This is a genomic window from Serratia sp. X3, from assembly GCF_014982455.1.
Lineage (GTDB): Bacteria > Pseudomonadota > Gammaproteobacteria > Enterobacterales > Enterobacteriaceae > Serratia > Serratia ureilytica.
Genome location: NZ_JADCNB010000003.1, coordinates 1 through 57,671 on the forward strand (window position 1 = coordinate 1; position 57,671 = coordinate 57,671).

At 61.2% G+C, this 57,671-nt stretch carries 46 protein-coding genes, 1 tRNA gene and 1 rRNA gene (1 of these 48 running past the window's edge); 29 read left to right on the forward strand and 19 right to left on the reverse strand.

All coding sequences use genetic code 11. The features are described 5' to 3' along the window. Nucleotide 1 precedes the first annotated feature (1 nt). Nucleotides 2–117: ribosomal RNA gene (rrf, locus tag IMX17_RS14245) — 5S ribosomal RNA — on the forward strand. Nucleotides 118–484: 367 nt separating this feature from the next. Here rrf and actP read toward each other — a convergent pair. The 3 genes from actP to acs form a co-directional block, all read right to left on the reverse strand. Then, on the reverse strand, nt 485–2,137 hold the full coding sequence (gene actP, locus IMX17_RS14250; protein ID WP_046897879.1) for a cation/acetate symporter ActP: 1,653 nt from the start codon (nt 2,135–2,137) through the stop codon (nt 485–487). After that, complete coding sequence (locus IMX17_RS14255; protein WP_004930047.1) at nt 2,134–2,445, reverse strand: DUF485 domain-containing protein; 312 nt, start codon at nt 2,443–2,445, stop codon at nt 2,134–2,136. Before IMX17_RS14255 ends, actP begins: the two co-directional genes overlap by 4 nt. A gap of 91 nt (nt 2,446–2,536) precedes the next feature. Beyond that, on the reverse strand, nt 2,537–4,495 hold the full coding sequence (gene acs / locus IMX17_RS14260; RefSeq protein ID WP_033652607.1) for an acetate--CoA ligase: 1,959 nt from the start codon (nt 4,493–4,495) through the stop codon (nt 2,537–2,539). Between the two features lie 901 nt (nt 4,496–5,396). Here acs and gltP point away from each other — a divergent pair. Both gltP and IMX17_RS14270 read left to right on the forward strand, forming a co-directional pair. Then, the gene (gltP, locus tag IMX17_RS14265) at nt 5,397–6,713 is read left to right on the forward strand and encodes a glutamate/aspartate:proton symporter GltP (RefSeq protein WP_004930041.1); all 1,317 of its coding nucleotides are present in this window, start codon (nt 5,397–5,399) and stop codon (nt 6,711–6,713) included. Nucleotides 6,714–6,988: 275 nt separating this feature from the next. Further along, entirely contained in the window at nt 6,989–8,332 is a 1,344-nt protein-coding gene (locus tag IMX17_RS14270) for a condensation domain-containing protein (protein ID WP_193549880.1), read from the forward strand. Between the two features lie 42 nt (nt 8,333–8,374). On the opposite strand, the gene IMX17_RS14275 is transcribed toward IMX17_RS14270, so the two are convergent. Beyond that, the gene (locus IMX17_RS14275) at nt 8,375–11,470 is read right to left on the reverse strand and encodes an amino acid adenylation domain-containing protein (RefSeq protein WP_193549881.1); all 3,096 of its coding nucleotides are present in this window, start codon (nt 11,468–11,470) and stop codon (nt 8,375–8,377) included. A 64-nt stretch (nt 11,471–11,534) separates the two neighbouring features. Beyond that, complete coding sequence (locus IMX17_RS14280; protein WP_193549882.1) at nt 11,535–13,145, reverse strand: condensation domain-containing protein; 1,611 nt, start codon at nt 13,143–13,145, stop codon at nt 11,535–11,537. A gap of 535 nt (nt 13,146–13,680) precedes the next feature. Between IMX17_RS14280 and IMX17_RS14285 the strand changes: the two genes are divergently transcribed. From IMX17_RS14285 to IMX17_RS14295, 3 genes are all read left to right on the forward strand, one after another. Beyond that, nucleotides 13,681–15,777: a TonB-dependent receptor gene (locus IMX17_RS14285; RefSeq protein WP_046897884.1), complete on the forward strand. Its 2,097-nt coding sequence runs from the start codon at nt 13,681–13,683 to the stop codon at nt 15,775–15,777. 78 nt (nt 15,778–15,855) lie between these two features. After that, nucleotides 15,856–18,765, forward strand: a complete 2,910-nt coding sequence (locus tag IMX17_RS14290) for a condensation domain-containing protein (RefSeq protein WP_193549883.1) — start codon at nt 15,856–15,858, stop codon at nt 18,763–18,765. 47 nt (nt 18,766–18,812) lie between these two features. Further along, nucleotides 18,813–20,045 (forward strand): YncE family protein, encoded by a 1,233-nt coding sequence (locus IMX17_RS14295; protein WP_046897886.1) that lies wholly within the window; start codon nt 18,813–18,815, stop codon nt 20,043–20,045. A gap of 58 nt (nt 20,046–20,103) precedes the next feature. On the opposite strand, the gene IMX17_RS14300 is transcribed toward IMX17_RS14295, so the two are convergent. After that, nucleotides 20,104–22,386, reverse strand: coding sequence for a TonB-dependent siderophore receptor (locus IMX17_RS14300; protein WP_193549884.1), 2,283 nt, complete (start codon nt 22,384–22,386; stop codon nt 20,104–20,106). 282 nt (nt 22,387–22,668) lie between these two features. Between IMX17_RS14300 and fes the strand changes: the two genes are divergently transcribed. From fes to IMX17_RS14345, 9 genes are all read left to right on the forward strand, one after another. Next, nucleotides 22,669–24,048 (forward strand): enterochelin esterase, encoded by a 1,380-nt coding sequence (gene fes, locus IMX17_RS14305; RefSeq protein WP_080273360.1) that lies wholly within the window; start codon nt 22,669–22,671, stop codon nt 24,046–24,048. Further along, a complete protein-coding gene (locus IMX17_RS14310) occupies nt 24,023–24,229 on the forward strand; it encodes an MbtH family protein (protein ID WP_033644173.1) in 207 nt (68 codons plus the stop codon). The genes fes and IMX17_RS14310 overlap by 26 nt, the downstream gene beginning before the upstream one ends. Before the next feature lie 32 nt (nt 24,230–24,261). Continuing rightward, nucleotides 24,262–28,206, forward strand: a complete 3,945-nt coding sequence (locus IMX17_RS14315; RefSeq protein WP_193549885.1) for an enterobactin synthase subunit F — start codon at nt 24,262–24,264, stop codon at nt 28,204–28,206. 176 nt (nt 28,207–28,382) lie between these two features. Beyond that, entirely contained in the window at nt 28,383–29,639 is a 1,257-nt protein-coding gene (gene entS / locus IMX17_RS14320; protein ID WP_182265142.1) for an enterobactin transporter EntS, read from the forward strand. A 212-nt stretch (nt 29,640–29,851) separates the two neighbouring features. Further along, entirely contained in the window at nt 29,852–31,057 is a 1,206-nt protein-coding gene (locus IMX17_RS14325; protein ID WP_182265143.1) for an isochorismate synthase, read from the forward strand. Between the two features lie 7 nt (nt 31,058–31,064). Then, entirely contained in the window at nt 31,065–32,693 is a 1,629-nt protein-coding gene (locus tag IMX17_RS14330) for a (2,3-dihydroxybenzoyl)adenylate synthase (RefSeq protein ID WP_046897891.1), read from the forward strand. A gap of 3 nt (nt 32,694–32,696) precedes the next feature. Continuing rightward, nucleotides 32,697–33,557 (forward strand): isochorismatase, encoded by an 861-nt coding sequence (locus IMX17_RS14335; RefSeq protein ID WP_046898181.1) that lies wholly within the window; start codon nt 32,697–32,699, stop codon nt 33,555–33,557. A gap of 106 nt (nt 33,558–33,663) precedes the next feature. After that, nucleotides 33,664–34,683, forward strand: a complete 1,020-nt coding sequence (locus IMX17_RS14340; protein WP_370571443.1) for a PQQ-binding-like beta-propeller repeat protein — start codon at nt 33,664–33,666, stop codon at nt 34,681–34,683. A 119-nt stretch (nt 34,684–34,802) separates the two neighbouring features. Then, a complete protein-coding gene (locus IMX17_RS14345; RefSeq protein ID WP_182265144.1) occupies nt 34,803–35,420 on the forward strand; it encodes a DUF2238 domain-containing protein in 618 nt (205 codons plus the stop codon). Between the two features lie 98 nt (nt 35,421–35,518). On the opposite strand, the gene IMX17_RS14350 is transcribed toward IMX17_RS14345, so the two are convergent. Then, the gene (locus IMX17_RS14350) at nt 35,519–36,145 is read right to left on the reverse strand and encodes a transcriptional regulator (RefSeq protein ID WP_193549886.1); all 627 of its coding nucleotides are present in this window, start codon (nt 36,143–36,145) and stop codon (nt 35,519–35,521) included. 310 nt (nt 36,146–36,455) lie between these two features. Between IMX17_RS14350 and IMX17_RS14355 the strand changes: the two genes are divergently transcribed. The 5 genes from IMX17_RS14355 to IMX17_RS14375 all read left to right on the forward strand — a co-directional run bounded on the left by IMX17_RS14355 (nt 36,456) and on the right by IMX17_RS14375 (nt 40,242). Continuing rightward, nucleotides 36,456–37,730 carry a cation:dicarboxylate symporter family transporter gene (locus IMX17_RS14355; protein ID WP_046897894.1) on the forward strand — a complete coding sequence of 425 codons (1,275 nt, stop codon included), beginning with the start codon at nt 36,456–36,458 and terminating at the stop codon, nt 37,728–37,730. Nucleotides 37,731–37,784: 54 nt separating this feature from the next. Then, a complete protein-coding gene (locus tag IMX17_RS14360) occupies nt 37,785–38,174 on the forward strand; it encodes a RidA family protein (protein ID WP_193549887.1) in 390 nt (129 codons plus the stop codon). A gap of 21 nt (nt 38,175–38,195) precedes the next feature. Beyond that, the gene (locus IMX17_RS14365; RefSeq protein ID WP_193549888.1) at nt 38,196–39,167 is read left to right on the forward strand and encodes a threo-3-hydroxy-L-aspartate ammonia-lyase; all 972 of its coding nucleotides are present in this window, start codon (nt 38,196–38,198) and stop codon (nt 39,165–39,167) included. 26 nt (nt 39,168–39,193) lie between these two features. Then, nucleotides 39,194–39,700 carry a YbaK/prolyl-tRNA synthetase associated domain-containing protein gene (locus IMX17_RS14370; protein WP_182265147.1) on the forward strand — a complete coding sequence of 169 codons (507 nt, stop codon included), beginning with the start codon at nt 39,194–39,196 and terminating at the stop codon, nt 39,698–39,700. 119 nt (nt 39,701–39,819) lie between these two features. After that, the gene (locus IMX17_RS14375) at nt 39,820–40,242 is read left to right on the forward strand and encodes a hypothetical protein (RefSeq protein ID WP_227414590.1); all 423 of its coding nucleotides are present in this window, start codon (nt 39,820–39,822) and stop codon (nt 40,240–40,242) included. 392 nt (nt 40,243–40,634) lie between these two features. On the opposite strand, the gene IMX17_RS14380 is transcribed toward IMX17_RS14375, so the two are convergent. The 6 genes from IMX17_RS14380 to aspA all read right to left on the reverse strand — a co-directional run bounded on the left by IMX17_RS14380 (nt 40,635) and on the right by aspA (nt 46,482). Continuing rightward, nucleotides 40,635–40,710, reverse strand: a tRNA-Phe gene (locus tag IMX17_RS14380). 160 nt (nt 40,711–40,870) lie between these two features. Continuing rightward, complete coding sequence (locus IMX17_RS14385) at nt 40,871–41,446, reverse strand: transcriptional regulator (protein WP_015376374.1); 576 nt, start codon at nt 41,444–41,446, stop codon at nt 40,871–40,873. A gap of 42 nt (nt 41,447–41,488) precedes the next feature. Beyond that, nucleotides 41,489–43,210, reverse strand: a complete 1,722-nt coding sequence (locus tag IMX17_RS14390; RefSeq protein WP_046897951.1) for a protein-disulfide reductase DsbD — start codon at nt 43,208–43,210, stop codon at nt 41,489–41,491. Continuing rightward, on the reverse strand, nt 43,186–43,509 hold the full coding sequence (gene cutA / locus IMX17_RS14395; RefSeq protein ID WP_004929657.1) for a divalent cation tolerance protein CutA: 324 nt from the start codon (nt 43,507–43,509) through the stop codon (nt 43,186–43,188). The genes IMX17_RS14390 and cutA overlap by 25 nt, the downstream gene beginning before the upstream one ends. A 109-nt stretch (nt 43,510–43,618) precedes the next feature. Then, entirely contained in the window at nt 43,619–44,920 is a 1,302-nt protein-coding gene (locus IMX17_RS14400; RefSeq protein ID WP_193549889.1) for an anaerobic C4-dicarboxylate transporter, read from the reverse strand. 125 nt (nt 44,921–45,045) lie between these two features. Further along, on the reverse strand, nt 45,046–46,482 hold the full coding sequence (gene aspA, locus IMX17_RS14405; RefSeq protein WP_004929659.1) for an aspartate ammonia-lyase: 1,437 nt from the start codon (nt 46,480–46,482) through the stop codon (nt 45,046–45,048). 369 nt (nt 46,483–46,851) lie between these two features. On the opposite strand from aspA, the gene IMX17_RS14410 reads away from it, so the two are divergent. The 5 genes from IMX17_RS14410 to IMX17_RS14430 all read left to right on the forward strand — a co-directional run bounded on the left by IMX17_RS14410 (nt 46,852) and on the right by IMX17_RS14430 (nt 51,882). Next, the gene (locus IMX17_RS14410) at nt 46,852–47,340 is read left to right on the forward strand and encodes an FxsA family protein (protein WP_004929660.1); all 489 of its coding nucleotides are present in this window, start codon (nt 46,852–46,854) and stop codon (nt 47,338–47,340) included. A gap of 189 nt (nt 47,341–47,529) precedes the next feature. Next, a complete protein-coding gene (locus tag IMX17_RS14415) occupies nt 47,530–47,823 on the forward strand; it encodes a co-chaperone GroES (RefSeq protein ID WP_004929661.1) in 294 nt (97 codons plus the stop codon). A gap of 44 nt (nt 47,824–47,867) precedes the next feature. Continuing rightward, complete coding sequence (groL, locus tag IMX17_RS14420) at nt 47,868–49,514, forward strand: chaperonin GroEL (RefSeq protein ID WP_046897953.1); 1,647 nt, start codon at nt 47,868–47,870, stop codon at nt 49,512–49,514. Nucleotides 49,515–49,739: 225 nt separating this feature from the next. After that, nucleotides 49,740–51,359: a methyl-accepting chemotaxis protein gene (locus IMX17_RS14425; protein WP_193549890.1), complete on the forward strand. Its 1,620-nt coding sequence runs from the start codon at nt 49,740–49,742 to the stop codon at nt 51,357–51,359. Between the two features lie 178 nt (nt 51,360–51,537). Next, nucleotides 51,538–51,882, forward strand: coding sequence for a DUF4156 domain-containing protein (locus tag IMX17_RS14430; protein ID WP_025305007.1), 345 nt, complete (start codon nt 51,538–51,540; stop codon nt 51,880–51,882). An 88-nt stretch (nt 51,883–51,970) separates the two neighbouring features. On the opposite strand, the gene epmB is transcribed toward IMX17_RS14430, so the two are convergent. Further along, nucleotides 51,971–52,999: an EF-P beta-lysylation protein EpmB gene (gene epmB, locus IMX17_RS14435; RefSeq protein WP_182265151.1), complete on the reverse strand. Its 1,029-nt coding sequence runs from the start codon at nt 52,997–52,999 to the stop codon at nt 51,971–51,973. A gap of 42 nt (nt 53,000–53,041) precedes the next feature. On the opposite strand from epmB, the gene efp reads away from it, so the two are divergent. The 4 genes from efp (at nt 53,042) to sugE (ending at nt 54,572) form a co-directional block, all read left to right on the forward strand. Then, nucleotides 53,042–53,608: an elongation factor P gene (gene efp, locus IMX17_RS14440; protein ID WP_004929666.1), complete on the forward strand. Its 567-nt coding sequence runs from the start codon at nt 53,042–53,044 to the stop codon at nt 53,606–53,608. Between the two features lie 70 nt (nt 53,609–53,678). After that, on the forward strand, nt 53,679–53,810 hold the full coding sequence (locus IMX17_RS14445) for an entericidin A/B family lipoprotein (protein WP_004929667.1): 132 nt from the start codon (nt 53,679–53,681) through the stop codon (nt 53,808–53,810). Nucleotides 53,811–53,930: 120 nt separating this feature from the next. Next, a complete protein-coding gene (locus IMX17_RS14450) occupies nt 53,931–54,062 on the forward strand; it encodes an entericidin A/B family lipoprotein (RefSeq protein ID WP_004929668.1) in 132 nt (43 codons plus the stop codon). Nucleotides 54,063–54,254: 192 nt separating this feature from the next. After that, the gene (gene sugE, locus IMX17_RS14455; protein WP_082997118.1) at nt 54,255–54,572 is read left to right on the forward strand and encodes a quaternary ammonium compound efflux SMR transporter SugE; all 318 of its coding nucleotides are present in this window, start codon (nt 54,255–54,257) and stop codon (nt 54,570–54,572) included. On the opposite strand, the gene blc is transcribed toward sugE, so the two are convergent. The 5 genes from blc to frdA form a co-directional block, all read right to left on the reverse strand. Further along, nucleotides 54,566–55,099 carry an outer membrane lipoprotein Blc gene (blc, locus tag IMX17_RS14460; RefSeq protein ID WP_004929670.1) on the reverse strand — a complete coding sequence of 178 codons (534 nt, stop codon included), beginning with the start codon at nt 55,097–55,099 and terminating at the stop codon, nt 54,566–54,568. The two genes, sugE and blc, sit on opposite strands and share 7 nt — an antisense overlap. An 84-nt stretch (nt 55,100–55,183) precedes the next feature. After that, on the reverse strand, nt 55,184–55,543 hold the full coding sequence (gene frdD, locus IMX17_RS14465; protein ID WP_004929672.1) for a fumarate reductase subunit FrdD: 360 nt from the start codon (nt 55,541–55,543) through the stop codon (nt 55,184–55,186). A 12-nt stretch (nt 55,544–55,555) separates the two neighbouring features. Next, nucleotides 55,556–55,948 (reverse strand): fumarate reductase subunit FrdC, encoded by a 393-nt coding sequence (frdC, locus tag IMX17_RS14470; RefSeq protein ID WP_004929673.1) that lies wholly within the window; start codon nt 55,946–55,948, stop codon nt 55,556–55,558. Nucleotides 55,949–55,963: 15 nt separating this feature from the next. Then, complete coding sequence (locus IMX17_RS14475; RefSeq protein ID WP_004929676.1) at nt 55,964–56,698, reverse strand: succinate dehydrogenase/fumarate reductase iron-sulfur subunit; 735 nt, start codon at nt 56,696–56,698, stop codon at nt 55,964–55,966. Beyond that, a protein-coding gene (gene frdA, locus IMX17_RS14480; RefSeq protein WP_042783510.1) for a fumarate reductase (quinol) flavoprotein subunit crosses the window boundary here: on the reverse strand, nt 56,691–57,671 show its 3' portion. 816 nt of this gene lie beyond the right edge of the window; 981 of the gene's 1,797 nt are visible here — the last part of the coding sequence; its start codon lies off the right edge, out of view — the gene reads right to left on this strand; the stop codon is at nt 56,691–56,693. The genes IMX17_RS14475 and frdA overlap by 8 nt, the downstream gene beginning before the upstream one ends.

Below are 57,671 nucleotides of genomic sequence, written 5' to 3' on the forward strand. Positions count from 1 at the left end.
GCCTGGCGGCAATAGCGCGGTGGTCCCACCTGACCCCATGCCGAACTCAGAAGTGAAACGCCGTAGCGCCGATGGTAGTGTGGGGTCTCCCCATGCGAGAGTAGGACACTGCCAGGCATCAAATAAAACAACAAGCCTCATGCGAAAGCATGGGGCTTTTTGTTTTGTCTGTTATCTGGCGTTCTGCTCGAGCATGGGCATCCTGAGACGAATTGTGTAGGACAAATCCGCCGGGAGCGGATTTGAACGTTGCGAAGCAACGGCCCGAAGGGGGGCGGGCAGGACGCCCGCCATAAACTGCCAGGCATCAAATAAAGCCGAAAGCCCTGAACTGACGTTCAGGGCTTTTTGCTGTGCGTAAAACGTAAAAAAGCGCAGCTACGCTGCGCTGCTTTCCCCTCCTTATCCTCCGTCAGCGAGCCAGAGAAAAGGCCCCGAAGGGCCTTTGATTAGGGTGTGTTTGCTTTTTTCACTTATTATTCGGTCAATGCGAGCTGCCCTGAGAAATGCCCAGCCCGGTTTGCGAACGAACAAACTGCGCCCGGAAGCGTTCCCGCTCTTGCTGCCCGGCCAGTGAGCTGTCGGTGATCGAGAACAGCCAGGTGCCGACAAAGGCCACGATCATCGAGAACAGCGCCGGGTATTCGTACGGGTAAATCGGTTTATCATGGCCGAGGATCTGCACCCAGATCGTCGGGCCGAGGATCATCAGAATCACCGCTGTCAGCAGGCCTAACCAGCCGCCAATCATCGCGCCGCGGGTGGTCAAACGCGACCAGTACATCGACAGGATGATGATAGGGAAGTTACAGCTGGCGGCGATGGAGAACGCCAGCCCGACCATAAAGGCGATATTCTGCTTCTCGAACAAAATCCCCAGGGCAATGGCGACCAGGCCTAATACCACGACGGTGATCTTGGAGACCTTCAGCTCATCGCGCTCGGTCGCCTTGCCGTTTTTAATCACGCTGGCGTACAGATCGTGTGACACGGCCGAGGCGCCGGCCAGCGTCAGGCCCGCAACCACCGCCAGAATGGTGGCGAACGCCACCGCCGAGATAAAGCCGAGGAAGAAGTTGCCGCCAACGGCATTGGCCAGGTGCACCGCAGCCATGTTGGTGCCGCCCAGCAGCGCGCCGGTGGCGTCTTTGAACGCCGGATTAGCGCTGACCAGCAAGATGGCGCCGAAGCCGATGATAAAGGTCAGAATATAGAAGTAACCGATAAAGCCGGTGGCGTAGAACACGCTCTTGCGCGCTTCCTTGGCGTCACTCACGGTGAAGAAACGCATCAGGATGTGCGGCAGACCGGCGGTGCCGAACATCAACGCCAGGCCAAGCGACAGCGCGGAAATCGGATCGGACACCAGCCCGCCGGGGCTCATGATGGCGATGCCTTTCGGATGCACCTTCACCGCTTCGGCGAACAGGGTATTGAAGTCGAAGTTAACCGACTTCATCACCATCAGCGCCATAAAGCTGGCGCCGGCCAGCAGCAGCACCGCTTTGATGATCTGCACCCAGGTGGTGGCCAGCATGCCGCCGAACAGCACGTACAGCACCATCAGGATACCGACCAGGATCACCGCCACATGGTAGTTGAGCCCGAACAGCAGCTGGATCAGCTTGCCGGCGCCGACCATCTGCGCGATCAGATACAACGCCACCACCACCAACGAGCCGCAGGCCGAGAGGGTGCGGATCGGTTTCTGCTGCAGACGGTAAGAGGCGACATCGGCGAAGGTATAGCGGCCGAGATTGCGCAGGCGTTCCGCGATCAGGAACAGAATGATCGGCCAGCCGATGAGGAAGCCGATGGAGTAGATCAGGCCGTCATAGCCCGAGGTATAGACCAATGCGGAGATGCCGAGGAACGAGGCGGCGGACATGAAGTCGCCGGCGATCGCCAGCCCGTTTTGCAGACCGGTGATGCGTCCGCCCGCAGTGTAGTAGTCCTGACGGGAACGGGTGCGTTTGGAGGCCCAATAGGTGATGTAGAGCGTGGCGCCGACAAACAGGATAAACATCACGATAGCCTGAATGTTCAGCGGCTGACGATGCACCTCGCCGCTAATGGCGTCGGCGCAGGCCAGGCCCGGCAGCAACAGCAGCGCGGCGGCGGACAATAAGCGCTTCATTGTTTCACCTCGCGCAGAATCTCTGCGGTGAGGCGATCGAATTCGCCGTTGGCGCGAAACACATAGATCCCGGTCAAGACGAAAGAGATCACGATCAGCCCGACGCCGACCGGGATCCCGCGGGTAATGGTCGATCCGGCGGCGATCGGCGTGCCGAGCCATTGGGGATCGAAGGCGATCAACAAAATGAAGCCGACGTACAGCGCCAGCGTAATCAGCGAAAGCAGCCAGGCGAACCGGCCGCGTTTTCTCACCAGCTCTTTAAAGCGCGGGTTTTCTTCAATCCCTTGATAAATGGTGTCATTCATCAGAGTGTCTCCAGTAGGTATTGATAGAGTACGCCGCGCCAGGGCCGCTCAACGGCGTGTTATCCGAATGAGCGGCCTGAAGCGGCGTAAATTATGACGGCACTTTCATTGATTGTTTTTCTTCCAACAGCTTGTCGACTACAGCCGGATCCGCCAGCGTGGAGGTATCCCCCAGGTTGCTGGTGTCGCCGGCGGCAATTTTGCGCAGGATACGCCGCATGATCTTGCCGGAGCGCGTTTTGGGCAGCGAGTCTGTCCAGTGCAGCACGTCCGGCGTGGCGATCGGCCCTATCTCTTTGCGCACCCAGTTGCGCACTTCGGCATAGAGCTCCGGCGTCGGTTCTTCGCCGTGGTTCAGCGTGATATAGGCGTAGATCGCCTGGCCTTTGATGTTATGAGGAATGCCGACCACCGCCGCTTCGGCGATTTTCGGGTGAGATACCAGCGCGGACTCGATCTCGGCGGTGCCCAAACGGTGGCCGGAGACGTTCAGCACGTCGTCGACGCGGCCGGTGATCCAGTAGTAACCGTCCTCGTCGCGGCGGGCGCCGTCGCCGCTGAAGTACATGCCTTTGAAGGTCGAGAAGTAGGTTTGCTCGAAGCGGTCATGATCGCCGAACAGAGTGCGCGCCTGGCCCGGCCAGGAATCGACGATCACCAGGTTGCCTTCGCAGGCGCCTTCCTGCGGCGTGCCGACATTATCGACCAGCGCCGGCTGTACGCCGAAGAAAGGCCGCGTGGCGGAACCGGCCTTCAGCTCGGTGGCGCCCGGCAGCGGGGTAATCATGAAGCCGCCGGTTTCGGTTTGCCACCAGGTGTCGACGATCGGGCATTTGGCGTTGCCTATCTTGTTGTAGTACCACTCCCAGGCTTCCGGGTTGATCGGTTCGCCGACCGAGCCCATGATGCGCAGCGAATCGCGCCGGGTGCCTTCGATCGCCTTGTCGCCTTCGGCCATCAGGGCGCGAATGGCGGTCGGCGCGGTATACAGAATATTGACCTGGTGTTTGTCGATCACCTGCGACAGGCGGTTAACGCCCGGATAGTTAGGTACGCCTTCGAACATCAGCGTGGTGGCGCCGCAGGCCAGCGGGCCATACAGCAGATAGCTGTGACCGGTGACCCAGCCCACGTCGGCGGTGCACCAGTAAATGTCGCCGTCGTGATAGTCGAACACATACTTAAAGGTCATCGCGGCGTACACCAGGTAGCCGCCGGTGGTGTGCAGCACGCCTTTTGGCTTGCCGGTCGAGCCGGAGGTGTACAGGATAAACAGCGGATCTTCGGCGTTCACTTCTTCCGGCGGGCAATCGGCGGAAACGCCCTGGGTCAGCTCATGCCACCACAGATCGCGCCCTTCCTGCCAGTAACCCGGTTTGCCGGTGCGCTGGAACACCACGACGTTGGCCACGCTGACCACGCCGGGGTTTTTCAGCGCATCGTCGACGTTCTTTTTCAGCGGCACGGCGCGGCCGGCGCGCAGGCCTTCATCGGCGGTGATCACCAGTTTGGCGTTGGAGTCGATAATGCGCCCGGCGACCGCTTCCGGCGAGAAGCCGCCGAAGATCACCGAATGTACGGCGCCGATGCGCGCGCAGGCTAGCATGGCGACCGCCGCTTCCGGCACCATCGGCATATAGATAGCCACCACGTCGCCTTTTTTCACGCCGAGCTTTTTCAGCACGTTGGCGAATTGGCAGACATCATGGTGCAGCTGTTTGTAGGTCACTTTCTTGGATTGGGTCGGGTCATCGCCTTCCCAGATAATGGCGGTCTGGTCGCCGCGCTCGGCCAAATGACGGTCCAGGCAGTTGGCCGCCAGGTTCAACGTGCCGTCTTCAAACCAACGGATGCTGACGTGGCCCGGATCGAACGAGGTATTTTTGACTTTGGTATAGGGTTTGATCCAGTCCAGGATTTTGCCATGCTCACCCCAGAAAGCTTCTGGGTCTTGAACCGACTGTTGATAATACTGTTGGTATTGTGCCGGATTTATCAGGGCGCGTTCTGCAATTGCAGAAGGAATAGCGTGTTTATGCAGTTGGCTCATAGCTTTTCTCCTTGAAGTTGTTAATGATATGTCAACTGAAGGTTAAGTATAGTTTGCTACGATTCTTTGTTTCTTTTTTGCGCGGCAGATCACGCAACAAAGATATTGATTTGTAATAGTTCTGTCGCATTTGCAGTACGTATCTATCTCTTTGGCGTTTAAATCATCATAAACCCGCTTTTTTAGCCAAAAACACTTATCTAAAGAACAAAAAAGAATAAACAAAGGCGAGGGTATTTGCCTTGCGCTTAATAAGGGTGGGAGAGACCGACATTATTTCGCGCTATAAATCTTTTTTGATTATTTTTCGCGATTAATATTCTAAGTTGGTATTAACGCGATATAACGATGGACGGCATATCGTGAAATAACGTTCTATTAACGTTTAATTCCTGATGAAAACTCGGGAAATACCGTGTGGCATTCATCCTGCGGGATCGTTCGATTTTTAATCGAAATATAAAACGGCGCTGCATTTATGGGTGAAAATGTCACTCGGCTAATTCCCATTTATTTGACTTTTGAGTAACAAAATATAAACATTTGATGCGGACTAAATATGCAGAATGGACGAAAAATAACGCATTTTAATCGCGTTCAAAAAAACGCCACCGGCGCGGTTATGTGCTTCATTATATGAAAAATTATGTTTTTAATAACAAGCAATTATGCCATTTGAAATAGTTGCGCGAATTTTTTGTGATTCGATTCAGCGCTCAACCCTGACAAATCAAGGCTTGCAGAGCATGCCGCCCGGATGATACAGATTTATACTGCGTCGCACCCAGGGCAGGTGAACGCTTCCACTGAATTAACATAAGCCTGTAATAAATGATTAAGTATTCTTTTCGCCGTGTTGCGACTTTGTACGGCGCAAAGAGTCTTTGAGGACTTTTTGGGTATGAAAAGTGTAAAAATTAGCCTGGCTTGGCAAATCCTGATCGCGTTGGTGCTGGGTATTATTGTTGGCGCGGTATTGCACAACCAGACCGAATCTCGTGAGTGGCTGGTGAGCAATATTCTCAGCCCGGCGGGTGATATCTTTATTCGTTTGATCAAGATGATTGTGGTGCCGATCGTTATTTCCACGCTGATCGTCGGTATTGCCGGCGTGGGGGATGCGAAAAAGCTGGGCCGCATCGGATTGAAAACCATTATTTACTTCGAAGTGATCACCACCGTCGCCATCGTGGTGGGGCTGACGTTAGCCAACGTCTTCCAACCGGGCCACGGCATCGATATGTCGACGCTGACCACGGTGGACATTTCGCAGTATGAGAAAACCACCGAACAGGTGCAAAGCGGTTCGCACAGCCTGGTGGCGACCATTCTGTCGCTGATCCCGTCGAACGTCTTCTCGTCGATGGCCAAGGGCGACATGCTGCCGATTATCTTCTTCTCGGTGCTGTTCGGTCTGGGGCTGTCGTCGTTGCCGAAAGAGACCAAAGAGCCGTTGCTGAAGGTGTTCAAGGCGGTGTCCGAGAGCATGTTCAAAGTCACCCACATGATCATGCGCTATGCGCCGATCGGGGTGTTTGGCCTGATTGCGGTCACGGTGGCGAACTTCGGTTTCGCTTCGCTGCTGCCGTTGGCCAAGCTGGTGGTGCTGGTGTACTTCGCCATCGCGTTCTTCGCCCTGGTGGTGCTGGGGGCGGTCGCTCGGCTGTGCAACCTGCGCATCTGGACGCTGATCCGCATCCTGAAAGACGAACTGATCCTGGCTTATTCCACCGCCAGTTCGGAAACGGTACTGCCGCGCATCATCGAAAAGATGGAGGCTTACGGCGCGCCCAAGTCGATCACCAGCTTCGTGGTGCCGACCGGTTACTCCTTTAATTTGGATGGTTCGACGCTGTACCAGAGCATCGCCGCCATCTTTATCGCCCAGCTGTACGGCATCGAGCTGTCGTTGGGGCAGGAGATCGTGCTGGTGCTGACGCTGATGGTGACCTCGAAAGGGATCGCCGGCGTGCCGGGCGTCTCGTTCGTGGTGCTGCTGGCGACGTTGGGCAGCGTCGGCATTCCGCTGGAAGGCCTGGCGTTTATCGCCGGCGTGGACCGTATCCTGGATATGGCGCGCACCGCGCTGAACGTCGTGGGCAACGCGCTGGCGGTGCTGGTTATCGCCAAGTGGGAGCACCAGTTCGATCGCAAGAAGGCGCTGGCCTACGAAACGGAGTTCCTGGCGCAGAAGGTGAAGCCGGCCAATCAAGGCTAATCACCGGCTAGCGGGATATGAAAATCGCCCCGGGCATCCGTGCCCGGGGCGTTTTGTTTTTATGCCCTTTCAGCCTGCCACTTTCTTTTCTCTGCCCCCAATGCGTCGCTTGCATCCCCGCTTAACAGAATCTAAAGTGTTACCAAATTATTGGAAATGATAATGGATGTTATTATCATTTTCATTTGATGATGTATGGAGACACGCAAAAGCCGTTGAACGGCGGGGTATCGCCCGTTCGGCGCTTTTATTCAGGCTTATCAAAGGTAGGTAACATGTCGGACACCGCTTTGGCCTCTGAATGGTTGCCGCTGGCGCCAGCGCAGCTTGATTTCTGGGAAGAATACACCTTGCACCCTGGGCAGACCTTATCCACCGTCGCCCATTGCACCGAACTGTGCGGCGCAATAGAGGAAGCGGCGCTCTGCCGGGCGATCGCCGCCACCCTCGCCGAGACGCAGGCGTTTGCCCTGCGCTTTGGCGAACGGCGTGGCGACCATCCTCCGTCGCTACGGCACGAGCCACAGCGCATACCGTCATTGCAACGTATCGATCTGCAAACGCATCGCGATCCCTGGCAGGCGGCGCAAAACCTGATGCACGAGGATATCGCGCAGCACCGGGCGCTGCACAGCGAACCGTTAGCCGCTGCCTGGCTGCTGAAGCTGGGACCGGAGCGTTACCTCTGGTACGTGCGTGCGCACCATATTCTGGTCGACGGTTTCGGCATGGCGCTAATCGAACACCGCTGCGCCGCGCTATATGCGCACTACCTCGGCCAGGGGAGCGCGGGCATCCCTTTGGGTGCTTTCGCCCCCTTTCAACAGGCCGAGTTGGCCTACGTCAATTCTGAACGCTGCGAGCGCGATCGGCGCTTTTGGCAGGCCTATCTGCCGCCGTCGCAGGCGCTGCCGACGGTGCGTAAGGGCGGCGGGGAGTATGGCGTGCGACGCCTGAGCGTCAACCGTCGGTTGCCGACAGAAGTCGCGCAGCGTCTGGCGCAGCAGTCGGAACGCAGTGGCATCAATTGGCCCGACTTGCTGGTGGCGCAGTCGGCGGCCTGGCTGTTTCAGGTCATGCCGCACCACGCCCGGCAGGGCGATGCGTTGCCGATGTGGATGCCGGCGATGAATCGCCGCGGGCAAGCCGCCACCAACGTCCCTTCGTTGGCGGTTAATACCCTGCCGCTGCTGGTATCACCGTCGCCAACGGAGACGCTGGGGAGCTTTCTGACCACCCTGACGCAGCAGCTGCGCGAGCTGCGCAGCCACGCCGGCTATCGTCTGCGTCAACTGGCCGCCGATCGCGGCGTGGATCCGAACTCGCGCTTCTTTATTTCTCCCTTCATCAACGTGCAACCCTTCGATGCACCCCGTTTTGTCGGCTGTCGCGGCGCCCGGCGCGTATTGGCCGGCGGTTCGGGCGACGGTTTCAACCTGACGTATCGCGGCCGCACCGACGCCCGCGATCTGCAGGTGGATATCGATATTTATCTGGAACAGTTCCCGACGGAGGATGCGCTGGACTATGGCGAGGCGCTGCAAGAATTTCTGCTGCGCGCGCTGCAGCGGGAAGCCTGGGAGCAACCGCTCGCGGCCCTGACGGCATTGCCCGCCTGATAAGATGCGGGCGGGGGATGTCCCCGCCCGAGTGATGTGGCTTCAGCTGGTCAGCAACGCCGCCACTTCGCGCGCATTCTTGCATGGCAAGAGCGCACTGCTCACCAGCCGGGTGCCGAAAGCGTCATTGAGGCGCTCCGCCACCTGTTTGATATGCGGCAGTTTCAGCCCCATGGCGATAAATGCCGTCTCTTCTCCCCATTCCGGGCGCGGCGTCACGCCGATCGCCTGCCAATAGATGGTCAGGATCTCTGCGCTGCGCGCCAGAGGCGCGTTCGGCGGCGGGGCTGCGCAGGCGTTCAGCGCCGGCGCGGTTTGCTGGTGGCTCAGGTCGGCGCGGATGCGATGGCGGTCGGTTTTGCCGTTGGCAGACAGCGGCAGCGCCTCGGCGTGGATAAAGCGCGTGGGAATATGGGTACAGGGCAGATAGCCGGTGGCGAAGGCGCGGATCTCGGACAGCGGCAGCGGCTTGCCGTCGCGGGTCAGATACAGGGCGCCGAGCGCCGCCTCGTTGTTTTCTCCGCTGGGATAATCCACCACCACCATATCCCGGATCGCCGGATGGCGGCGCAGCACGTCTTCGATTTCCGGCAGCGAGACGCGCACGCCGCGGATCTTCACATAGCCGTTCACCCGGGTGGCGAACATGATGTTGCCGTCCGGACGGTAATAGCCTTGATCGCCGGTGCGGAAAGCGCGCAGCGGCTGCCCGTCCGGGCCTTCGAGGGTGATGAAATCGTGCTGCCTCAGCTCACCCTGCTCCAGGTAGCCCAACGCCAGGTTCACCCCGGCGGTATGGATGCGGCCGACCACGCCGGCCGGACAGTGGCTGCCGTCGTCATGGCAGATGAAATAGCGGTTGGCCGGCAGCGGGCGGCCGTAAGGCACGGTGCCGCTCTCCTGCGGGGCGATCGGGTGCCAGATGCTCCAGATGGTGGTTTCGGTCGGCCCGCCGAGTGAGAACAGAGTGAGATCCGGGCGCAAGGTGCGCAGGGTTTGCACCGTCGCCGGCTTGATGTAGTCGCCGCCCTGCGCCACCAAGCGCAGCGAGCGCAGGCTGTCGGCCGTTTTACAGGTGAGTAGCATCTCCAGAATGGCGGGCACCGAGCACCACAGGCTGACCCGATGTTTTTCCACCAACTGGTTCCAACTGATGGCGTCTTTTTCCTGATGCGGCGCCGGCAGCACCAGCGTGGCGCCGGCGCACAGCGAACCGAACAGATCGAACATCGACATGTCATGGTGCGGCGGCGTCACGGAAATAAAGACGTCGTCGGCGGTGACTCTCCAGCGCTGTTGGGTTTGGTGCACGACGTTGGCGGTGGCGCGGTTGTTGAGCACCACGCACTTGGGTTTACCGGTGGTGCCGGAGGTATACAGGTAATAGCTCGCGGCCTGGCTGGCACTGCGTTCCATCAACGCCTGTTCATCCGGCAGCGCGGGTGCGCGATCCGTCGGCGTCAGCAGGGTAGCCGGCGTCACGCCGATCGGCGTCTCCAGATCGCCGCCGTGCACCACCAGCGTCGGCCGGCAGTTCTCCAGCAGATAGGCGGTGCGCTCCGGCGGCGAGTTGATGTCGATAGGCACCCAGATCACCCCCTGCAGGGCGCAGGCGAGGCTGAAGATGATCTGTTCCGGGCTGCGCGGCAAATACAGCGCCACCACGTTGCCCGGCTGTACGCCGCGGCTCTGCAGGTTGGCGATCGCCGTGGCGATCCGCTGGCCCAGCTCATTATAGGTCAGCGTCTGCTCGCCGCAGATCAGCGCGTTGCCGCCGTTATGTGCGCCGAACAGCCGCTCGGCCAGCTGCGCCAGATAAGGATAAGGCGCGTAATTCGCTTCGCTGTCATTGTGGCGGTAATGCGCCAGATCGATGAAGTCTCGCGGGGCGATCGCCAGATCGGCGCGTTGGCAACTGTGCAGGATGCGCCGCTGCAAGGCCGCCAGCATGGCCTCGACCTGCTCGCCGTGCAGCGCCTGCTCGGCGTAATCCACGCACAGCTGCAGGTTTTTTTCGCTGTCCAGCGTCAGACGGATATCAATGGCGACCTGCGGCGTTTGGGTCAGGCCATCGTGGAAGCGCACCGGCGCCTCGGCCGGCAGCGTTTCCCAACCTAAACAGTTGGTCAGGATCACCGGCAGCGCCGGGCCGCCCTGGCTTTGGCCGAGCAACTGACGCGCCAGATCGACGCCGGAAAACGCCAGGTGATCGAGCGCGCCGAGCACATCGTCCTGCAAGGCTTGCGCGCGCTGGATAAAGTCTTCGCCATAGCGCGAATAGCGCACCGCCACGAAGCTGGAGGCGTTGCCCAGCGCGCCGTCGGCGGCGGGGAACGCCACCGGCACCCCGACGCACAGCTCTCCGTCGGTGGTCCAGTGGGCCAGCGTATCGAGGATCAGCGCCGAGAGCAGGCTGTTGCGCAGCAGCGCATGCGGCGATCCCAGGCGGCCGAGTTGTTTGACCGTGTCGTGCGGCAGCGTCAGGGTGGCGCGGCGATAGCGTGATGCGGTGAGATTGGCGAGCGGGGCGCGCCACGGCAACGCCGACGGGGTGGTGACATCCTGCAGCTTGTCGCGCCAATAGGCGGCATCGGCCTGGCGCTGCGCCGCCGATGCCGCAGGGGGCGGCAGCGCGGCGGCGGTCGGCGTCAGAGGGCGATCGTCGAACAGGCGCGCGATCACGGTGGAGATCCCCTGGCCGTCGAGGATCAAGGCATCAAAGCTGGTAAAGATCAGCGTATCGTACGGCGATCCCGTCGGATCCTGCTGTTCGGCAAGTTGGATCACGGCGATGCGCCACAGCGGTTGGCTCGGATCGTGGCGCTGGTGGGAGTAACGCTCGCGCAGTTGTTCCGTCTGGCGCTGCGCCGCTTCGTCATCCAGCGAGCGCAGGTCGTGGCGATCCAGATGCAGCGTGATTTCCGGGCGCACGTGCTGCGTGCCGCGCTGCACATCGATGCAGGTGCGAAGCGCCGGGTAGTGCTGTACCAGCTCGGCCAGGCGCGCTTCAAGGCGCGGCACATCCCGCTGTCGGGCGCGGTATTCGCGGAAGTCGTGCATCGCCACGCCGCCGAGCGGCCATCGATCGCTGCGGCCGAGAAGATAGGCCTGCTGCAGTGCGGTTAATGGTGTCTCCATGGTGCTTCCCTATAGTCGCTAACCGATTAAAACGTGCCGGACGTCGCGCGCCCGGAAACCGATCTCAGTGCTGCGGCGCCAGCGCGGCGAGCAGCGTTTTCGCATGCCGTCCTGCCTCGGGCGATCGTTGGCAGATCAATGCCGCCAGCGCCGCCGGAGAGGGATGCGCCGCCAGATCCTGCGCCGTCAGCGCCGCCGCCAGATATTTGTTGAGCACCGCCAGCAGCGCGTTCACCCCAGCATCCGGCAGGGCCAAGCGGTGGATATCGTCGTGGTCGTGCAAGCTGGCCTCGGGAGCCACCCGTGCCAGCAGCCGGTGCAGCACCTGGCGCACCGGTGCCTGCTGCGCCAGCGCGTCGGGCGTGCATTGCGCCAGCAGCTGCGACAGTGGGCGATCGAACACCCCCGCTTGCCGCGCGGCCAGGTGCAGCAGCGCCCGGTAACAGGCCAGCAGGCGTGGCAACACGTGCTCGGGAAACGCGTCCAGCCGCACGTCCCAGTTGATCAAAATGCCGTCGTCGACGTGGGCGACCTGCGCATCCAGCGCCACCTGTGGCCCCTGAGAGATGACCCAGCCGAGAGGACCGAAGGTGTCGGCGACCCGTTCGGAAAACAGCGTCTTGCCGCGGATGCCGAAACCGGCGGTAAATACCACCGGCGAAGGCTGCAGGCTGCCGTGCAGGCGTGACAGATCGCGCATCACACTGACGCCGGGATAATCCGCATGCTCGATCAGCTCCGCCAGCTGCGCCATCAGGCGTTGGCAGAAGGCGTTCAGGTTTTCCGTCGGGTTCAATTCCACGCCGAGCAACACCAGATTAGAGAAGTCGCCGACGAGGCGATGCGCGTCTTCCCGTTCGCTCTCGCGGTGGAACAGCGGCACGTTGAGCCGGAAGCGCGTCATGTTCCAACCCTGGCCGACGGCCAGCGCGAACAGCGCCAGAAACAGCGTCGAGAGGGAGGTGTGGTGCCGCTTGGCCACACTCTCCAGCGCGCGGCTTTCTTCTGCATTCAACTGGATGGCCAAACGATCGCTGCGGCAGCGGTCCGGCGTGCGCAACAGGCGCGGCGCCGGCGGCACCTGCGCCAGGCGAGCACGCCACCAACGCTGGCCGCGTTCGCGCCGCTGGCGCAGCGCGTCGTCGGCGTCGCGTTGCGCGAGGTGATCGAAGTAGGCCGGCGGCGCGTCATGGGAGGGCGCCGTCGGACACTGGTGATAAAACGCCGCCAGATCCTCCATCAGCAGGCGAAAGCTCATGGCATCGCCGGCGATCATGTCGAGATCGACGTGCAAGCGGCTGCGTCCCGCCGGCAGCAGGCTCAGGCTGATATCGCAGGGAACGCCCTGTTCCAGCGGCAGCAGCTGGGTGCTTTTCGCCTGGCGTTTGGCGGCGAGCGCGGCCGCCAGCGTCGCTTCATCGGCGTGTCGCCAGTCGTCGAGATGCAAGGTATGCCGGGGACCGGGGGGCGCGATCGTCTGTCGGCCATCGTCGGTAATGCGCAGGCGCAGCAGCGGATGATGCAGGTACAACATCTCTACGGCCTGGCGGAGCCGAGCGGTATCCAGCTCGCCGCCGTCGAACTCCGCATACAGATGGGCGGCCATGCCGCCCAGAGGGGGAGCGGACTGTCGGCCAACCCAATAGGCGGCCTGCATCGTGGTTAACGCTTTCATCGGGTATCCATTTTGATTCAGCCAACGAGACTGCAAGAATATATCCAAATGTTAATAGGAATGAAAATTATTATTATTTGATCCATTTGGCGCACGGGTGTTATCTATAAGGTGTTTTAGCAATACTGAGCAGAGAGGCCGTTGGGTGTGAATAATTTATCTATATTATTCTTAGTATTGAAATGATCGCTTGTTATTGCAGCGCTCGTTTTTCCTGCAAAAGCATAAGGGTTTCTGGCAGTTATCTTGTCAGGCTTCACACCTTTATTGATAATGATTTGCATTAGAAAATGCAAAATATTATCATTCTTAACATTATTTTACGTTTTTATACAAGCTGCCGGCCGCTCCGCCGGCGGCTTGGCCGTGGACGGGGCCGCGCCCGTTCGGCCGCGAAAGACATGGGTTTGCCGCAGGGATAAGCAACAGCAAGGCCGGGAAGGCCACAGCGTCATGATCTGTGTGAGTGTCGATGTAGGTTGTGTAAAAAAAAATCAAATTTTGTGCACCTCTGGGATGAAAGGAGAAGACATCTATGGGCAAGCATTTTGCGGCTCAACGGCATGAAAGCGTAGGAAACGGGGAAAAGACGGGGTTGAAAGCCATTGGGGCATTTTCCTCCGTATTTTTAGGGGTTTGTTCACTGGCGATCGGTAACGTCAACGCGGCGGAAACGAAGAGCAACGAAACCTACCAGGACGCGGAAACGCTGCTGGTCACCGGTGAGAAGATCAAACGGTCCATTTTCGACACCGGCTCCAGCGTGCAGGTGTTCGACAGCAACCGCATCGCCTCGATGCCCGATGCGGTGCAGATCCCCGATCTGCTGCGCATGACCCCCAACGTGGTGGATCTGGGCATCGGCAACGAACTGCCGACCGTGCGCGGCATCGACGGTTCCGGCCCGAACGTCGGCGCCAACGCTTTCCTTAGCGGCACCCGCCCGCGCCTCAATCTGTCGTTGGACGGCCGTTCGCTGACCTATAACGAACAGGCGTTCGGCCCGCAGTCGCTGTGGGATCTGGATCGTGTCGAAGTGTTCCTCGGCCCACAAAGCTACATCCAGGGGCGCAACGCCATCGCCGGCGCCATCGTCATGGCCAGTAAGGATCCGACCTTCGAGTGGGAAAGCGCCTTCAAGGGCGGGGCCGGCAACCAGCACTCGTCACAGTTGGCCGCCATGGCGTCCGGCCCGCTGGTGGAAGATCAGCTGGCGTTCCGCGTCAGCGTCGATCGCCAGCGCCGCCGCAGCGAAGTCGATATGCCGTCGTATGCACCGGTGGGCGATCCGCGTGAAGTGGAAGCCACCACCGCCCGCGCCAAGCTGTTGTTCAACCCGGCCGGCCTGCGCGATCTGACCACCAAGCTGACCTTTACTCACTTCGGCAGCAACGCGCCGCAAAACGAAAGCCTCAACCCGCAGCCGCATCCGACCAACCCGCGCTACGAGTCGCGTCGGCCGATATTCAAAAGCAACATGAACAGCACCATCTGGGATCTGGCCTGGGAGCAGTCCGATGCGCTGACGTTGGAAAACCGCGTGATCTACACCGACTTCAACATCAACCGTCCGACTGCCTACAACATGCCTTATGCCGCCGATATCCAGGGCCAAGAAGTTCACGTGGAACCGGTGGTGCGCTTCGGCGGTGCGGACAGCCGCCTGCACGGGCTGGCGGGGCTGCGTTATTTCCACGGCACGCAGGATGAGTACGTCAATATCTATGGCGGTTCGCGCTTCAAGGATAAAACCGATACCCATTCGGCGTTCGCCGAGCTGACCTATGCGCTGACGCCGCAGGTGGACGTGACCGCCGCCAGCCGTCTGGAACGCGAACACCGTCGCCGCGACGGCGGCAGCCAGGCGGTGCGCATCGATTTCGATGAAACCTACACCGTGTTCCTGCCGAAGCTGGACGTGGCCTGGAAGCCGACGGATACCCAAACCTACGGCGCCAAGATTGCACGCGGCTATAACGCCGGCGGCGGCGGGATTACTTTCGGCACGCCGGTGGTCAGCTACACCTACGGTTCCGAGTATGTCTGGAACTACGAGCTGTACACCCGCCATCACCTGAAAGACGCCAACGTGGTGCTGACGGGTAACATCTTCTACAACGATTACAAGGATATGCAGCTGCCGTACTCGCTGGGCGAGAACTCCAGCGTGATCCGCAACGCCGACAAGGTGGAAACCTACGGCGCGGAAATCGGCGCCACCTGGCAGCCGCGCTGGGATTTCGAACTGTTCGGCAACCTCGGCCTGTTGAAAACCGACATCAAGAAGTTCTCGGGCAGCGGCGTGGAAGGGCATGAGCTGGCGCGCGCGCCGGCTTACACCGCCAACATGGGCGCCAAATATCAGTTCCTGAAAGGGTGGGAGCTGAGCAGCAACGTGGCGTTTACCGACTCCTACTATTCGCAATACGACAACGACTCGCGCGGGCGCATCGGCTCCTATTGGACGGCCAACGCCCAGCTGGCTTACACCTTCGACTACGGTCGCGCCACGCTGTATGCGAAAAACCTGTTTGATTCCGACCGCCGCGAGATGGTCAGAAGCAATGACATTTACACGGCGACGCTCCAGCGAGGCCGCCTGGTCGGCGCAGCGGTTGAGCTGACTTTCTAACGCTATCGCGGTGACGGGGGACGAATGTCCCCCGTTTTATGCGCTATCCCGGCACGGCCGGGCAAAGGAGATAACGCAGTGATCGGTGATTTTGACAGCATTCTGAGCGATGAAGAGGCCCAGCGGCTGGAGAGCGCGTTTCAGGCGCTGGGCGCGGAATCGGCGAACGGCGAGCGGCCGGTGAGCGAAGCCGAAGAGCGGGCATGGTTTGCCCATCTGCAGCAGGGTGACGCACGCGGGCAGCGGGCGTTGGCCTGGCGCCTGACGGGGGAAGTGGATATCGCCCGGCTGACGGCGGCGCTGCAGGCGCTGGTGCGGGAGACGCCGGGCGTGGACGTGCGCTACGTTTTTGATGACGAAAACGGTCTGATTAAACGCGCCGCCGATTCGGCGCCGTTGCCGGTGAGCCTGCGTCAGGTGGCGGATGAACAACACGCCATGGATTGCCTGCTGCAGGCGCAGGCGGCGCCGTTTGAACTGGAAGGCGAAGCGCCGCTGCGCTTCCTGCTGTTGCTCACGCCGGGCGGTGACGTGATGTTGGGCGCAGTATTGCATGACATCCTGGCGGAAGCGCTGCCGTGGCGCCACCTGCCGGTGATGCTGTCCGCCCGCTATAACGGAGATGCGATGCCTCTGCCTTTCGCCGCGGAGCCGGTCGAGCTGCCGGAAAGCCCGGAGCCGCAGCTGCCTTGGCTGCGCCAGGCGGTCTCGCTGCAGGATTACCGCAGCCCGGCGCAGCGTGCTGAAGCCTTGCCGCCGGTGGGCGCGCGCGTGGTCACGCGCATTGCGCGCTCGCTGTTGCCCGCCAACGACACGCCGCAGGCCTTGCTGGCGGCGGTGGCGGCGCGTTTTGCCGAGTTCATCGCCGCGCAGGCCGGCGGGCAAGCGGTGCAGCTGTGCGTGCCGGCGGCAGAAACGACGGCGTTCGTCGGCCTGGAGTTGGGCCTGACGGCAGCGCCGCTGATGCGCCTGACCGTACGTCACGGCGACGGCGATGCCGGGCAACGGCTGCTGGCGCAGACCGTGTCTGAACAGCCGGACCCGCAGCGGGCGCAGCTGCTGGTGGCCTGGCGCGACGATCTGGCTGCAGAGTGGCGGTTGGAAGGCGTTCACGCCGAACGCCTGTTGCTGCCGCCGCTGCATACGCCGTTTGAACTGGCGCTGCTGCTGGGCTTGCCGGAAGCGGAGGCGCTGACGCTGGAGCTGGTTACCGATCCGCGTTTGTCCCCACATGCCGCGCCTTTCCTGCTGGAGCAGTTCAGCGCCTTCCTGGCCGGGCAGCAAATTGCCGTCGCATTGCCGGTGGCTGAGGCCGCTTCCCCGGCGATTACCGCGCCGGCGGCGAACGGCGATGCGGACGAAAGCGTTGCGCCGCTGATTTTGCAGGCGTTCCGCGAGGCGCTGGTGGCGCCGGAAATGAGCCTGGATGAAGACTTCTTCGATCGCGGCGGTCATTCGCTGGTCGCCACCCGGGTGATCGGCCGCTTGCTGAGCCTGCATCAGTTAGAGATCAACATTAACGACCTGTTCAGCCATCCGACGGCGCGTGGGCTGGCGGGGTATGCCAAACGCCTGAACGTCGCGCAGCCGAATGCCGCGGTGGTGACCGCCGACGATCATGATCGGGCGCAGGCGCCGCTGTCGTTGGCGCAGGAATCGCTGTGGAAGGTGTATGAAGCCTTTGGCCATGACGAGATCTTCAATCTGCCATTCTCTCTGCGTTTCTTCGATGAGGTGGATGAAACGGCGCTGCGTCAGGCGTTTATCGACGTCATGACTCGCCATACCGTGCTGCGTTCACGCTTCGTCGAGCAACAGGGCGAGGTGGTGCAGGTGGTGGTGCCGGCTGCCGAACTGTCGGATTACCAATGGTTCCGCTTCTCTCAGGAAACGCCGGCGGGCAACGCCGCCGCCCTGTTGGCCGATGCCGGCCAGCACCGTTTCGATCTGGCCGCCGAGCTGCCGCTGCGCGTCACGCTGCTGCGCGATGCGGACAACGGCCAGCAGCTGCTGTCGCTGCTGTTCCACCACGTGGTATTGGATGAATGGTCGCTCAATCTGATGATGGATGAGCTGGGCGTCGCCTATCGCCATCGCGTCGTCGGCCAGGCGCCGCAGTGGCATGGGCAACCGCCGCAGTTCCACACCTTCGCCCGGCAGCAGCGGGCCTCCGGGGTGCAGCAGCAACATCTGGATTACTGGCTCGACGCGCTGCGCGGCGCGCCGGTCGGCCAGCCGATCTTCCGGCAAGAACCGTCCACCCATCCGGCGGTGCCGGCGCCGGCGGATGTCAACGGCGGCTGGCTGGAGTTTGAGGTCGATCCCGCCGTGGCGGAAGGCCTGTATCAGCTCGCTCGCCGCAACAACGCTTCGCTGTTCAACGTAGTGTATGCCGGGATTACCTCGGCGCTGCGCCTGCTGGGCGGCCCGGCGGATCTGCTGGTGGGCACCTCGACCTCCGGCCGTAACGATGCCGAGTTCTTCGATACCGTCGGCTACTTCACCACCGTGGTGGTGCACCGCGTGCGCTTTGACGAAGGGCTGACGGTCGCCGGGTTGGTCAGTCAGGTGAAAAACACCATCAATGGCTCGCTGCCGTACACCGACATTCCGATCGACCTGGTGGAAGAAGGGCTGTTCGGCGTGGACGCCGACCGCAAAAACCACATGTTCGAAGTGTTCATCCAGATCCACAGCCGCATCAAGCTGAACGGCGAGTTCCGGCTGCAGGACGGCCGTGCGATCGCCTACCGTCAGGTGGAGCCGGAAAAAGCCGAATCGCTGCTCGGCCTGCAGTTTGAGGTGATGGAAGACGATCTGGCCGGGAAGAAATCCCTGCGGGTGATGATGACCTATCGCCAGGATCACTACAGCAGGGAGCAGGCCACTCTGATCGCCGACGGCGTTCAGCACGTCTTTACCCAGTTTGCGCAGCACATCGCTGGCGATATCGCTCTGGCGGCGCTGCCGCCCGGGCCGCAGGCATGACGTTGTTTCACTCTAACCGAAAGCATGATTTTCAAGGAGATAAAAGGATGTCTGGAACCCTAGCAACCCCGCGCGCGTTACTGTCGCTGCTGGTGGCGGCCTCTCTGGTGGTCGCCGGCGCCGCGCAGGCGGACGATGCCGGCATCAAACCGCAGGACATCAAGCGCCAGACGCTGTCGTCGGCGGTGGTGGAGATGGCCTACAGCACCTCGCAGCAGGCGCTGTTCGTCAGCGCGCCGGACTGGAAGGAAGAGGCGCGCTCTCGCGTGCTGCGGCTGGATCCCAACACCCTGGCGATCAAGGCGGAGATCCCGCTGAAGGTGAAAGGCTTCGGCGTGGCGCTGAACGATGCGGGCAATCGCCTGTACCTGACGCAGGCCTTCAACGGCGAAGTCGGGGTGGTGGACACCACCACCAACCATGCGCTCGGCAGCATCAAGCTGCTGGACAAAGCGGTGCTGGAGCAGGCCTACAAACAGGCGGGCATCAGCGGCAAGCGCCTGGATTTCCTGCTGGCGGAGCTGAAGAAGTTCAAGATCACTGAGGACTACCTGTACCGCCTCCGCGAGCTCAAGTATGACGCGCAAAGCGGCCGCCTGTTCCTGCCGGGGCTGGGCTTCGGCGTCGACAGCGTGCTGTACGTGGTCGATACCAAGGCCGGCAAGCTGGAGAAAGTGATCCCGGGCTTCGGTTACAACGCGGTGGGCATCACGCTGGATGAGAAGGGCCGCAGGGTGTTCGTCTCCAACATGCAGGGGCAGGTGATCACCCTGAACGCCGACACGCTGGCGATCGCCGCCACGCACGAGGTGCAGGCCGATCAGTTGCTGAACCTGGTGTATGACCCGGCGAGCAACCGCCTGTTGGGCGTCGATCAGGGCATCGACCGCGACGACTACCGCAACCATCATCTGGGGCGCGACTACGTGAAGCGCAGCAGCGGCCACCGAGTGTTCGCGCTGGATGCGGACAGCGGCAAGGTGCTGGCCAGCGAACTGACGGATGAAGTGCCGATCGGTCTGCTGCTCGACGAGCGCAGCCAGCGGCTGTATGTCGCCAACCGCAAGGGCGTGCGCGTGGATCACGGCGCCGGGACGCTGACGGTGTTCGACGCCAAGACCCTCAAGCGTCTGCAAACCGTGGACCTGCCGCCGCACCCTAACAGCCTGGCGTTGGATCCGAAAGGCGATGCGCTGTTCGTAACGGTGAAAAACGACGGCGCTGCCACCAAGGCCGGCAAAGCCGAAAGCGTGGTGCGCATTCAGCTACACACCAAATAACTGAATGGAAAGATAAAAAAAGGGGTGCTGAGCACCCCTTTGTCGTTGGTTCATGTCATCAGAAGTGGGTGTTGATGCTCATGTAGTAGGTGCGGCCCGGTTCGTTGTAGGTGGCCGCGCCCGCACCGGCGATGTTGATCGCGCCAGTGTTCGGGTCGCCGACGTTCTGCGCGTTGCCGGCGCGGAACTGTCGCTTGTCGAACAGGTTGTCGATGCCGGCGGTGAGGCTGACGTTTTTGGTCAGATCATAGGTCGCGCTGGCGCCGACGACGGCGTAAGGGCTAACCTCGCGGGTTTCGCCGCCGGTGGCCGGTTTACCCTGGTAGTTGTACTTCTTCGGCTTCTGCCGGCCGTACCAGGTCAGGGTGGACTGCATCGACAGATCCTGCGTGGCCTGCCAGCTGAGGGTCGAGTTGACGGTGAACTTCGGGATCACCGACAGGTAATCGCCGGTGGTCTTGTTCTTGTTCTCGATCATGTAGGTGGCGTTGTTGCTCCAGGTGACGGTCTCGCTGACCGGCACGTTCAACGAGCCTTCCAGCCCTTGCACCACCGCCTTAGGCACGTTTTCCCACTGATAGACCGCCGTGCCGGTGCTGCTGGTGGCGATGCGGGAGTTACCCGCTTCAATCTTGTTGTGGTAATCGTTGCGGAAGTAGGTCACGCCGGCCAACCAGCCGTCGTTATGGAACTCCAACCCGATCTCTTTGTTGACGCTGGTTTCCGCCTTCAGATCGTCGTTGCCGAGCAGGTAGCAGCCGTTTCTGGTATCGCTACCGGCGCATCCCTGGCCTTTGCTGTACAGCAGATAGTTGCCGTTGGTCTGGAACAGGGTCGGCGCCTTGTAGGAACGGGCGATGCCCATCTTCAGCGTGAAGTAGTCGCCCAGTTCCTGCGACAGGTTCAGCGCCGGGCTCCAGTTGTTGCCGGATTCGGAGTGCAGATCGTAACGCAGCCCCGGCGTCAGCATGGTGGTGTCGGTCAGCTCGATATTGTCTTCGGCGAACAGCGAGAAAATATGCGCGGAAGCGTAAGGGCTGCGCGTACCGGTCGTCATGCCGGGAATGGTGCCGCCCATCAGCGTTTGGCTGGTGGAGGTGCCGTCCTTCATGCGTTGTTGGCTCCACTCGGTACCCAGCGTAGCGGTTTGCGCGACGCCCAGCTCGAACGGCACGCTGACTTCGCTGTGCGCCAGGAAGTCATCCAGCTTGGTAGTGCCGAAACCAGTGTTCTTGGTATCGAAGATGCCTTCGGTACCGCCGGCCAAGCCTTCGTTCAGGCGGGTATTGCGGGTGCGTTCGAACTGCACGTAGTTGTTGGTGCTCACGCCGTTGTCCCAGGCGCCGCGGTGGGTCAGGCCGAAGGTTTCACGGTAGATGCGGTTGGTCTCTTTGCCGTAGTTGCTCTGCACCAGGGCGTTGGTGTTGGTGTTCTGAGTATCGCCGGCGTACAGGTTGCCCTGGCGGCCATAGGCGTATTCGAACTCCAGCGACTGCAGATGAGCGAAATCCCAGTGCAGCAGGGCGTCGATGTTTTTATCGACCACCCCTTCGCGGCCAGCGGGCACGCTGTTGGCGTAGGCGCCGACGCGTTCGGATTTGTGCGATTCGTTAATGTCCCAGGCATCGGCCTGCGTTTTGCTGTAGCCGCCGAACAGGCGGAAGCTCAGGGAATCGCTCAGCGGCCCGGACAGGCTGAAGTCGGTGCGCTTGGTGGCGCCTTCCTGCTTGTGCTGCGGCACGTCGAAGTAGCCGTTCAGCGAGCCGTGCAGCGCATCGCCGGCCTTCTTGGTGATGATGTTGACCACGCCGCCCGCGGCGCCGTTGCCATAGCGCGCCGCAGCCGGGCCGCGTAGCACTTCGATGCGTTCGATCATTTCCGGCGGCACCCAGGCGGTATCGCCGCGTGAGTCGCGTTCGCCGCGCCAGCCCTGACGTACCGAGTTGCGGCTGGAGGCCGGTTTGCCGTCGATCAGAATCAGGGTGTTTTCCGGGCCCATGCCGCGGATATCGATCTGGCGGTTGTTGCCGCGCTGGCCGCTGGTGGAGTTGCCGGTCAGGTTAACCCCGGGCATGGTGCGGATCAGCTCGCTGATGTCGCGCGCCGGCGGACGTTTCTTGATCTCGTCGGCGGTGATAGTGGATACCCCCGGCGCCTGCAGGTTCTGCCGGGCGGCGGTCACGACGATGGTGTCTTCGCCGCGCGGCTTTTTATCCGCTGCGCCGCTGTTTTCTTCCGTGGTGGGGGGGTCGGTCTGCTGCGCGGCGTTGGCGAACGCGGACGCGCCCAATCCCAAGCCGATAAGAGTGGCCAAAGAATAACGTGATAGCTTGCTTTTCATTTGAGTGTCCTACCTTGCTGCCCTCCCTCGCCGAATGGGGGAAAGGCGGTTGTAGTTTTTGTGTAGTCGGAATAGAAAATCGGCTGCGGCAAGGGATGCCATTGATGTATCCCCGATCCCTGTCCGTTGCGCGCAATACCAGCACGATCTCCAAGCCTTACACACTATTGCAAATGCAAATTATTATCAATAGTATTTGACCTACAGTGTGTTCGGGCGGTGGCCGGCGATAGGGAAAAGTCGACGTTCCCGGTGCCGCCAACTACAAAATGGGTAGGCGTTGTGAATACAGAACTAGAGTCAGAAAGCAGCAGATTATTGGCCAGCAGCAATGCGGGCAGTCCAGGGTGGTGGTTGACGGTGGCACGACGCGGTACGCCATGGGTAGAACCGGCGGGTAACGGCCGGTGGCGAACCACCTTTTTCTGGCGCGATCCGCAGGGATGCGAATTGACTTCCGCCTACCGCCGGGTGTGGATCAACATCAACTGCCTGACCGACCACCATCAGCCGAATCCGCCGCAAAGCCTGCTGCGTTTGGCCGGTACCGACGTATGGTACTGGCAGACCGAGCTGAACGGCGCCTGGCGCGGCAGCTACTGCTTTATTCCTTGTTTTGACGAGCGGCCGCCGGCGTTCAGCGACGACGACGCGCACGCCAACATGCACAACCTGCGTCACTGGTGGCACCAGGTGTTCGCCTGCGCCACTCCCGATCTGCTCAACCCCTATCGCTCCTGGCAAAGCGCCAGCGGCCACAGCGTTTCCGGTCTGCACATGCCGGATGCGCCGCCGCAGCCGGTGTGGCGCTCGTTCGATGAGTATGAGATCGCCAGCGGGCGCTGCACGCCGCCGCTGCCGGCGCGTTTGCAGCGCCATACCTGGCAGAGCGAGCGTCTGGGCAACAGCCGCGATGTCTGGATCTACACCACCGGCGACAGCAAGCCGGCCGAACGCCCGCTCGCGATTCTGCTCGACGGCCAGTTCTGGGCGAAGCAAATGCCGGTCTGGGCGCCGTTGATGCAACTGACCCGCGAGGGGGCGTTGCCGGAGGCGGTGTATGTGCTGATCGACATTATCGATCTGCCGCACCGGGCGCGTGAGCTGACCTGCAAGGACGATTTCTGGCTGGCGGTGCAGGAAGAACTGATGCCGCAACTGGCCGAATGGGCGCCGCACAGCGACAATCCGGCCGAGACGGTGGTGGCGGGGCAAAGCTTTGGTGGCCTGGCCTCTCTGTACGCCGGGCTGCGCTGGCCGCAGCGTTTCGGCGCGGTGATCACCCAGTCCGGCTCCTATTGGTGGCCGCGGCGCGACATGCTGCAGCTGCCGAGCATTCCCGACGACGCCTGCTGGCTGATGCAACAGGTCGAACGCCACGGCCTGGGCAACCACGGCGCGCTGAAGGTATTTATGGAAGCCGGTACGCAGGAAAAGCTGGTGCATCAGGTCAGCGGGCAAATGGCGGCGCGCCTGAGCGAAGCCGGCCATCGGGTGCACTACCGGGTGGTGGAAGGCGGGCACGACGCGCTGTGCTGGCGCAGCGGCCTGACCGACGGGCTGCAGGCGGTGTGGGCTTCCGCTTTCGCCACCGCTTATCCGGCATCGGTAACGACGGCGGCACAAGGAACGCAGGATGGAAAGCCTGAATCCGTTCGATGATCAACAGCAGCGCAGCCTGGTGCTGCGCAACGTACAACAACAATACAGTTTGTGGCCGGATTTCCGCGCCATTCCACCCGATTGGACGATCGTATTTGGCCCGGCGGCGCGCACCGAGTGCGCCGAGTGGCTGGAACAGCATTGGCAAGATATTCTGCCGGTCGCAGCACGCAAGGCGTGACCGGCGCCTGGTAATCACGGGAGCAATAAGCAGTGTCACACACCCCTAACTCTCTCAGCGGCCCGGCGCTTGCGGGCGAATGGCCGCTGGTCGCGGCGCAACCCGGCATCTGGGTCGCCGATCAAATCTCTCCGCATCGCAATGCTTACGCGGTGGCGCATGCCATCGAACTCAACGGCCCCGTCGCCGTGGAGCCCCTGCTGCAGGCCATCACCCAGGGTCTCGGCGAGGTGGACATGCTGCGGCTGCGTTTTGCGGAACGCGACGGCGTGCCGGTGCAATGGCTGGATGACTCGCTGGCGGTGCACGCGCCGGAACTTGTCGATCTGACGACGTCGCCAGATCCCGAAGCCGCCGCGCGCGCGCTGATGGACATCGATCTGGCGAGCGACCTGCGCGCCGGCAGCGGCGCACCGCTGTATCGCCATGTGGTGATGCGCCTGGCGGACGATCGCTGGTTCTGGTATCAGCGTTATCACCATCTGCTGGTGGACGGTTTCAGCTTCACCGCCATCGCTCGCCGCGTGGCGGCGATTTATACCCACCTTTGCCGCGGCGACGCGCTGGAGCCGACGCCTTTCACGGCGTTCAGCGACGTGGTGGCGGAATACCAGGCTTACCGGCAGGCGCCGGCCTGGCAACGCGACGCCGATTTCTGGCGCGAAAAAGCGCGGCAGCTGCCGCCGCCGGCCACGATCTGCCCGCAGCCGCTGGCCGGGCAAACGCCCACGCCGCGCATCCACCGGCTGGAACAGCGCTGCGATCCGCAGGCCTTCGCCGAACTGGTGCAGCGTGGCGCGCAGCAGAAGCTGAACGCCGCCGATATGGCGGTGGCGTTGGTGGCGCTGTGGGTGTCGCGTCTGAGCGGCCAACCGAGCTTCAGCGCCGGTTTTATCTTCATGCGCCGTACCGGCTCGGCCGCCCTGTGCGCCGCCGGCCCGGTGATCAACGTGCTGCCGATGGAGATGCATCTCGAGCCGCAGGCCACGCTGTATGAGGCCGCCGCCCGCATCAGCCGCGAGCTGAAAACGGTGCGCCGCCATCAGCGCTACGACGCCGAACAGGTGCAGCGCGATCTGGGGCGCATCGGCGACGGCGAACCGCTGTACGGCACGGTCTTCAACTTCAAAATGTTCGATTACCAGCTGGATTTCGCCGGCATCGAGGGCATTACCCACGATCTGGCCTCCGGGCCGGTGCGCGATCTGGAGATTGCGCTGTTTATCGATGAACACCACCAATTGAAGGTGGAGCTGCTGGCCAATGCCGAACGTTACAGCCGCCAGGAGCTGCAGGCGCATCTGCAACGGTTGCCGCTGCTGCTGGCGCAGTTCGCCGCGCAGGCAACGTTGCCGATCGGCGAGGCCGATATGCTGACCGCCGACGATCGCGCGCTGCTGGCGCGGATCAACGACACGGCGCATCCGGTGCCGGCGACCACGCTGAGCCAATTGCTGGCGCAGCAGGCGCAAGCCACGCCGGACGCGCCGGCGTTGGCGGATGCGCATTTCAGCTTCACCTACCGCGAAACGCGCGAGCAGGTCACGGCGCTGGCGCGCCAGCTGGTGGCGCAGGGCGTGCGGCCGGGCGACATCGTGGCGGTGGCGCTGCCGCGCTCGGTGTTCCTGTCGCTGGCGTTGATGGCGATCGTCGAAGCGGGCGCCGCCTACCTGCCGCTGGACACCGGTTATCCGGACGAGCGGCTGGCGATGATGCTGGAAGACGCCGCGCCCCGCTTGATCATCACTCACCCGGCGCAGCAGGCGCGTTTCGCCGACAAGGGCGAAATCTTGCTGTATGACGCGCCGCTGGCGGCCGATCACGCCGCCGGGGTGGCGATCGCGGGCCCGACGCCGGACCATGCGGCCTATATCATCTTTACCTCCGGCTCCACCGGGCGTCCGAAAGGTGTGCTGGTCGGCCATCAGGCGATCGTCAACCGCTTGCTGTGGATGCAGCACCAGTATCCGCTGGGGGCGGACGACGCGGTGCTGCAGAAAACGCCGTGCAGTTTCGACGTCTCGGTGTGGGAATTCTTCTGGCCGCTGATGGTCGGCGCACGGCTGGTGATGGCGCCGCCGGAGGCGCACCGCGATCCGCAGCAGCTGCAACAGTTGATCGCACAACACCGCATTACTACGCTGCACTTCGTGCCGTCGATGCTGGCGGCCTTCGTCGCTGCCCTGGACGACGACGCAGCGGTGGCGAGCTGCGCCGCGTTGCGTCAGGTGTTCTGCAGCGGCGAAGCGTTGCCGGCGGAGCTGTGCCGCCTGTGGCAAAGCCGCACGGCGGTGCCGCTGCACAACCTCTACGGCCCGACCGAAGCGGCGGTGGACGTGACCTGGCATCCGGCCTACGGCGAGGCGCTGGCGAAGGTGACCGGCGCCAACGTGCCGATTGGCCTGCCGGTGTGGAACACCGGGCTGCGCATTCTGGACGCGCGCCTGCGGCCGGTGCCGCCGGGCGTGGCGGGCGATCTGTATCTGACCGGCGTTCAGTTGGCGCACGGCTACCTTGGCCGGCCGGATCTGACCGCCAGCCGCTTTGTTGCCGATCCGTTCGGCGAGGGCGGGCGCATGTACCGCACCGGCGACGTGGCGCGCTGGCTGCCGGACGGCGCGGTGGAATATTTGGGCCGCAGCGACGATCAACTGAAGATCCGCGGGCAGCGTATCGAGCTGAGTGAAATCGACCACGCCCTGCTGTCGCTGCCGGGCGTGCGCCAGGCGGTGACGCACGCGTTGGTGCTGCAGGGCACGCCGGTGGACGCCGGCGGCGATGCGCGCCAGCTGGTGGGCTATCTGGTGATGCAATCCGGCGCGAGCTGGGATGCGGAAGCCCTGCGCGCGGCGCTGGCCGACCGTCTGCCGCCGCACATGGTGCCGGTGGCGTTGGTGGAAATGAGCGATTTGCCGCTGAGCGCCAACGGCAAGCTGGATCGCAAGGCCCTGCCGCAGCCGCAGGGCGGCGAGCGCAAGGCGGGGCGGCCGCCGCAGGCCGGGTTGGAAAGTGAGATCGCCGCGGTATTTGCCCGCCTGCTGCAGCGCGAGCAGGTGTTCGCCGACGACGATTTCTTCGCGCTGGGCGGCCATTCGCTGTTGGCGATGCGCCTGGCGGCGGAGCTGCGCCGCGATCTGGGCAAGGCGGTGTCCGTCGGCCAGGTGATGGTGGCGTCGCGCGTCGAGCAACTGGCCGCCTTGCTGGCGGAAGATCGCACGCAGGAAGAGGCCGATCGCAGTGGCTTCGACAGCGTATTGCCGCTGCGCGTCACCGAGGGGCCGACGCTGTTCTGTCTGCATCCGGCGTCCGGTTTCTCCTGGCAGTTCAGCGTATTGCCGCGCTATCTCGATCAGCACTGGTCGCTGGTCGGCATCCAGTCGCCGCGGCCGGACGGCCCGCTGGCGCTGAGCGAAGACATGGACCAGGTGGTGGAGGCGCACCTGCAGACGGTGCTGCAGGTGCAGCCGCACGGGCCGTACCACTTCATCGGTTATTCGCTCGGCGGCACGCTGGCCCAGGGCATCGCCGCCCGGCTGCAGGCGCGCGGCGAGCAGGTGGCGTTTCTCGGCCTGCTGGATACCTATCCGCCGGAGACCCAAAACTGGGACGTGATGCTGGACGACAACGTGTTGAAGGAAGTGCAGCGCGAGCGCGAACAGTTCCTGGCGGTGTCGCAGGATACGCTCGATCCGGCGCTGGGCGAGACGCGCACCATGATGTTCGACAACATCGAAGCCAACTACGCCGATTCGGTGCGGTTGCTGTCGCACACGCGGACCGCCCGCTTCCACGGCCAGGCGACGCTATTCGTCGCCAAACGCACGTTGCAGGCAGGGATGGACGTGCAGCAGACCTGGTCGCAGTACGTCGATGCGCTGCAGGCGCACGAGCTCGACTGCGCGCACGTCGATATCGTTTCGCCGGCGTCGTTCAAAGTGCTGGGGCCGCTGCTGAACCGGATTTTGCGCACGCTGTAATGACGCCCGTCATCTCGCCGCCAGGCACGGGGATTGCCCCGCGTTTGGCGGCGTTTCTTGCGTCCGCTCACAATTGAATATCAATGATTTCTATTATCATTATTGATTTCGTTATCTGTGCTAGCATAGCGCTCCGCAACTGCAGAATCCCCGTTTAAAGATGTGGTGAACAACCGATGAGTAGCAAACCCTCCATCCTGCTTGATTTTAGCCTGCTGAAAACCCACCGGGCCTTTCGCGCGGTATTCTGCGCGCGTTTCATCTCCATTGTGGCGCTGGGGCTGATGGCGATCGCCATCCCGGTGCAGATCCAGGCGCTGACCGGTTCCACCCTGCAGGTCGGGTTGGCGGTGACGCTGGCCGGCAGCGGTATGTTCGCCGGGCTGCTGATGGGCGGCGTATTGGCCGATCGCTATGAGCGGCGCCGGTTGATCCTGTTCGCGCGCTCCACTTGCGGCATCGGGTTCGTCGGCCTGTGCCTCAACGCCCTGTTGCCGTCACCTTCGCTGGCGGCCATTTATCTGCTGGCGGTGTGGGACGGTTTCTTCGGCGCAGTGGGGGTGACGGCGCTGCTGGCGGCCACGCCGGCGCTGGTGGGCCGCGAAAACATCGTGCAGGCGGGCGCCATCAGCATGCTGACGGTGCGCTTCGGCTCGATTCTTTCCCCGGCCATCGGCGGCCTGGTGATCGCCCATATGGGCATCGCCTGGAACTACGGCCTGGCGGCGTTCGGCACCTTGCTGACGTTGCTGCCGCTGCTGAGCCTGCCGCAGTTGATGCCGCCGCCGCAGCCGCGGGAACATCCGCTGCGCGCGCTGGCGGGCGGTTTCGCCTTCCTGTTTCAGAACAAGGTGATCGGCATGGTGGCGCTGATCGGCGCGTTGCTGACCATGGCCAGTGCGGTGCGCGTGTTGTACCCGGCGATGGCGGAAAGCTGGCGCATCGACGCAGCCCACCTCGGTTATATGTACGCCGCCGTGCCGCTCGGCGCGGCGATCGGTGCGTTCACCAGCGGGCGCGTGGCGCACGTGGCGCGCCCCGGTTGGGTGATGCTGCTGACGGCGATCGCGGCGTTTGCCGCCATCGGCCTGTTCGGCCTGATGCCGTGGTACAGCCTGGCGTTGCTGTGCCTGGTGGCGTTCGGCTACCTGAGCGCGCTGAACTCGTTGCTGCAATACGGCCTGATCCAGAGCCTGACGCCGGACAATTTCCTTGGCCGCATCAACGGCCTGTGGACGGCGCAGAACGTGGTGGGCGATGCGCTGGGCGCGTTGCTGCTGGGGGCGATGGGCGCCTTTATGCTGCCGGCGATGAGCGCCAGCGGTTTCGGCTTTGGCGCGGCACTGCTCGGCATCCTGTTGCTGTTCGCCATGACCGGTTTGCGCCAGGTTACGCTGCACAAACCGGAGCCGCAGCCCGCCACAGAAAAGTAGTCGAACGCGTTAAAACAACGCTGTGGGATCAAATAGCAATGCTTATCATCGGCATGCGTAAAACCCACAGCGTTTATGTCATGATTTCGAAATGAAAGAAGTGCTTACGTTTATTGACATAGCAAATATCGGCGAGTAATTTAGCGCGGAATCAACTCAAATGATAATCATTATTATATTGGTTATCACTTCAAATTCTTGAGGGCGAAGCGATGGTTACTGCCGTGAACGACATCAATCGAAAGGAAATGCAGGAGCGCGAAGAACACCGGTTCGCCGCTGATTTTTCTCCGGCGTCGGGCTTCTTCTTTACCTCCCCTTACCGCAGCTTGACCACCACCGGTTGTTTCAGCCGCATTCGCCTGCCGGCCGCAGACGGCGCCAATCTGAACGGTGAGTTCCAGCGCAGCGTACGGCAGGCGTTTGCCGAGGCCCGTCAGGCCGGCATCAAAAAGCCGCTGCTGTGCGGCGCCATCCCGTTCGATACCCGGCAGCCTTCGGCGCTGTTTATTCCGCAGCAGAGCCGTTGGTTCGATCGCGCCGCCTTTATGGCCGGCGTTCGGCCTTCGGCGGACGGGCCTGAACTGGCCGGGGTGACAGAGCTGCCGCCGCAGCAGACGTTCATGAACATGGTCAGCGACGCCGTTGCCGCGATGAAGGCCGGTGAGCTGGATAAAGTGGTCTTGTCGCGCCTGCTGGAGATCGAAACGCGCCAGCCGGTGGATCGCCATGCGCTGATGGCGCGCGTGATCGCCCAGAACCCGCACGGTTTCCACTTCCATGTGCCGCTGGAGCAGGGCGCGCTGTTGGGCGCCAGCCCGGAGTTGCTGCTGCGCCAGGACGGCGGCCGTTTCTATTCCAACCCGCTGGCCGGTTCCGCCCGGCGCGAGGCCGATCCGCAGCGCGATCGCGAAGTGGGGGAGCGGCTGATGGCCTCGGCGAAAGATCGCCACGAGCACCGCATCGTCACTGAAAGCATGCGCGACGTGCTGGCCGGCCGCTGCCGCTATCTGAACGTGCCGCACACCCCTGAACTGCTGACCACCACCACGCTGTGGCATCTCTCCACGCCGATCGACGGCGAGGCGGCATCTCCCGACGAAAACGCCCTGTCGCTGGCTTGCCTGTTGCACCCGACGCCGGCGCTGTGCGGCATGCCGACGGCCCAGGCGCACGCCCTGATCGGCAAGCTGGAGCCGTTCGATCGCGGCCTGTTCGGCGGCATCGTCGGCTGGTGCGACGACGAAGGCAACGGCGAGTGGGTAGTGACTATCCGCTGTGGCACCGTTGACGGCAACCGGGTACGGCTGTTCGCCGGCGCCGGCATCGTGGAAGACTCTTCACCCGAATCTGAATGGCATGAAACAGGTACCAAACTCAGCACCATTCTGCGTGCCTTTGGTATGAATCAAGGATAACGACAAGATGAGCATTGCCTTTACCCCCTGGCCGGCGGAGTTCGCCAGCCGCTATCGCGAGCGCGGCTATTGGATTGACAAGCCGCTGACCGAGATCCTCGACCGCCAGGCCAACAACGACGCTCCGGCGATTATCGACGCCCAGGGCAGCCTGACCTACCGCGAGCTGCAGCAGCGCTCCGATCGCCTGGCGGCCGCTTTGCTGCGCCGCGGCGTAAAATCCGGCGACACCGCGCTGGTGCAGCTGGGCAACGTGGCGGAGTTCTATATCGTGTTCTTCGCGCTGCTGAAAATTGGCGTGGCGCCAGTAAACGCGCTGTTCAGCCATCAGCGCAGTGAGCTGAACGCCTATGCCGAGCAGATCAAACCGGCGCTGCTGATCGCCGATCGCCAGCACGCGCTGTTTGCCGACGATCAATTCCTGAACGCCTTCCGCGATGCGCATCCTTCGCTGCGCGTCGTGGCGCTGCGCAGCCAGGCCGAGGGCGAGCTGGCGCTGGCCGCCTGGCTGGACGAAGCGAGCGACGGTTTCGTCGCGCAGCCTTCCGCGGCCGATCGGGTGGCGTTCTTCCAGCTTTCCGGCGGCAGCACCGGCACGCCGAAGCTGATCCCGCGCACCCACAACGATTACTACTACAGCATTCGCCGCAGCGTGGAGATCTGCCGTTTCGACGCGCAGACCCGCTATCTGTGCGCGCTGCCGGTGGCGCACAACTACCCGATGAGTTCGCCGGGCGTGCTGGGCGTGTTTTATGGCGCCGGACTGGTGGTGTTCGCCGCCGATCCGGACGCCGCGCAGTGCTTCCGCCTGATCGAACAGCATCAAATCAACGTGACGGCGCTGGTGCCGCCGGCGGTCACGCTGTGGCTGCAGGCGATCGAAGAGTGGGGCGGCAATGCCCAGCTCGCCAGCCTGAAACTGCTGCAGGTGGGCGGCGCCAAGCTGGGCGAAACGCTGGCGGCGCGCATTCAGAACGAAATCGGCTGCCAACTGCAGCAGGTGTTCGGCATGGCGGAAGGGCTGGTGAACTACACCCGGCTGGACGACGACGAACGCCACATCCTGACGACGCAAGGGCGGCCGATGTCGCCGGACGACGAAGTGTGGGTGGCGGACGACGACGGCAATCCGTTGCCGGCGGGTGAGATCGGGCGGTTGATGACGCGCGGGCCTTACACCTTTCGCGGTTACTACCAGAGCCCGGCGCACAACGCCGACGCCTTCGACGCCGACGGTTTCTACTGCTCCGGCGATCTGATCAGCATTAGCGAAGACGGTTACATCACCGTGCAGGGGCGGCAAAAAGACCAGATCAACCGCGGCGGAGAGAAGATCGCCGCCGAGGAGATCGAGAACCTGCTGCTGCGTCATTCGGACGTGATCAACGCCGCACTGGTGTCGATGCCGGATGCGCTGATGGGGGAGAAGAGCTGCGCCTATATCATCGCCAACGCGCCGCTGAAGCCGGTAGTGCTGCGTCGCCACCTGCGCGAACAGGGCGTGGCGGACTTCAAACTGCCGGATCGCTTTATTCAGGTGGACAGCCTGCCGCTGACTCCGGTCGGCAAAGTGGACAAAAAACGGCTGCGCCAGCAGCTCGACGCGCAACTACAGACTCAGGCTCAGGGAGATTAATTGATGGCCATTCCAAAACTTAATGATTACGCGCTGCCGACGGCGGACGAACTGCCGCAAAATAAAGTCACCTGGCAGGTAGAACCGCAGCGCGCCGCGCTGCTGATCCACGATATGCAGCAGTATTTCCTCAATTTCTGGGGCGAAGACAGCGCGCTGATCAAACAGGTGGTGGAGAACATCGCCAACCTGCGTCGCTACTGCAAACAGCAGGGCATTCCGGTGTTCTATACCGCGCAGCCGAACCAGCAGAGCGATGAAGATCGCGCGCTGTTGAACGACATGTGGGGGCCGGGCCTGAACAAGCACCCTGAGCAGCAGGCGGTGACCGCCGCGCTGGCGCCGGACGAAGACGACACGGTGCTGGTGAAATGGCGCTACAGCGCTTTCCACCGCTCGCCGCTGCAGGAGATCCTGCAGGAGTCCGGCCGCGATCAGCTGATCATCTGCGGCGTGTATGCGCACATCGGCTGCCTGACCACCGCCATCGACGCCTTCATGCGCAATATCCAGCCGTTCATGGTGGCCGACGGCCTGGCGGACTTCTCGCGTGACGAGCACCTGATGGCGCTGCGCTACACCGCCGGCCGCTGCGGCCGGGTGGTGACCACCGCGTCTCTGCTGCCGGCGGCCGGCATCGCCAGCATCGACGCGTTGCGTCAGCAGATCCTGCCGCTGCTGGATGAAGACAGCGAAGAGATGGGCAACGATGAAAACCTGATCGATTACGGTCTGGATTCGGTGCGCATCATGGAGCTGGCGACCCGCTGGCGCAAGATCCGCGGCGATATCGACTTTATCGCGCTGGCGCGCAACCCGACCATCGACAGCTGGTGGGCGCTGCTTTCCGAAGAGAAAGCCTGATTTTAATAATGAAAAGAGGGCGGCCGCGCGGTCGCCCCGTTAGCTCTATAAGGAAATCTCGATGAATGCTTTGATCACCAAGGGAAAACGTGCAGCATTCCCGCTGATGCTGCTGTCTACGCTGCTGTTCTCCAACACCTTGCAGGCGCAGACCGCGCCGGACGTGCTGCGCAAACCGGTCGGCAAAGGCGCTTATGAAATGGCCTACAGCCCGAGCGAAAACGCGCTCTACCTGGCGACCTCGCAGAGCCGCAAGCTGGATAAGGGCGGCATCGTCTACCGCCTGGATCCAACCACGCTGGACGTGACCCAGATTATTCATAACGACATCAAGCCGTTTGGCGCCGCCATCAACGCCAAGAGCGGTACGCTGTTCTTCGGCAACACCGTCAATAACTCGGTAACCGCCATCGACGCCAAAACCGGTGACGTGAAAGGCCGCCTGGTGCTGGACGCGCGCCAGCGCTCCGAAACCGTCAAGCCGCTGGCGCCGCGCGAGCTGGTGGCGGATGCCGACAGCGACACGCTGTACATCACCGGGCTGGGGGATTCCAGCGTGGTGTGGGTGGTGGACGGCAAGGATCTGACCCTGCGCGCCACCGTGGCCGACACCGGCAAATACGGCACCGGTCTGGCGCTGGACGCCGCCGCCAAGCGCCTGTTCGTCACCAACGCCGACGGCGAGCTGGTGACCATCGATACCCAGAGCAACAAGGTGCTGTCGCGCAAGAAGCTGGATGAGTCTAAAGAGCACTTCTTCCTGAACATCAGCCTGGATACCGCCACTCACCGCGCCTTCATCACCGATTCCAAGCAGCCGCAGGTGCTGGTGGTGGATACCCGCAACGGCAACATCCTGAGCAAGATCGAGGTGCCGGAATCGCTGGCGGTGCTGTTCAACCCGGCGCGCAATGAAGTTTACGTCACCCACCGCCAGGCGGGCGAAGTGAGCGTGATTGACGCCAAGAGCTACAAGGTGCTGAACACCATTAAGACGCCGACCCATCCGAACAGCCTGGCGCTGTCGCCGGATGGCCAGACGCTGTACGTCAGCGTCAAACAGGCTTCCAGCCGCGAAAAAGAGGCGACCGCGCCGGACGACGTGATCCGCGTCGCGCTGAAGTAATCCCGCGCAGAATAACCCTCCTCGAACAGGCGAAGCGGCGACGCTCCGCCTGTTTTTTTTTGCCGTGCGATCTGCGGTATAAAGTGTGGATTGCCTTATTATCCGAAGGAACGTTGGTTATGCCTGCCTCACGCACACCGCGGTTGTTGTCCGTTATCACTCTGCTGCTGCTGGCCGCGCTGATCCACAGCGGCATCAGCCCTTACGATCGCACCACCTGGTTGATGGAGGTGGCGCCGGTCTTGATTGTTTTGCCGCTGCTGTGGCTGACCCATCGCCGTTACCCGCTGACGCCGCTGCTCTATACGCTGATTTTCTTCCACGCGCTGATTCTGATTTTCGGCGGCATGTACAGCTACGCCCGCGTGCCGCTGGGGTTTGAGGTGCAGCAGTGGCTGGGTCTTGGCCGCAACCCGTACGACAAACTGGGGCATTTCTTCCAGGGGCTGGTGCCGGCGCTGGCGGCGCGCGAGATCCTGCTGCGCGGCGGCTATGTACAGGGGCGCAAGATGCTGGGCTTCGTGGTGTGCTGCATCGCGCTGGCGATCAGCGCCCTGTATGAGCTGATCGAATGGTGGGCGGCGCTGGCGCTGGGCCAGGGCGCCGACGAGTTTCTCGGCACCCAGGGCGACCCGTGGGACACCCAGTCCGACATGTTCTGCGCGCTGCTCGGGGCGATGTGCGGCCTGTTGCTGTTTGGGCGCTGGCAGGATCGGCAAATCGTTCGCTTAGGCTGATAAACCTCAAATGATCACATAGCAATAGCCCGCCGTATGGCGGGTTTTCTATGAAAAAAACGTAAAGTAACCAGGCGGGGCTGAAAGGCGCCGCCTTTTCACTCTTCTTTCGCATAGAGATACACCGAAGCGCGGGAAACGCCAAGGTGCTGTGCCACGATTTCCATCGCCTTTTTCACCTCGAGCAGACCTTGCTCCCTCAGTTCTTGAATCAACCGCTTTCTCTCCGGCGTTTTCAGCGCGCGCGGCGTGGTGGCGTGGCGTGCGGCGAAGCGATCGATACGGTTGCGGATGGCCTCCGCGCCGCTGGGTTCCAGATGCTCCGTCACTGCGCCGTCCGCCGTTTGCGTGAACTGCGCCAGCGCGCTTTGCATGCCGCGGAACAGCGTCATATCAACGTTCAAACAGAGTGCGGCGACGTAGTCGCCCTGCGCATTCTTGATGCCGATCGAGGTGCTTTTCGCCGGGCGACCATCGGCGAACTGGTTGCCGTAGTTGGCGATCACGCTGGGAAACTCCGCCGAAGCGATGCGAGCCAGGCCAAGTTCCGTCGCCGCTTGGCCGACTTCTCGTCCGGACAGGTTGTTGTGGATCGCCAAAATGGCGTGTTCTGGATTTTGCAGATCGTGAACCACCACTTCGCAAAACGGCGCGAAGGTGGCGCTCAGCCCCTCGGCAATCACATTCAACTGGGATAACAGTAAATTTTCCGGCACTTCAGGCATAGGGCACTCCGATCACTCTCTTGGCGGCGTTGGCTCATTTCGAGCCAGATGAAGAACATACCACAAGTGCGGCGCACGGCGGTTTTCATCTGGCGCCTGGCGACACTAAAAATGATCCTGCTCCCAATTCTGCACTTCCCGCTTGGCATTTGACTGTCGCACAGGTATATAACATCATTATTAGACTTATTTTCTAATTTTAGATTATTTGTTTTGAGTATGACAATGTTCGTGCGTTAAAAGCCGTATCGCACACACCGGGGTTTTTCAGCGCTAGTTTCAACGGCCCGCAAGGGCATGGAGAACAATAATGTCTGCAACTTCAGTCGTCGGTTCTGCACGAAAACCTTTTTACTCCACGCTGACCTTTCAGTTAGTGGTAGGGCTGGCGGCCGGTGGCGCGCTGGGCCTGTTGTGGCCGCAAATTGGCGCTCAGCTCAATCCGCTGGCGGCGGCCTTCGTCAAGCTGATCAAAATGGTGGCCGGCCTGATTGTGTTTCTTACCGTGGTGGCCGGTTTTGCGCAGGTTAAACGCGGTGCCGGCGTTGGTCGCCTGGGCATGATCTCGGTCTGTTATTTCGAAGCGGTCAGTACGTTGGCACTGCTGATCGGCCTGGTGATGGGCAATCTGTTTGAGCCGGGCAAGGGGCTGGCCTTGCATGCTGATGCTGCCACGGCGCTTAAACCGGCGGAGCCCCTGCAAGGCGTGGATTTCGTGATGAGCATCATCCCGAAAACGGTGGTTGATGCGTTGGCCGGCGGCGTTATGCTGCAAATCTTGTTGGTGGCTCTGCTGTTTGGCTATGCGCTGTACGCGATGGGCGATAAAAGCAAACCGGTGGTTGATTTGGTGAATCTGCTTACCGACGCCACCTTCAAAGTGGTCAATATCATCCTCAAACTGGCGCCCGTTGGCGTATTTGGCGCGGCGGCGTTCATGCTGGGCAAATACGGCATCGGCGCGCTGATGCCGTTGATGAAATTGGTGGGATTGGTCTATCTGGGGTGTCTGTTCCTCATTGTGGTGGTGTTTTCCGTGGTGGCCTGGTTGACCCGGTTTAGCCTGTTCGGTTTCTTAAAACTCATCAGGGAAGAGCTGATCATCGCCTTTACCACCACCTCATCGGAAGCCGCTTTGCCGGGCCTGATGAAAAAACTTGAATTGGCCGGCTGCAGTAAAGCCACCGTCGGTTTTGTCGTGCCGACCGGTTACTCCTTGAATCTGGACGGCTCTTCAATCTACATGACGTTAGCGGCGCTGTTTATCGCTCAGGCCGCCGGTTTGGAGCTGAGCCTGGCGCAACAGGCCGGTCTATTGATGGTGTTTCTGCTGACCTCGAAAGGCGTAGCCGGCGTGACGGGCGGCGCTTTCGTCACGCTGTCCGCTTCGCTGTTGATGTTTCCAGAGATACCGATGGAGGGGCTGGCGCTGATTCTCGGTGTGGATCGCTTGATGGATACCATGCGTACGTTGACCAACGTGGCCGGCAACGGCGTGGCGACCATGGCGATTTCTTACTGGCAGAAAGAGCGTGTGGGTTTTCAGGCGAGGCTGCCTGAAGCTGCCGTGCGCAAACCCGTCTGAATGCCGCCCTGCGCGGTTGCCGCAGGGCTTTTCGAACCTGTGCAAGGATTAAATATGAAGCATGATGTGGTTTACAACGCCTCCGGGGGCTTTCCTCCCGCCGGTCATTATTCACCCAGCTGCACGGCCAATGGGACGGTCTATATCTCTGGCCAATTGCCGATCGCCTTTTCCGGTGAGAGTCTTGCCGACGAACCTTTCGCGCGGCAAGTCCGTCAGGTGCTGGACAATCTGGATGCCTGCCTGGCAGGGGCTGGCGTCGGCCGCGCGCAGCTGGTTCAAGTCCGCGTCTATCTGACGGATATCGATTTGTGGCCGACCTTCAATGCGCTGTATGCCGAATGGATCGGCGAGTTTCGCCCTGCGCGCGCGGTGGCCGGCGTATCGCAACTGCATTATGGCGCCGCCGTGGAAGTGGAAGCTGTCGCGTTGGCCGCCCTTTAACCCTTACTGACAGGTAACGCTATGACCGATTTGATTTTACCCGTTTATGACGACGTGGCCGCCGCTGCCGCGCGTATCAAGGATTATGCTCACCGCACGCCGGTGCAGACTTCACGCACGGTTGACGACGATTTCGGCGCCAGCGTATTTTTCAAATGCGAGAACCTGCAGCGCATGGGCGCCTTTAAATTTCGCGGTGCGATGAATGCCTTGCTGCAGTTTTCTCCGGCGCAGCGCAAGGCCGGAGTAGTGGCCTTTTCTTCCGGTAATCATGCGCAGGCGATCGCGCTGGCCGCCAGGCTGCTCGACATTCCCGCCACGATCGTCATGCCGCACGACGCGCCGGCGGCCAAAGTGGCTGCGACGCGCGGCTATGGCGGCACAGTGGTGGAGTACAACCGTTATCATGAGGATCGCGAGCAGATCGGCCGGGATCTGGCGCAGCAACAGGGATTAACGCTGATCCCGCCTTACGATCATCCGCAGGTGATCGCCGGGCAGGGCAGCGCGGCTAAAGAGCTGTTCGACGAGGTCGGCGAACTGGACGCGCTGTTCGTTTGTCTGGGCGGCGGCGGGTTGCTGGCCGGTTCTGCGCTCGCCGCGCGTCGGCTGTCGCCGGGTTGCCGAGTCTATGGCGTAGAGCCTTTGGCGGGCAATGACGGGCAGCAATCCTTCCGCACCGGCCGCATCGTTCACATTGAGACGCCGCAGACCCTCGCCGATGGCGCGCAGACGCAGCACCTGGGCCAATATACTTTCCCGATGATCCGTCGCGACGTTGACGACATTCTGACGGTGACCGACGATGAGCTGATTACCGCTATGCGCTTTTTCGCCGAACGGATGAAAATGGTGGTGGAGCCAACCGGCTGCCTGGGGTTTGCCGCCGCCTGCGCGCAGAAATCGATGCTGCGGGGAAAACGCGTCGGTGTGATCATCAGCGGTGGCAACGTCGACATTCGCCGCTACGGCGAGTTGCTGACAGGTCAATAGAAACAGGCGGATGACGAGAGAGAACCATGGTGACAGACAAGACGGTATTTGAGCAGGTCGTGGCGCTGCTGAGCGCCGGAGAGGCCGCATTCCGGGTGATAGAACATCCGGCGGAGGGGCGCTGCGAAGCGGTAGCGGCATTGCGCGGCACCGAACAGGGGCAGGGCGCCAAGGCACTGGTGTGCCAAACGCGCATCGACGGAACCAAGCATTACATTTTGGCGGTGCTGGCGGCAGACCGTCAGGCGGATCTGCAGCGGTTGGCGTCCGAGTTGGGCGGTAAAAAGGCGTCGTTGGTCAGCCCGGCGGAAATCACGACCCTGACGGCCTGCGTGCCGGGGGCGATCCCGCCGTTCAGCTTCCACCCGCAGCTCAGACTGGTCGCCGATCCGGAGCTGTTTGAGCGCTACGATGAAATTGCGTTTAACGCCGGCGATCTGCAACGCTCCGTGGTGCTCAATGCGCAGGATTATCTGCGTATTGCGGCGCCTGAGTTTATTCATTTCGCGCGTACGGAGACGATGGAGGAGTGAGAAAAAGAGGGGCTGTTCAGACGAGTTGAACAACAACGCTGAACTGCCGTTTACCGCCGGTTCAGCGTTTTTATGCTATATCCTTTGTTCGGAACCGCTGGCTGAACGAGAGACTGAGTTTGATCACCAATCCCCTATCCCGCAAAGAATACGCAGTATGGATGTCGTTAACGATAGGGTTCAGCTTTGCGTGGTTAAATCTTTTAGAGCTCTATAACAACGACGCATTATTCTTTCAGAAATTGACGATTTCCGTCATCAATAACGTTTCGTTCGCCGATGTCATCGCCTCTTATCTGAGGCTGATTCTGTATCTTCCTTTCGGGGTGTTGGCGATCGTGCTGACGCTGCTGTTTTGCGCCCAGCGGTTATGCGATACCCGGTTCTTCGTGCTCGCCTGGCCGGTTTCTCTGGCGATCTTCCTGGCCTTTTGGTTCATCAACGTCGCTTTCCCCGGGCATCTCAATCTGGTGCTGGCCGCCAAATCCTGTGTGCTGGCGCTGATTGGGCTGATCCCACCGAGGAAGCGGAAGACCGAATAATCGAACGCAGTTCGATGGAGAGTCCTGTCCCTGAAAAGCAAAAAACCAGCCATAGGCTGGGTTCTCTAAATAGGGCGACCGGACTCGGACAACCGGCGCTGGCGCCGCGTTGAACAGCGCTTCAGCGCTGGCCCACAGGGTGAGGCCCTTGGCCGAATAATCGAACGCAGTTCGATGGAGAGTCCGTACCCCAGAAAGCGAAAAACCCGCCATAGGCGGGTTCTTCTGAATATGGTGCCCGGACTCGGACAACCGGCGCTGGCGCCGCGTTGAACAGCGCTTCAGCGCTGGCCCGCAGGGTGAGGCCCTTGGCCGAATAATCGAACGCAGTTCGATGGAGAGTCCGTATCCCAGAAAGCGAAAAACCCGCCATAGGCGGGTTCTTCTGAAGATGGTGCCCGGACTCGGAATCGAACCAAGGACACGGGGATTTTCAATCCCCTGCTCTACCGACTGAGCTATCCGGGCAACGGGCAGCATTAAACCGTATTGGCCGAAAGCCGTCAACGGCTTTATGCGTGAAATACGCGAAAATGCCTCCGGTTGCTGGCTTTTCAGGCAAAGGGCGCAAAAAATGCGCCTGTTGGGGCTATCGCCTCGGGTTGGTGGCGCTGCCAACCCTGCCGATTCAGCTCAACGCCCCGTTGCGGCGGCACTGCGCCACCTGCAAGATGTCTTCCGCCAGCCGTTTGGCGACCGATACGTCCTGGAGCTGGCGTTTTACCAGCAGTTTGCTCAGGCAACCTTCCTGAATCAGCTCCATTTGCTGCGCCACCATGTCGGCGTCGTCGGCGTCCATGTCGCGCAGCAGTTCGCGGGTCAGCTCCAGCGAGGTCAGCTTCTGTTGCTCCGCCAGTTGGTGGATCGGATGATCCGTTTCCGGGAAGAAGCTGCAGGCGGCGATAAACAGGCAGCCGGGGTAGCGGTCTTGCTGCACGTATTCCGCCAGCACGTCATAGCGCGCCAGCAGTTTTTGCTGCGGGCTCAGGTTTTCGTCCAGCAGCAGTTGGCGGCGCCAGGTGTCGATCTGTTGGCCGTGGTAGCGCAGGCAGTCGTACAGCAGCGCTTCGCGATCCGGCCAGAACCGTTTGAGATCGCCGGGCTGAACGTCGAGTTTTTCCGCCAGCATCTCTAATGTGGCGGTCGCCAGGCCCTGTTGTTCCAACAGGCCCAGCGCGGTATCAAGGACGTGTTCACGTTGCACTTGTGCTTCCTCCCATTCGCTTCCGATCTTCAGTGTCAGTTATCACATCACTTTCTGCAAATGCGCGTTGAAGGCTTCCGCCTTCATAAAACCGGTGACACGCTCGGCCGTTAGCTCGCGGCCAGCCGGATCGAAGAACAGGATGGTTGGCAGCCCCAGCACCTGCAGGTGCTTCAGCAGCGCCGCCTGTTCCGCACCGTTGGCGGTCACATCCGCCTGCAGCAGCACCGCGTTGGCCAGGCTTGCCTGCACCGCGGCGTCGCTGAAGGTGTATTTTTCGAACTCTTTACAGGCCACGCACCAGTCGGCGTACAGATCCAGCATCACCGGCTTGCCCCGCGCCTGTTGCAGCGCGAGATCGAGCTGTTCGACGTTGTTGATGCGGGTAAAGGCCAGGTGCGGCTGAGCCGCTTGCTGCGCCTGGTCGGCGCCGAAAGCCCAGTCCTGCAGCGGCCGTGCGGCGATCACCGCCGCCGCCAGCAATAGCAGTTGCAGGGCGCGCGCCCAGCCGCGTGCGCTTCTCAGGCTCAGGGCGAAGGCCCAGCCGAAGAATGCCAGGCCGAGCAGGCTCCACAGGCGCATGCCCCACAGATCGCCGATCACCCGCTCCAGCAGGAACACCGGCAGCGCCAGAATGACGAAGCCGAAGGCCTCTTTCACGTACTGCATCCATGGGCCGCTGCGCGGCAGCAGGCGGTTACCGAACAGGGTGACGATCACCAGCGGAATGCCCATCCCCAGCGCGTACAGGTACAGCGTGCCGCCGCCGGCCCACAGATTGCCGCTCTGGGCGATATACAGCAGGATGGCGCTGAGCGGCGCGGTGGTGCAGGGGGAACAAATCAGCCCGGCCAGCGCGCCCATCAGGAACACGCCGGTCAGCGAGCCGCCGCGCTGGGTGTTGCTCCAGTTCGCCAGCCGGGTTTGCAGCGCCGAGGGCAGCTGTAGGGAATAGAGGCCGAACATCGACAGCGCCAGCGCGATGAACAGCGCCGACAGGCCAATCAGTACGTAAGGATGCTGCAGCGCCGCCTGGAACTGCAATCCGGCGGCGGCCACCACCAAGCCCAGCAGGGTGTAGGTGAGCGCCATGCCCTGCACGTAAACCACCGCCAGTGCCAGAATGCGGCCGCTGCTTTGCGGCCGGTCGCGGCCGAGGATGATGCCGGAGATCAGCGGGTACATCGGCAGCACGCACGGCGTGAAGGCGATGCCGATGCCGATCAGCAATGCCCACAGCGGCGAAAACGGCAGGCTGGCCGGTGTTGCGGATTGTTCGGCTGGTTCAGAGGCAACCGCCGGGAGCGGCGCGGCTGCGGCGGCGCTGACCGCGTCCAACGGGATCACCCGGGTTTCCGGCGGGTAGCAAAAACCGGCCTCGGCGCAGCCCTGATAGGTGACGCTGAGGCTGGCGTTGGCCGCCGCCTGTTGCAGCGGCACCTGCAGATTCAGCTGTTGTTTGAAAATCGCCACTTCGCCGAAGAACTCGTCCTTGTGGCTTAACCCTTCGGGCAGGGTTAAGGCGCCGAGCGTCGCCTGCTGCGGCACCAGTTTGATCTGCTGACGATACAGGTAATAGCCGGGGCGGATCTGCCAGTTCAGCGTCACCTGGCTGCCTTGCTGTTTGAAATCGAAGGCGAAGGCCCGATCGACGGGCACGAACTGGCTGCCGCCCGTCGGCGCGAACAGCGAGGCCTGCGCCGCCTGTGGCAGGAAGCACAGGCTGCACAGCAGCAAAATCAGTTTAATGAAGCGTTGATCCATAACAGGTAGTCTTTATCTCCGGCCATCACCGGCAAGACCAGCAGCTCAGGCGTCTGGTAAGGGTGATGTTGTTTCAGGGTGTCGAGCAGGGCCTGCTGACGGCGGCGATCGCTTTTGAACAGCATCTGCACTTCGTATTCCTGTTCCAGTTTCCCTTCCCAGTAATAGAGCGAGGTGGCACCGGGCAGCAGCGTGGCGCAGGCCGCCAGCTTATCGCCCAGGACCCGCGCCGCCAGTTCCTGGGCGCTGGCTTCATCGGGTGCGGTACAGAGTATGACGACAGCTTCGCAATCAGACATCTTCAGCCCTCTCATCGGTTCGAATGGGCACTATACCCTGAAGGCGGATTGGCTAGAAGGCGAGTTTATCGCCAGAAGGAAAACCGGGGCCGCAGCCCCGGTCGAAGCGTTACAGCATGACGCTGCCGAGCAGGAAGCCGAATACCACCGCGAAGATCACGCCCATGGTGCCGGGAATGAAGAACGGATGGTTGAACACGAAGCGGCCGATGCGCGTGGTGCCGGTATCGTCCATCTGCACCGCGGCGACCAATGTTGGGTAGGTCGGCAGGATGAACAGGCCGGAAACGGCGGCGAAGGAGGCGACGGCGGTCAGCGGCGACACGTTCAGCGCCAGCGCCATCGGCATCAGCGCCTTGGCGGTGGCGGCCTGCGAGTACAGCAGCGCCGAGCAGAAGAAGAAGATCACCGCCAGCAACCACGGGTGCGCCTGAATGACGCTGCCGGCCGTCTCTTTGATCCAGTCGATGTTGGCCTGGACGAAAGTATCGCCCAGCCAGGCGACGCCGAGGATACAGATACAGGCGCTCATGCCGGCCTTGAAGGTGCTGGAGTTCAGCACCATGTCGGTGTCGACGCGGCACAGCAGGGTGGTCAGCGTGGCGACGCTCAGCATGATGATCAGAATGGCGTTGGTGGTGTTCATCAGCGGCTTGGTCACCAGGCCCAGGCCCGGGCTGTTGATGATGGCGTAGGCGACCACGCACAGCACGCCGAGCAGGAACAGCAGCACCGAGGTTTTGGCGCGTGGTTTGATCGCCAGCGCGTTGTTGCCGCGCAGGGTGATCAGGCCTTCTTCCAGGCGTTTCAGGTACACCGGATCGTTAGACAGCTTGGAATCGAACAGCCAGGTCACCAGCAGCGACATCAACAGCACGGCGCAGAAGGTGGACGGGATCACCACCATCAGCAGGTGCAGGTAGCTGACGCCGTGGCCTTCCATCACCGAAGACATGTACACCACCGCGGCGGAGATTGGCGAGGCGGTGATGGCGATCTGGGCGGAGACCACGGCGGTCGACAGCGGGCGGCAAGGCTTGATGCCCTGTTCTTTCGCCACCTCGGCGATCACCGGCAGCGCCGAGAGTGAGATATTGCCGGTGCCGGCGAAGATGGTCAGGAAGTAGGTGACGATAGGGGCGAGAATGGTGATGTGCTTGGGGTTCTTGCGCAGCAGTTTTTCGGTCTGCTGCACCAGATAGTCCATCCCCCCGGCGACCTGCATGGCGGAGATCGCCGCAATCACCGCCATGATGATGGAGATGACGTCGAAGGGAATGTTGCCCGGTTTAACGCCGATCAGCGCCAGCGCCAATACGCCCAGTCCCCCCGCGAACCCGATACCGATACCGCCCAATCTGGCCCCTAAAAAGATGGCCAGCAGAACGATAACCAATTCTACGGCTAGCATAGTGTTTACTCCTTAAAATGAGAGAAATTGAAAATCAAACGTTAAAATTTTGTGGGCGCCTAAAAGTAAAAAGGCACGCTATCCAGAGGATTTAGCGTGCCTTTCAGGGCTACCGGGTAGGTCTGTTATTGTTCATTTTCATCCGTATAGCGTTTGGCTTTATAGGCCGGGTGCATCAGGTTCTCCACGGAGAAGATGTCATCCAGCTCGGCTTCTGTCAGCAGGCCGCGTTCCAGCACCACTTCGCGCACGCTCTTGCCGGTTTCGGCGCAGATCTTCCCGACGATGTCACCGTTGTGGTGGCCGATGAACGGGTTCAGATAGGTGACGATACCGATCGAGTTGAAGACGTAGTGTTCGCAGACTTCTTTATTCGCGGTGATGCCGTTAATGCATTTTTCCAGCAGGTTGTAGCAGGCGTTGGTCAGGATGTGGATCGACTCGAACATCGCCTGGCCGATCACTGGCTCCATCACGTTCAACTGCAGCTGGCCCGCTTCGGCCGCCATGGTAACGCAAGTGTCGTTGCCAATCACCTTGAAACACACCTGATTGACCACTTCCGGCACCACCGGGTTCACTTTGGCCGGCATGATGGACGAACCCGCCTGCAGTTCCGGCAGGTTGATTTCGTTCAGGCCGGCGCGCGGGCCGGAGGAGAGCAGGCGCAGGTCGTTACAGATTTTGGACAGTTTTACCGCCAGGCGTTTGAGCGCGCTGTGCACCATCACGTAGGCGCCGCAGTCGGAGGTGGCTTCGATCAGGTCTTCCGCCGGCACCACCGGCAGGCCGCTGACTTCCGCCAGTTTTTGCACCGCCAGCGGTTGGTAGCCTTCCGGGGTGTTGAGCGCGGTGCCGATGGCGGTGGCGCCGAGGTTCACTTCCAACAGCAGCTCCGCGGTGCGGTGCAGGTTGCGGGTCTCTTCGTTCAGCAGCACGCTGAAGGCGTGGAATTCCTGGCCGAGGGTCATCGGCACCGCGTCCTGCAGCTGGGTGCGGCCCATTTTCAGGATGGTTTCGAACTCTTTCGCCTTGCGATCGAAGCCTTCGCGCAGCTGGTTGATGGCGTCGATCAGTTTCTGGTTGGAGGCGTACACCGCGATGCGGAACCCGGTCGGATAGGCGTCATTGGTGGACTGGCATTTATTGAGGTGATCGTTCGGGTTCAGGTACTGGTATTCGCCTTTTTGATGGCCCATCAGCTCCAGGCCGATGTTCGCCAGCACTTCGTTGGTGTTCATGTTCAGCGAGGTGCCCGCGCCGCCCTGGAATACGTCCACCGGGAACTGATCCATGCACTTGCCTTTATCCAGCACCTCGTCGCAGGCCTGGATGATCACGTCGGCGATTTTGCGCGGGATGGTTTTGAGTTCTTTGTTGGCCATCGCCGCGGCCTTTTTCACCATCACCATGCCGCGAACGAATTCGGGGACATCGCTGATTTTGCTGTTGCTGATGTAGAAGTTTTCAATCGCACGCAGAGTGTGAACTCCGTAGTAAGCGTCTGCGGGGACTTCACGTGTTCCTAACAGGTCTTCTTCGATACGAATGTTGTTTGACATGAGAACCTTCTCTATGTGTTGCTGCCGAATTAATAATTTGTCAGGTCAAGGCTAGTAAGGGCACAGCCTAAATTAATATTGCCGAAGGCTTGGGGCGTGAAACGATTAACCAAATCGCCCGTAGCTGCCCAGATCATATGCTGGTTGGTAAGAAATGACTGAATCCAGATCACCTTATGGTGTTTAAGGATATGCCCTTTTTCGGTTCTGTGACTTCTTTCACGTTTGTGAACTTTAGCAATAAAAACCGGCTCTCGGTTGAAATGGTGGGGGGATGCCCTCATTGTAATGGTGTCGGCCGTTTACGGCCTCTTTTTTCGCTCCGTCGCCCCGTGGCGGCCGTGCCTTACCTACCGATAGGAGAACCAGGTGCGCTGGTTACCGCTACTGCTGATATTTCTGTTGGCTTACATAGAAATATCCATCTTTATCAAAGTCGCCGCCGTGCTCGGCGTGGCTGTCACCCTGCTGCTGGTGGTGTTCAGCTCCTGCGTCGGCATTTCGCTGGTGCGCAATCAGGGCATGAAAACCTTCGTGCAGATGCAGCAAAAACTGGCGGCCGGTGAAAGCCCGGCGGCGGAAATGGTGAAAAGCGTTTCGCTGGTGCTGGCGGGCTTCCTGCTGCTGATACCTGGCTTCTTCACCGATTTCCTCGGCCTGTTGCTGCTGCTGCCGCCGGTGCAAAAATCGCTGACGCTGAAGCTGATGCCGCACCTGTCGGTGTATCGCCCCGGCGGTTGGACGGGCGGCGACGCCGCCAACGGCAATACCTTCGACGGCGAATTCCAGCGCAAGGACGATGAACGCCCGGTGCTGGAACACCGCCCGGACGAGGATCGCAAACCTCACGATCGTTAAGCAAACGCGGCTCAGGCCGCGTTTTTCATCTCTGCGGCACTCGTCGGACCAAAAATGCGAAATTTTTTTTGTTCGCCCCCTTGAAGGGGGCTGGAACGCCCCCATCTCAAATGCCACGAGGCCGGTAATAACAACCATCCGGTGTACAACCCTAAATCTGATAGAGACCTTCTTACAGGAGAGCGTTCAATGAGTATTCGTCCATTGCATGACCGCGTTATCGTCAAGCGCAAAGAAGTTGAATCAAAATCTGCTGGCGGCATCGTCCTGACTGGCTCTGCTGCGGGTAAATCCACTCGCGGTGAAGTGGTTGCAGTGGGTAAAGGGCGTGTGCTGGAAAACGGCAACATCCAACCGCTGGATGTGAAAGTTGGCGATATCGTGATTTTCAACGACGGCTACGGCGTGAAAGCAGAGAAGATCGACAATGAAGAAGTGTTGATCATGTCCGAAAGCGACATTCTGGCAATTGTTGAAGCGTAATTGCGCTTTATCTTCTGAACTGAACGAGTTGAAGGGAAATACCAATGGCAGCTAAAGACGTAAAATTCGGCAATGACGCTCGCGTGAAAATGCTCCGCGGCGTGAATGTTCTCGCTGATGCAGTAAAAGTGACCCTGGGCCCGAAAGGCCGCAACGTAGTGCTGGATAAATCTTTCGGCGCACCGACCATCACCAAAGATGGCGTTTCCGTTGCGCGTGAAATCGAACTGGAAGACAAGTTCGAGAACATGGGCGCACAGATGGTGAAAGAAGTGGCCTCCAAAGCGAACGACGCGGCGGGCGACGGCACCACCACTGCAACCGTACTGGCTCAATCCATCATCACCGAAGGCCTGAAAGCGGTTGCTGCAGGCATGAACCCGATGGATCTGAAGCGCGGCATCGACAAAGCGGTTGTCGCTGCGGTTGAAGAACTGAAAAAACTGTCCGTACCTTGCTCCGACTCCAAAGCTATCGCTCAGGTCGGCACCATCTCCGCCAACTCCGACGAAACCGTGGGTAAACTGATCGCGGAAGCGATGGAGAAAGTGGGCAAAGAAGGCGTCATCACCGTTGAAGAAGGCACCGGCCTGCAAGACGAGTTGGACGTGGTTGAAGGTATGCAGTTCGACCGCGGTTACCTGTCCCCATACTTCATCAACAAGCCGGAAACCGGTTCTGTTGAGCTGGAAAGCCCGTTCATCCTGCTGGCTGACAAGAAGATCTCCAACATCCGCGAAATGCTGCCGGTGCTGGAAGCCGTTGCCAAAGCAGGCAAACCGCTGCTGATCATCGCTGAAGACGTAGAAGGTGAAGCGCTGGCGACCCTGGTGGTCAACACCATGCGCGGTATCGTGAAAGTGGCTGCCGTTAAGGCGCCTGGCTTCGGCGACCGTCGTAAAGCCATGCTGCAGGACATCGCGACCCTGACTGCCGGTACCGTTATCTCTGAAGAGATCGGTCTGGAGCTGGAAAAAGCCACCCTGGAAGACCTGGGTCAGGCGAAACGCGTTGTGATCAACAAAGACACCACCATCATCATCGATGGCGTGGGCGACGAAGCGACCATCCAGGGCCGCGTTGCTCAAATTCGTCAGCAGATCGAAGAAGCGACCTCTGACTACGATCGTGAAAAACTGCAGGAGCGCGTAGCGAAACTGGCCGGCGGCGTTGCCGTTATCAAGGTTGGCGCAGCCACTGAAGTTGAAATGAAAGAGAAGAAAGCCCGCGTTGAAGACGCCCTGCACGCGACCCGCGCTGCAGTGGAAGAAGGCGTGGTTGCCGGCGGCGGCGTAGCGCTGATCCGCGTTGCAGGCAAAATCGCCGCGCTGAAAGGCGACAACGAAGACCAGAACGTGGGTATCAAAGTTGCGCTGCGCGCAATGGAAGCCCCTCTGCGTCAGATCGTGATCAACGCCGGTGAAGAAGCTTCCGTTATCGCCAACCAGGTGAAAGCGGGCGAAGGCAGCTACGGCTACAACGCTTACTCTGAAGAATACGGCGACATGATCGCGATGGGTATTCTGGATCCAACCAAAGTGACCCGTTCTGCTCTGCAGTACGCGGCTTCCGTGGCTGGCCTGATGATCACCACCGAATGCATGGTCACCGACCTGCCGAAGGCTGACGCACCGGATCTGGGCGCAGCAGGCGGCATGGGTGGCATGGGCGGCATGGGCGGCATGATGTAATCATCCCCCACACGCTTGTGTGCTGAGAACCCCGGTCAAATGACCGGGGTTTTTTTTAGCTTAAAAATCAATAAAAAGAATGTTTGTTTAGCTTGTTATTAGTTTATTGAATGAATTATTGCATTATTTTGTTTTTGCCCTAAACCGTTGTCGTTTCGTACCGATATAGCCCCTACCAGGCGGGGAATTTTCCCTCGCCGGTGTGACTGTCAACGGAGACGACTTATGCTGAAAAATATGAAAATAGCCACCTGGCTGATGTTGATGCTGTTGCTGTTGGGCTTGATGCCCATGGGAACCGGCGCCATCGCCTTCTATTTCATGCAGCAAAACGGCAACAGCATCGGCAGGATGAGCACTTTTTCCGACGAGGAAGCCGCGCTGAACCGCAGTTGGCGTGCTCTGCTGCAAACGCAGACGCTGATCGACAACATGGCGTTCGAGCGTATGGCGCAGACCAGCAGAGCCGATATTCAACAGGGTATCGATGAGGCGCGCGGTGAGCTGCGCAGCGCCGACGTCGCGTTCAACCTGTTTTGGGAGACGCCGGGTTTGACGGTATCGCACCCGGATCTGGGCGAGGCGATGAAAAAGGTCTACCTGGCGCAGCAGGCGGTGCTGAAGCAAGAGCTGACGTTGTTGGCCGATACGCCGCAGGCGGCGCTGATCGAGCGGCTGCACGCTATGGCGGCAGAGAAGCGCCAGGTGCGCCAGCGGCTGGATAGTCAGTTTGCCGACTACATGCGGGCCACGGTGGCCGCCCACCGTCTGGCAGTGGAAGAGGCGGAGCAGACCCAAAAAGTCTTCGCCCGTCTGCTGAGCGGCACTCTGGCGGCGATCCTGCTGTTGCTGGTCGCCGTGCAGCGTGATTTCCGCCGGCGCTTGATCCTGCCGCTGCGCCAGATCGCCGCACACTTGCAAAAGGTTGGGCGCGGCGATCTGCGCAGCGAGATCGCGGTACGCAACAACAATGAGATCGGCATGCTGTTCGCCAGCCTGCGAACGATGCAGCTGGAGCTGAGCGCCACCGTGCAGCAGGTGCGTGATGGCGTGGAGTCGATCAACCAGGGTACGCACGAGATCGCCGTCGGCAACGCCGATCTCTCCAGCCGCACCGAAGAACAGGCCAGCGCGCTGACGGAAACCGCCGCCAGCATGGAACAGATTACCGCCACGGTGCGGCAAAACGCCGATAACGCCAATCAGGCCGCCGGCATGGTCAATCAGACTGCCGGCATTGCCCGCAACGGCGAAACGCTGATGGCCAGCGCAGTCGACAAGATGCGGGCGATCAACGACAGTGCGCGTCAGGTGGGGGATATCACCGGCGTGATCGACGGCATCGCCTTCCAGACCAATATCCTGGCGCTGAACGCCGCCGTCGAGGCCGCGCGCGCCGGTGAACAGGGGCGGGGTTTTGCGGTGGTGGCAGGCGAAGTGCGCAATCTGGCGCAGCGCTGCGCGACTTCGGCCAAGGAGATCAGCAGCCTGGTCGACGGCGTGACCGGCGATATCGCCGCCGGCGTGCGGCTGGTGGAGCAGGCGGGCGAGACGATGAATGCCATCGTCGGCTCGGTGAACCAGGTGACGTCGCTGATGGATAACATCTCCTATGCGTCGCAAGAGCAAAGCAAGGGCGTTGAGCAGGTCGGGATTGCGGTAACCCAGATGGATCAGGTGACTCAGCAGAACGCCGCGCTGGTGGAGGAGGTGGCGACCACCGCCGTCGGCGTGGAGGAACAGGCGGCCCTGCTGGCGCAGGCGGTGGCGACTTTCCAACTGGCGGAGGAGGAACCGCGCCAGGGCGAAGTGGAGGTACCGACGGCGGCCGCCGGTTGGGCATAACGCCGCCGCACTGTATTTGATGATATTTTTGCCGCCCGGGGCGATTTAGCTGGTAAACTGGTAAGTCATCAGCTGTCGCTCAAGACGTTGGCCCGCTCGCGTGGCAACGGATGCTTAAGAGATGGCATCGCTTTCTGATAAGCTTTTGCGTAATTCTCAACATCGAATGGGGAACAAGATGCGGATTAAAGCCTTACTGGGTCTTTCGGCAGCGATGCTGCTGGCGGGTTGCAGCACCACTCATGAACTGACCGCTGCGGGTCAGCAGATCAAGTTCACCGACAGCAAGCCGGCGGCGGAATGCCAGCTGCTGGGGGAAGTGACCGGCACCCAGAGCAACTGGCTGTCCGGCAACGGCGGTGAAGGCAGCTCCATGCGCGGTGCGGCCAACGATCTGCGCAACAAGGCAGCGGCGATGGGCGGCAACGTCATTTACGGCGCCAACAGCCCAAGCCAGAACCTGCTCTCCAGCTTCGCGCCGCTGGACAGCAAAATGGTCGGCCAGGTTTACAAGTGCCCGTAAGGCGCTGAGGCCAAACGCCGCGAAGAGATAAAAAAAGAGGAATGCCACGGCATTCCTCTTTTCGTTCCATCAGGCCATGTGGCGCGCATCACCCCTGCATCAGGCGCAGGTCGATCGGTGTTTTGCTCGGTTCGCCGCCCACTTCACGCGTCAGGCGCGGCACCAGATAACCGGACACCTTGCTCAGCAGCGCCTGCATGATGACGCGCGCTTCATCGTCGCTGACCATGAAATGCGCCGCGCCCTGCACCTTGTCCAGCACGTGGATGTAATAGGGCAGGATGCCGGCGTCGAACAGCGCGTTGCTGAGCGCCGCCAGCGTATCGGCATCGTCGTTGACGTCGCGCAGCAGCACGCTCTGGTTGAGCAGCGTGACGCCGGCGAGGCGCAGCTGGGCCATGGCGCTCTGCAGCTCACGGTCAATTTCGTTGGCGTGGTTGATGTGCGTGACCATCAGCACCTGCAGACGCGAGGCCGACAGCAGGCGGCACAGCGCCGGCGTAATGCGCGCCGGGATCACCACCGGCAGACGGGTGTGAATGCGCAGGCGTTTCAGGTGCGGGATGGCCTCCAGCTCGCCGACCAGCCACTCCAGCTCACTGTCTTTGGCCATCAGCGGATCGCCGCCGGAAAAAATGATCTCGTCCAGTTCCGGGTGTTGGCGGATATAATCCAGCGCCTGCCGCCAGTTGTTCTTGTTGCCCTGATTATCCTGATAGGGGAAATGGCGGCGGAAGCAGTAACGGCAGTTGACCGCACAGCCGCCTTTGACCAGCAGCAGCGCGCGATTGCGGTATTTGTGCAGCAGGCCCGGCACCACGCTGCGCTGTTCATCCAGCGGATCGGTGGTGAACCCTGGGGCGTTGATGAACTCCTCTCTGGCGGTCAGCACCTGGCGCAGCAGCGGGTCGTTGGCATCGCCGGGGCGCATGCGCGCAGCGAAGGCGCGCGGCACGCGCAGGGCAAACAGCCGACGGGCATCGCGCCCCTGCGGCAGTTCCGGGTGCGTATTCAGTGACAAAAGCTGCAGTAATTCATCGGGATCGGTAATAACATCGGCGAGTTGATGCAACCAATCTTCTCTATGTGCCGTACTTTGGGTTATAATGTGTGCCATTTTTTTGGCTAAGCTACCAGTTCAAATATTCAGAGGGCCATCATGGCGACTTATTCTAGCAACGATTTCCGTCCGGGTCTTAAAATCATGTTCGAGGGCGAACCTTACGCCGTCGAAGCCAGTGAGTTCGTTAAGCCGGGCAAAGGCCAGGCGTTCGCGCGCGTGAAAATGCGCCGTCTGCTGACCGGCACCCGCGTGGAAAAAACCTTCAAGTCTACCGATTCTTGCGAAGGCGCAGACGTGATGGACACCAACATGAACTACCTGTACAGCGACGGTGAGTTCTACCACTTCATGCACCCTGAGTCTTTCGAACAGCATCAGGTTGACGGCAAAACCGTCGGCGACGCGGCCAAATGGCTGCAGGATAACGCAGAGTGCATCATCACCCTGTGGGATGGCCGCCCAATCGCCGTTCAGCCGCCGAACTTCATCGAAGCGGAAATCACCGATACCGATCCTGGCCTGAAAGGCGATACCGCAGGGACTGGCGGCAAGCCGGCTACCCTGAGCACCGGCGCCGTGGTAAAAGTGCCGTTGTTCGTCCAGATCGGCGAAGTGATCAAGGTTGACACTCGCTCTGGCGAATACGTCTCTCGCGTCAAGTAAGTTTTAAAACAGAGGAACCTCCGCGGTTCCTCTGTTTTATCCCATCCCCGTTCGTTGGCAGAAAATCCGCATGTTCAAGAAAACGCTGTTGGCCGTGCTCTCCCTGTTGTTCCTTTTCTCCCTCAGCAGTTGCAATACGTTTCGCGGTTTCGGCGAAGACGTTCAGCATCTCGGCGGCGCCATCTCCCGCACGGCCAGCTGATCCCGCCTTTAACCCGATGTATTTGCGCCACAAAGCCGGTCACGATCCCACACCCTCCGTCAATTTTGACTACGCTTAGAAAGCCGTACTTTTTCATCAACGACAAATAAGGACTTTCTTATGCTGAAGAAAAGTATTATCGCGATCTTCTCTTTGATGATTTTGAGCTCGCTGACCGCCTGCAATACCACCCGCGGTGTGGGTGAAGACATTCAGGCCGGCGGCAAGGCTATTCAGCGCAGCGCGGAATAATCCGCATTCCACCCGGCGGCGTTCCGGCAGCGGAGAGCCGCCACATTTCTATCCCTTGCCTGAGCGTTAACGCTGCTGCTATCCTGCCGCAGTGCGGGTGAGGTTACCCGTCATGCATCACCTCGCTGAACGGGACGGCCCGTTTACGCGTCATTTTATCGGGGACGACCCCAGTGGTAGGGAGGCCGTCTCATGGCCTGGATTATTCTGCTTATCGCCGGTTTGCTCGAAGTGGTTTGGGCTATCGGTCTGAAATACACCCACGGTTTTACCCGGCTGACGCCGAGCATTATCACCATCGCCGCGATGGTGGTCAGCATGTTGCTGTTGGCCAACGCCATGAAAACGCTGCCCGCCGGCACCGCCTACGCGGTGTGGACCGGCATCGGCGCGGTGGGCGCGGCGATCATGGGCATGCTGCTGTTGGGGGAATCGACCAATATCGCGCGCATCATCAGCCTGTGCCTGATCGTGGTCGGCATCCTCGGGTTGAAGTTCAGCAGTCACTGATCGGCGGACTGCTGCACCCAGATCAGCTTGTCGGTGGCGAAACCGTAGCCTTTGGCTGTCTGCAATAAACGGTCGCGCACGGCGGCGTCAAGCGTCGGCGTGCGCGACAGGATCCACAGATAGTCGCGGTTCGGGCCGCAAACCAGCGCGTAGCGGTAGTCCGGGTCCAGGGCAATCACGTTATAGCCGCCGTAGAAGGGGCCGAAGAACGACACTTTCAGCGCCGCGACCTGCGGTGAACCGATAAAGTAGGCTTTGCCTTCGCTTTCTTGCCATTGCTGTTTCTGCGGATTGAAGCCGCGATTGATGACTTTCAGTCCGCCGTCGGCACGCGGGCTGTAGTGGGCGGTCACCTGCTGCAAACCGCGTTCAAAGCGATGATCCAGACGTGCAATCTCATACCAGGTGCCGAGATAGCGCTGGCTGTCGAAAGGGGTCACGACCTTGATGTCTTTAGGCGGGGAGACGCTGCAAGCGACGGAGAGCAGGGCGGAAAGCATGACGCTAAGCTTTGACCATAAACGCATCGGTGACTCCTGTTTACCGGGGGCGAGTAGACAGTGTAGCCGATGAGAAAAGGGCGGCCAACGGGCGTTGGCCGCCTGAGCGGTTTACAGCGTGACGACGCCGATGACGGTGACCACGCTAAGGATCGCCGCCAGACCGTAGAACACCCACTTGCCGGCCGGCACGTGGATCTTCAGATCGTGCATCGCATGGTGGATGCGGTGCAGGCCGCACCACAGCGGCAGAATGATCATCAGCAGCAGGAACAGGCGGCCGATCAGGCTCTGGCAGAACGCCAGCACGCGCTCGTAACCCAGCGCCTCACCGGGGAACAGCCCCAGCGGCAGCAGAATGCCGACCAGCAGTACGATGGCCGGCGCGACGATCGCGCCCCACATGCCGCCGGCGCCGAACAATCCCCAGAAAACCGGCTCGTCGGAACGTTTAGGTGCTTGATTTATCATGTTTCCTCCGGATTAGATCAGGGCCACGGCCAGGATGACCACGCTGACGACGATGGTGACGGCCCACAGCCCTTTCACGATGGGGCCCGGCCCCATTTTCTCGCTGTTGACCACGATATTGGCGGCCTTCGGCGCCAGATCGAACCAGGTTTTGGTGTGCAGCGCCGCCGCCAGCAGGGCGACGACGTTGATCAACAGCACCAGCGGATTCTGCAAGAAACCGACGAAGCCGGCCCAGCTCTCGGCGCCGCCCTTCAGCGCAAACACGCCGTAGAGCAGCACGATGCTGAACCACACCGCCAGCACCGAGGTGCCTTCGCGCAGCATGTAGAAACGGTAGAAGCCGAGCTTTTGCCACCAGGTGGGCGTCATGGTGCGCACATAGGGCTTACGTTGAGTTGTCATGGCAATTTTTCTCCCTTATTGCGGCTTCAGCATGGCGATCATGAAGTCTTTGGCGCTCTCCACCTTGCCCTGCTGGATGGCGGCGGCGGGATCGACGTGTTTCGGGCAGACTTCAGAGCAATAGCCGACGAAGGTGCAGCTCCAGACGCCGTTTTGGCCGTTGAGCTGCGGCATGCGCTGTTTCTTGCCGTGGTCGCGGTTGTCCAGGTTATAGCGGTGCGCCAGCGTGATCGCCGCCGGGCCGATAAACTCGGGGTTGAGGCCGAACTGCGGGCACGCGGCGTAGCACAGGCCGCAGTTGATGCAGCCGGAGAACTGGTGGTATTTGGCCATCTGCGCCGGGGTCTGCACGTTCGGGCCATCCTCCGGTTTACGATCGTTGCCGATGATGTACGGTTTGATCGCCTCCAGGCTTTCGATGAAGTGGGTCATGTCGACCACCAGATCGCGCTCGATCGGGAAGTTGCCCAGCGCTTCGACCTTCATGCCGCCGACGTAGTCGCGCAGGAAGGTTTTGCACGCCAGCTTCGGCACGCGGTTGACCATCATGCCGCAGGAGCCGCAGATCGCCATGCGGCACGACCAGCGGTAGGAGAGATCCGGCGCCAGGTTATCCTTGATGTAGCCCAGCGCGTCGAGCAGCGAGGTTTGTTCGTCGTAAGGCACGGCGTAAGTGACGAAATGCGGCTCGGCGTCGCTTTCCGGGTTATAGCGCATGACGTCGATCTTCAGGGTTTGCATCTCAGCCATTTGCCTGCTCCTTATTCTTTTTCTCCTGCGCTTCGGCTTCTGCGCCGTAGACGCGTTTGGCCGGCGGCAGCTTGGTGATTTTCACGTCGCTGTATTCAAGACGCGGCGCGCCCTGCGGATTGTGGAACGCCAGCGTATGCTTGAGGAAGTTGACGTCGTCACGCTCGGTGCAGCCTTCGTCCAGGCGCTGGTGGGCGCCGCGCGATTCTTTGCGGTTAAACGCCGAATGCGCCATACACTCGGCGACGTCCAGACCGTAGCCCAGCTCGATGGTGTACAGCAGATCGGTATTGAACACGCTGGTGTTGTCGGTGATTTTGACGCGCTTGAAACGTTCTTTCAGCTCGGCCAGCTTATCGATGGTTTTTTGCATCAGCTCCGGTGTACGGTAGATGCCGCAGCCTTCTTCCATCGACAGCCCCATCTCGTCGCGGATCTTCGCCCAGTTTTCGTTGCCTTCCTGCTTCATCAGGTTGCTCAGGCGGGTTTCGACGTCGCGGGTTTGCGCATCCAGCGCGCTGCCGTTGGCCGGCGCGGTTTCCAGCGCGCGGCGCGCGGCGTGTTCACCGGCGACGCGGCCGAATACCACCAGTTCCGCCAGCGAGTTGGAGCCGAGACGGTTGGCGCCGTGCAAGCCGACGGAGGAACATTCGCCGACCGCGAACAGCCCCTTGATGCGGGTTTCGCAGTTCTGGTCGGTTTCAATGCCGCCCATGGTGTAGTGCGCGGTAGGGCGCACCGGGATCGGATCTTTCACCGGATCGACGCCGACGTAGGCCTTGGCCAGTTCACAGATGAACGGCAGCCGCTCCAGCAGCTTTTTCTCGCCCAGGTGGCGCAGATCGAGGTAGACCACGTCGCCGCGCGGGGTGGCGATGGTGCGGCCGGCGCGCCATTCGTGCCAGAAGGCCTGGGACACTTTATCGCGCGGGCCCAGCTCCATGTATTTGTTCTTCGGCTCGCCCAGCGGGGT

What these genes read in the sequence shown, in the direction of transcription:
- actP (WP_046897879.1), bottom strand. Translation starts at nt 2,137, where the DNA reads ATGAAGCGCTTATTGTCCGCCGCCGCGCTGCTGTTGCTGCCGGGCCTG.
- IMX17_RS14255 (WP_004930047.1), bottom strand. Translation starts at nt 2,445, where the DNA reads ATGAATGACACCATTTATCAAGGGATTGAAGAAAACCCGCGCTTTAAA.
- acs (WP_033652607.1), bottom strand. Translation starts at nt 4,495, where the DNA reads ATGAGCCAACTGCATAAACACGCTATTCCTTCTGCAATTGCAGAACGC.
- gltP (WP_004930041.1), top strand. Translation starts at nt 5,397, where the DNA reads ATGAAAAGTGTAAAAATTAGCCTGGCTTGGCAAATCCTGATCGCGTTG.
- IMX17_RS14270 (WP_193549880.1), top strand. Translation starts at nt 6,989, where the DNA reads ATGTCGGACACCGCTTTGGCCTCTGAATGGTTGCCGCTGGCGCCAGCG.
- IMX17_RS14275 (WP_193549881.1), bottom strand. Translation starts at nt 11,470, where the DNA reads ATGGAGACACCATTAACCGCACTGCAGCAGGCCTATCTTCTCGGCCGC.
- IMX17_RS14280 (WP_193549882.1), bottom strand. Translation starts at nt 13,145, where the DNA reads ATGAAAGCGTTAACCACGATGCAGGCCGCCTATTGGGTTGGCCGACAG.
- IMX17_RS14285 (WP_046897884.1), top strand. Translation starts at nt 13,681, where the DNA reads ATGGGCAAGCATTTTGCGGCTCAACGGCATGAAAGCGTAGGAAACGGG.
- IMX17_RS14295 (WP_046897886.1), top strand. Translation starts at nt 18,813, where the DNA reads ATGTCTGGAACCCTAGCAACCCCGCGCGCGTTACTGTCGCTGCTGGTG.
- IMX17_RS14300 (WP_193549884.1), bottom strand. Translation starts at nt 22,386, where the DNA reads ATGAAAAGCAAGCTATCACGTTATTCTTTGGCCACTCTTATCGGCTTG.
- IMX17_RS14310 (WP_033644173.1), top strand. Translation starts at nt 24,023, where the DNA reads ATGGAAAGCCTGAATCCGTTCGATGATCAACAGCAGCGCAGCCTGGTG.
- entS (WP_182265142.1), top strand. Translation starts at nt 28,383, where the DNA reads ATGAGTAGCAAACCCTCCATCCTGCTTGATTTTAGCCTGCTGAAAACC.
- IMX17_RS14325 (WP_182265143.1), top strand. Translation starts at nt 29,852, where the DNA reads ATGGTTACTGCCGTGAACGACATCAATCGAAAGGAAATGCAGGAGCGC.
- IMX17_RS14330 (WP_046897891.1), top strand. Translation starts at nt 31,065, where the DNA reads ATGAGCATTGCCTTTACCCCCTGGCCGGCGGAGTTCGCCAGCCGCTAT.
- IMX17_RS14335 (WP_046898181.1), top strand. Translation starts at nt 32,697, where the DNA reads ATGGCCATTCCAAAACTTAATGATTACGCGCTGCCGACGGCGGACGAA.
- IMX17_RS14340 (WP_370571443.1), top strand. Translation starts at nt 33,664, where the DNA reads ATGCTGCTGTCTACGCTGCTGTTCTCCAACACCTTGCAGGCGCAGACC.
- IMX17_RS14345 (WP_182265144.1), top strand. Translation starts at nt 34,803, where the DNA reads ATGCCTGCCTCACGCACACCGCGGTTGTTGTCCGTTATCACTCTGCTG.
- IMX17_RS14350 (WP_193549886.1), bottom strand. Translation starts at nt 36,145, where the DNA reads ATGCCTGAAGTGCCGGAAAATTTACTGTTATCCCAGTTGAATGTGATT.
- IMX17_RS14355 (WP_046897894.1), top strand. Translation starts at nt 36,456, where the DNA reads ATGTCTGCAACTTCAGTCGTCGGTTCTGCACGAAAACCTTTTTACTCC.
- IMX17_RS14360 (WP_193549887.1), top strand. Translation starts at nt 37,785, where the DNA reads ATGAAGCATGATGTGGTTTACAACGCCTCCGGGGGCTTTCCTCCCGCC.
- IMX17_RS14365 (WP_193549888.1), top strand. Translation starts at nt 38,196, where the DNA reads ATGACCGATTTGATTTTACCCGTTTATGACGACGTGGCCGCCGCTGCC.
- IMX17_RS14370 (WP_182265147.1), top strand. Translation starts at nt 39,194, where the DNA reads ATGGTGACAGACAAGACGGTATTTGAGCAGGTCGTGGCGCTGCTGAGC.
- IMX17_RS14390 (WP_046897951.1), bottom strand. Translation starts at nt 43,210, where the DNA reads ATGGATCAACGCTTCATTAAACTGATTTTGCTGCTGTGCAGCCTGTGC.
- cutA (WP_004929657.1), bottom strand. Translation starts at nt 43,509, where the DNA reads ATGTCTGATTGCGAAGCTGTCGTCATACTCTGTACCGCACCCGATGAA.
- IMX17_RS14400 (WP_193549889.1), bottom strand. Translation starts at nt 44,920, where the DNA reads ATGCTAGCCGTAGAATTGGTTATCGTTCTGCTGGCCATCTTTTTAGGG.
- aspA (WP_004929659.1), bottom strand. Translation starts at nt 46,482, where the DNA reads ATGTCAAACAACATTCGTATCGAAGAAGACCTGTTAGGAACACGTGAA.
- IMX17_RS14415 (WP_004929661.1), top strand. Translation starts at nt 47,530, where the DNA reads ATGAGTATTCGTCCATTGCATGACCGCGTTATCGTCAAGCGCAAAGAA.
- groL (WP_046897953.1), top strand. Translation starts at nt 47,868, where the DNA reads ATGGCAGCTAAAGACGTAAAATTCGGCAATGACGCTCGCGTGAAAATG.
- IMX17_RS14425 (WP_193549890.1), top strand. Translation starts at nt 49,740, where the DNA reads ATGCTGAAAAATATGAAAATAGCCACCTGGCTGATGTTGATGCTGTTG.
- IMX17_RS14430 (WP_025305007.1), top strand. Translation starts at nt 51,538, where the DNA reads ATGCGGATTAAAGCCTTACTGGGTCTTTCGGCAGCGATGCTGCTGGCG.
- epmB (WP_182265151.1), bottom strand. Translation starts at nt 52,999, where the DNA reads ATGGCACACATTATAACCCAAAGTACGGCACATAGAGAAGATTGGTTG.
- efp (WP_004929666.1), top strand. Translation starts at nt 53,042, where the DNA reads ATGGCGACTTATTCTAGCAACGATTTCCGTCCGGGTCTTAAAATCATG.
- IMX17_RS14445 (WP_004929667.1), top strand. Translation starts at nt 53,679, where the DNA reads ATGTTCAAGAAAACGCTGTTGGCCGTGCTCTCCCTGTTGTTCCTTTTC.
- IMX17_RS14450 (WP_004929668.1), top strand. Translation starts at nt 53,931, where the DNA reads ATGCTGAAGAAAAGTATTATCGCGATCTTCTCTTTGATGATTTTGAGC.
- sugE (WP_082997118.1), top strand. Translation starts at nt 54,255, where the DNA reads ATGGCCTGGATTATTCTGCTTATCGCCGGTTTGCTCGAAGTGGTTTGG.
- blc (WP_004929670.1), bottom strand. Translation starts at nt 55,099, where the DNA reads ATGCGTTTATGGTCAAAGCTTAGCGTCATGCTTTCCGCCCTGCTCTCC.
- frdD (WP_004929672.1), bottom strand. Translation starts at nt 55,543, where the DNA reads ATGATAAATCAAGCACCTAAACGTTCCGACGAGCCGGTTTTCTGGGGA.
- frdC (WP_004929673.1), bottom strand. Translation starts at nt 55,948, where the DNA reads ATGACAACTCAACGTAAGCCCTATGTGCGCACCATGACGCCCACCTGG.
- IMX17_RS14475 (WP_004929676.1), bottom strand. Translation starts at nt 56,698, where the DNA reads ATGGCTGAGATGCAAACCCTGAAGATCGACGTCATGCGCTATAACCCG.